Origin of the sequence: Rhodohalobacter mucosus (assembly GCF_003150675.1) — a bacterium.
Classification (GTDB): Bacteria; Bacteroidota; Rhodothermia; order Balneolales; family Balneolaceae; genus Rhodohalobacter; species Rhodohalobacter mucosus.
This window is the reverse complement of record NZ_QGGB01000011.1, coordinates 57,672-112,265: the sequence shown is the minus strand read 5'-3', so window position 1 is coordinate 112,265 and position 54,594 is coordinate 57,672. Positions and strand designations below refer to the sequence as shown.

General features: G+C 48.1%; 52 protein-coding genes and 4 tRNA genes (1 of these 56 cut by a window edge). 22 read left to right on the top strand and 34 right to left on the bottom strand.

All coding sequences use genetic code 11. The features are described 5' to 3' along the window. From DDZ15_RS16040 to queA, 9 genes are all read right to left on the bottom strand, one after another. Window positions 1-124 (bottom strand): GTP-binding protein (locus DDZ15_RS16040; protein ID WP_242978818.1); only part of this gene is annotated, 124 nt, incomplete at its 3' end. A gap of 60 nt (window positions 125-184) precedes the next feature. Next, window positions 185-256 (bottom strand) — tRNA-Thr (locus tag DDZ15_RS16035). An 11-nt stretch (window positions 257-267) separates the two neighbouring features. Beyond that, window positions 268-340: transfer RNA gene (locus DDZ15_RS16030), tRNA-Gly, on the bottom strand. Window positions 341-347: 7 nt separating this feature from the next. Further along, window positions 348-433: transfer RNA gene (locus tag DDZ15_RS16025), tRNA-Tyr, on the bottom strand. Between the two features lie 37 nt (window positions 434-470). Beyond that, window positions 471-542 (bottom strand) — tRNA-Thr (locus DDZ15_RS16020). Between the two features lie 178 nt (window positions 543-720). Continuing rightward, entirely contained in the window at window positions 721-1,371 is a 651-nt protein-coding gene (locus tag DDZ15_RS16015; protein WP_242979071.1) for a DedA family protein, read from the bottom strand. Continuing rightward, a complete protein-coding gene (ispF, locus tag DDZ15_RS16010; RefSeq protein WP_109648138.1) occupies window positions 1,371-1,862 on the bottom strand; it encodes a 2-C-methyl-D-erythritol 2,4-cyclodiphosphate synthase in 492 nt (163 codons plus the stop codon). Before ispF ends, DDZ15_RS16015 begins: the two co-directional genes overlap by 1 nt. Window positions 1,863-1,867: 5 nt before the next feature. Continuing rightward, a complete protein-coding gene (ispD, locus tag DDZ15_RS16005) occupies window positions 1,868-2,569 on the bottom strand; it encodes a 2-C-methyl-D-erythritol 4-phosphate cytidylyltransferase (protein ID WP_109648137.1) in 702 nt (233 codons plus the stop codon). A 15-nt stretch (window positions 2,570-2,584) separates the two neighbouring features. Next, entirely contained in the window at window positions 2,585-3,631 is a 1,047-nt protein-coding gene (gene queA / locus DDZ15_RS16000) for a tRNA preQ1(34) S-adenosylmethionine ribosyltransferase-isomerase QueA (protein ID WP_109648136.1), read from the bottom strand. Window positions 3,632-3,863: 232 nt separating this feature from the next. On the opposite strand from queA, the gene DDZ15_RS15995 reads away from it, so the two are divergent. The 8 genes from DDZ15_RS15995 (at window position 3,864) to DDZ15_RS15960 (ending at window position 13,735) form a co-directional block, all read left to right on the top strand. Further along, window positions 3,864-4,388, top strand: coding sequence for a hypothetical protein (locus DDZ15_RS15995; RefSeq protein ID WP_109648135.1), 525 nt, complete (start codon window positions 3,864-3,866; stop codon window positions 4,386-4,388). 8 nt (window positions 4,389-4,396) lie between these two features. Beyond that, entirely contained in the window at window positions 4,397-4,852 is a 456-nt protein-coding gene (locus tag DDZ15_RS15990) for a LytR C-terminal domain-containing protein (RefSeq protein ID WP_109648134.1), read from the top strand. A 16-nt stretch (window positions 4,853-4,868) separates the two neighbouring features. Further along, window positions 4,869-5,291, top strand: coding sequence for a ribosome silencing factor (rsfS, locus tag DDZ15_RS15985; RefSeq protein WP_109648133.1), 423 nt, complete (start codon window positions 4,869-4,871; stop codon window positions 5,289-5,291). A gap of 100 nt (window positions 5,292-5,391) precedes the next feature. Then, complete coding sequence (locus DDZ15_RS15980; RefSeq protein WP_109648132.1) at window positions 5,392-9,243, top strand: ATP-binding protein; 3,852 nt, start codon at window positions 5,392-5,394, stop codon at window positions 9,241-9,243. A gap of 78 nt (window positions 9,244-9,321) precedes the next feature. Then, window positions 9,322-10,680 (top strand): MATE family efflux transporter, encoded by a 1,359-nt coding sequence (locus DDZ15_RS15975; protein ID WP_109648131.1) that lies wholly within the window; start codon window positions 9,322-9,324, stop codon window positions 10,678-10,680. 89 nt (window positions 10,681-10,769) lie between these two features. Next, a complete protein-coding gene (locus tag DDZ15_RS15970) occupies window positions 10,770-11,861 on the top strand; it encodes a type III polyketide synthase (protein WP_109648130.1) in 1,092 nt (363 codons plus the stop codon). A gap of 19 nt (window positions 11,862-11,880) precedes the next feature. Next, complete coding sequence (locus tag DDZ15_RS15965; protein WP_109648129.1) at window positions 11,881-12,579, top strand: methyltransferase domain-containing protein; 699 nt, start codon at window positions 11,881-11,883, stop codon at window positions 12,577-12,579. Next, entirely contained in the window at window positions 12,566-13,735 is a 1,170-nt protein-coding gene (locus tag DDZ15_RS15960) for an FAD-dependent oxidoreductase (RefSeq protein WP_109648128.1), read from the top strand. Before DDZ15_RS15965 ends, DDZ15_RS15960 begins: the two co-directional genes overlap by 14 nt. A gap of 46 nt (window positions 13,736-13,781) precedes the next feature. On the opposite strand, the gene DDZ15_RS15955 is transcribed toward DDZ15_RS15960, so the two are convergent. From DDZ15_RS15955 to acnA, 3 genes are all read right to left on the bottom strand, one after another. After that, the gene (locus DDZ15_RS15955; protein WP_109648127.1) at window positions 13,782-14,948 is read right to left on the bottom strand and encodes a histidine kinase dimerization/phosphoacceptor domain -containing protein; all 1,167 of its coding nucleotides are present in this window, start codon (window positions 14,946-14,948) and stop codon (window positions 13,782-13,784) included. Window positions 14,949-15,055: 107 nt separating this feature from the next. Beyond that, window positions 15,056-16,231, bottom strand: coding sequence for a GAF domain-containing protein (locus DDZ15_RS15950; protein ID WP_109648126.1), 1,176 nt, complete (start codon window positions 16,229-16,231; stop codon window positions 15,056-15,058). A gap of 316 nt (window positions 16,232-16,547) precedes the next feature. Next, entirely contained in the window at window positions 16,548-19,259 is a 2,712-nt protein-coding gene (acnA, locus tag DDZ15_RS15945; RefSeq protein WP_109648125.1) for an aconitate hydratase AcnA, read from the bottom strand. A gap of 774 nt (window positions 19,260-20,033) precedes the next feature. Between acnA and DDZ15_RS15935 the strand changes: the two genes are divergently transcribed. Further along, window positions 20,034-22,619 carry a M28 family peptidase gene (locus DDZ15_RS15935; protein ID WP_109648123.1) on the top strand — a complete coding sequence of 862 codons (2,586 nt, stop codon included), beginning with the start codon at window positions 20,034-20,036 and terminating at the stop codon, window positions 22,617-22,619. A 155-nt stretch (window positions 22,620-22,774) separates the two neighbouring features. Here DDZ15_RS15935 and DDZ15_RS15930 read toward each other — a convergent pair whose 3' ends face one another. Then, a complete protein-coding gene (locus tag DDZ15_RS15930; RefSeq protein WP_158278751.1) occupies window positions 22,775-23,932 on the bottom strand; it encodes a carboxypeptidase-like regulatory domain-containing protein in 1,158 nt (385 codons plus the stop codon). 303 nt (window positions 23,933-24,235) lie between these two features. Between DDZ15_RS15930 and DDZ15_RS15925 the strand changes: the two genes are divergently transcribed. Then, the gene (locus DDZ15_RS15925; protein WP_109648121.1) at window positions 24,236-24,676 is read left to right on the top strand and encodes a hypothetical protein; all 441 of its coding nucleotides are present in this window, start codon (window positions 24,236-24,238) and stop codon (window positions 24,674-24,676) included. On the opposite strand, the gene DDZ15_RS15920 is transcribed toward DDZ15_RS15925, so the two are convergent. Next, window positions 24,668-25,906 (bottom strand): sensor histidine kinase, encoded by a 1,239-nt coding sequence (locus DDZ15_RS15920; RefSeq protein ID WP_109648120.1) that lies wholly within the window; start codon window positions 25,904-25,906, stop codon window positions 24,668-24,670. The genes DDZ15_RS15925 and DDZ15_RS15920 overlap by 9 nt on opposite strands. 259 nt (window positions 25,907-26,165) lie before the next feature. Here DDZ15_RS15920 and DDZ15_RS15915 point away from each other — a divergent pair, with 259 nt between their 5' ends. The 7 genes from DDZ15_RS15915 (at window position 26,166) to DDZ15_RS15885 (ending at window position 32,117) form a co-directional block, all read left to right on the top strand. Continuing rightward, on the top strand, window positions 26,166-27,005 hold the full coding sequence (locus DDZ15_RS15915) for a flagellin (RefSeq protein WP_109648119.1): 840 nt from the start codon (window positions 26,166-26,168) through the stop codon (window positions 27,003-27,005). A 190-nt stretch (window positions 27,006-27,195) separates the two neighbouring features. Then, entirely contained in the window at window positions 27,196-27,648 is a 453-nt protein-coding gene (locus DDZ15_RS15910) for a hypothetical protein (protein ID WP_146198623.1), read from the top strand. Between the two features lie 115 nt (window positions 27,649-27,763). Beyond that, complete coding sequence (locus DDZ15_RS15905; RefSeq protein WP_158278750.1) at window positions 27,764-28,105, top strand: flagellar export chaperone FliS; 342 nt, start codon at window positions 27,764-27,766, stop codon at window positions 28,103-28,105. Continuing rightward, entirely contained in the window at window positions 28,102-29,484 is a 1,383-nt protein-coding gene (gene fliD, locus DDZ15_RS15900) for a flagellar filament capping protein FliD (protein WP_109648116.1), read from the top strand. Before DDZ15_RS15905 ends, fliD begins: the two co-directional genes overlap by 4 nt. An 18-nt stretch (window positions 29,485-29,502) precedes the next feature. After that, window positions 29,503-29,895 (top strand): hypothetical protein, encoded by a 393-nt coding sequence (locus tag DDZ15_RS15895; RefSeq protein WP_109648115.1) that lies wholly within the window; start codon window positions 29,503-29,505, stop codon window positions 29,893-29,895. A 10-nt stretch (window positions 29,896-29,905) separates the two neighbouring features. After that, window positions 29,906-30,385, top strand: coding sequence for a hypothetical protein (locus DDZ15_RS15890; RefSeq protein ID WP_109648114.1), 480 nt, complete (start codon window positions 29,906-29,908; stop codon window positions 30,383-30,385). 295 nt (window positions 30,386-30,680) lie between these two features. Continuing rightward, on the top strand, window positions 30,681-32,117 hold the full coding sequence (locus DDZ15_RS15885; protein WP_109648113.1) for a sigma-54-dependent transcriptional regulator: 1,437 nt from the start codon (window positions 30,681-30,683) through the stop codon (window positions 32,115-32,117). Window positions 32,118-32,164: 47 nt separating this feature from the next. Here DDZ15_RS15885 and DDZ15_RS15880 read toward each other — a convergent pair whose 3' ends face one another. From DDZ15_RS15880 to DDZ15_RS15835, 10 genes are all read right to left on the bottom strand, one after another. Beyond that, on the bottom strand, window positions 32,165-33,484 hold the full coding sequence (locus DDZ15_RS15880) for a tetratricopeptide repeat protein (RefSeq protein ID WP_109648112.1): 1,320 nt from the start codon (window positions 33,482-33,484) through the stop codon (window positions 32,165-32,167). Between the two features lie 31 nt (window positions 33,485-33,515). Continuing rightward, the gene (locus DDZ15_RS15875) at window positions 33,516-34,394 is read right to left on the bottom strand and encodes a flagellin N-terminal helical domain-containing protein (protein ID WP_158278749.1); all 879 of its coding nucleotides are present in this window, start codon (window positions 34,392-34,394) and stop codon (window positions 33,516-33,518) included. A 29-nt stretch (window positions 34,395-34,423) separates the two neighbouring features. Then, window positions 34,424-35,779: a flagellar hook-associated protein FlgK gene (gene flgK, locus DDZ15_RS15870; protein ID WP_109648110.1), complete on the bottom strand. Its 1,356-nt coding sequence runs from the start codon at window positions 35,777-35,779 to the stop codon at window positions 34,424-34,426. 38 nt (window positions 35,780-35,817) lie between these two features. Further along, window positions 35,818-36,339: a flagellar export chaperone FlgN gene (gene flgN / locus DDZ15_RS15865; RefSeq protein WP_158278748.1), complete on the bottom strand. Its 522-nt coding sequence runs from the start codon at window positions 36,337-36,339 to the stop codon at window positions 35,818-35,820. A 19-nt stretch (window positions 36,340-36,358) separates the two neighbouring features. Next, window positions 36,359-36,679 carry a hypothetical protein gene (locus DDZ15_RS15860; protein WP_109648108.1) on the bottom strand — a complete coding sequence of 107 codons (321 nt, stop codon included), beginning with the start codon at window positions 36,677-36,679 and terminating at the stop codon, window positions 36,359-36,361. Between the two features lie 69 nt (window positions 36,680-36,748). Further along, on the bottom strand, window positions 36,749-37,879 hold the full coding sequence (gene flgI / locus DDZ15_RS15855; protein WP_109648107.1) for a flagellar basal body P-ring protein FlgI: 1,131 nt from the start codon (window positions 37,877-37,879) through the stop codon (window positions 36,749-36,751). A gap of 43 nt (window positions 37,880-37,922) precedes the next feature. Beyond that, complete coding sequence (locus DDZ15_RS15850) at window positions 37,923-38,534, bottom strand: flagellar basal body L-ring protein FlgH (protein ID WP_158278747.1); 612 nt, start codon at window positions 38,532-38,534, stop codon at window positions 37,923-37,925. Continuing rightward, window positions 38,531-39,214, bottom strand: coding sequence for a flagellar basal body P-ring formation chaperone FlgA (flgA, locus tag DDZ15_RS15845; protein WP_146198622.1), 684 nt, complete (start codon window positions 39,212-39,214; stop codon window positions 38,531-38,533). Before flgA ends, DDZ15_RS15850 begins: the two co-directional genes overlap by 4 nt. Before the next feature lie 15 nt (window positions 39,215-39,229). Further along, window positions 39,230-40,027: a flagellar basal-body rod protein FlgG gene (gene flgG / locus DDZ15_RS15840; RefSeq protein WP_109648104.1), complete on the bottom strand. Its 798-nt coding sequence runs from the start codon at window positions 40,025-40,027 to the stop codon at window positions 39,230-39,232. 23 nt (window positions 40,028-40,050) lie between these two features. After that, window positions 40,051-40,788, bottom strand: a complete 738-nt coding sequence (locus DDZ15_RS15835; RefSeq protein WP_158278746.1) for a flagellar hook-basal body protein — start codon at window positions 40,786-40,788, stop codon at window positions 40,051-40,053. A gap of 292 nt (window positions 40,789-41,080) precedes the next feature. On the opposite strand from DDZ15_RS15835, the gene flhB reads away from it, so the two are divergent. The 5 genes from flhB (at window position 41,081) to DDZ15_RS15810 (ending at window position 46,863) form a co-directional block, all read left to right on the top strand. After that, on the top strand, window positions 41,081-42,163 hold the full coding sequence (flhB, locus tag DDZ15_RS15830; RefSeq protein ID WP_109648102.1) for a flagellar biosynthesis protein FlhB: 1,083 nt from the start codon (window positions 41,081-41,083) through the stop codon (window positions 42,161-42,163). Further along, entirely contained in the window at window positions 42,153-44,264 is a 2,112-nt protein-coding gene (gene flhA / locus DDZ15_RS15825; RefSeq protein WP_109648101.1) for a flagellar biosynthesis protein FlhA, read from the top strand. The genes flhB and flhA overlap by 11 nt, the downstream gene beginning before the upstream one ends. After that, window positions 44,261-45,754 (top strand): hypothetical protein, encoded by a 1,494-nt coding sequence (locus DDZ15_RS15820; RefSeq protein WP_109648100.1) that lies wholly within the window; start codon window positions 44,261-44,263, stop codon window positions 45,752-45,754. The genes flhA and DDZ15_RS15820 overlap by 4 nt, the downstream gene beginning before the upstream one ends. Window positions 45,755-45,799: 45 nt before the next feature. After that, complete coding sequence (locus tag DDZ15_RS15815; protein WP_109648099.1) at window positions 45,800-46,015, top strand: hypothetical protein; 216 nt, start codon at window positions 45,800-45,802, stop codon at window positions 46,013-46,015. Between the two features lie 86 nt (window positions 46,016-46,101). Beyond that, window positions 46,102-46,863, top strand: a complete 762-nt coding sequence (locus tag DDZ15_RS15810; protein ID WP_109648098.1) for a sigma-70 family RNA polymerase sigma factor — start codon at window positions 46,102-46,104, stop codon at window positions 46,861-46,863. Between the two features lie 137 nt (window positions 46,864-47,000). Here DDZ15_RS15810 and fliR read toward each other — a convergent pair whose 3' ends face one another. From fliR to flgF, 10 genes are all read right to left on the bottom strand, one after another. Then, window positions 47,001-47,789 carry a flagellar biosynthetic protein FliR gene (gene fliR / locus DDZ15_RS15805; protein WP_109648097.1) on the bottom strand — a complete coding sequence of 263 codons (789 nt, stop codon included), beginning with the start codon at window positions 47,787-47,789 and terminating at the stop codon, window positions 47,001-47,003. A gap of 19 nt (window positions 47,790-47,808) precedes the next feature. Beyond that, a complete protein-coding gene (fliQ, locus tag DDZ15_RS15800; RefSeq protein WP_109648096.1) occupies window positions 47,809-48,078 on the bottom strand; it encodes a flagellar biosynthesis protein FliQ in 270 nt (89 codons plus the stop codon). Between the two features lie 12 nt (window positions 48,079-48,090). Continuing rightward, the gene (gene fliP / locus DDZ15_RS15795) at window positions 48,091-48,885 is read right to left on the bottom strand and encodes a flagellar type III secretion system pore protein FliP (protein ID WP_109648095.1); all 795 of its coding nucleotides are present in this window, start codon (window positions 48,883-48,885) and stop codon (window positions 48,091-48,093) included. Between the two features lie 9 nt (window positions 48,886-48,894). After that, window positions 48,895-49,578 carry a flagellar biosynthetic protein FliO gene (locus tag DDZ15_RS15790; protein WP_109648094.1) on the bottom strand — a complete coding sequence of 228 codons (684 nt, stop codon included), beginning with the start codon at window positions 49,576-49,578 and terminating at the stop codon, window positions 48,895-48,897. 1 nt (window position 49,579) lies between these two features. Further along, window positions 49,580-50,533, bottom strand: coding sequence for a flagellar motor switch protein FliN (gene fliN / locus DDZ15_RS15785; protein ID WP_109648093.1), 954 nt, complete (start codon window positions 50,531-50,533; stop codon window positions 49,580-49,582). Between the two features lie 18 nt (window positions 50,534-50,551). Beyond that, entirely contained in the window at window positions 50,552-51,499 is a 948-nt protein-coding gene (locus tag DDZ15_RS15780) for a flagellar motor switch protein FliM (RefSeq protein ID WP_109648092.1), read from the bottom strand. 24 nt (window positions 51,500-51,523) lie between these two features. Continuing rightward, window positions 51,524-52,021: a flagellar basal body-associated FliL family protein gene (locus tag DDZ15_RS15775; protein ID WP_109648091.1), complete on the bottom strand. Its 498-nt coding sequence runs from the start codon at window positions 52,019-52,021 to the stop codon at window positions 51,524-51,526. 31 nt (window positions 52,022-52,052) lie between these two features. Beyond that, window positions 52,053-52,763 (bottom strand): OmpA/MotB family protein, encoded by a 711-nt coding sequence (locus DDZ15_RS15770; protein WP_109648090.1) that lies wholly within the window; start codon window positions 52,761-52,763, stop codon window positions 52,053-52,055. Next, window positions 52,727-53,578: a motility protein A gene (locus tag DDZ15_RS15765; protein WP_109648089.1), complete on the bottom strand. Its 852-nt coding sequence runs from the start codon at window positions 53,576-53,578 to the stop codon at window positions 52,727-52,729. Before DDZ15_RS15765 ends, DDZ15_RS15770 begins: the two co-directional genes overlap by 37 nt. Before the next feature lie 220 nt (window positions 53,579-53,798). Next, window positions 53,799-54,594, bottom strand: partial view of a flagellar basal-body rod protein FlgF gene (gene flgF, locus DDZ15_RS15760; RefSeq protein ID WP_109648088.1) — the 3' portion only. The gene runs 821 nt beyond the window's last position; the window shows 796 of its 1,617 coding nt (coding positions 822-1,617); the start codon falls outside the window, past its right edge; its stop codon occupies window positions 53,799-53,801.

The following is a 54,594-nucleotide window of genomic DNA, read 5'->3' as shown; positions in this document are numbered from 1 at the left end:
CCCCGTAGGTCTTCGCCATTACATTAGTAATCGCTGCCGTTAACGTCGTCTTGCCGTGGTCTACGTGACCAATCGTACCGATGTTTACGTGCGGCTTGGTACGCTGAAATGTCTCTTTTGCCATGGTTACAAAGAATTATTTAAGTTTTATTTAGTAAAAATGAACATCTGCTCGAACCTGAAGAGCCGATAGTCGGAATTGAACCGACGACCCCTTCCTTACCATGGAAGTGCTCTACCCCTGAGCTATATCGGCTTTTTTCAGAGAGCGGGCGACCGGACTCGAACCGGCAACATTCACCTTGGAAGGGTGACGCTCTACCAATTGAGCTACGCCCGCAAAATCGTGGTGGGGGGAGCAGGATTCGAACCTGCGAAGTCTTACGACAACAGATTTACAGTCTGCCCCAGTTGGCCACTTTGGTATCCCCCCAAAACTTCACATCGCTTAACCGGGAAATTTTTATATGAGCCAGTGGCCGGATTTGAACCGACGACCGGCTGTTTACAAAACAGCTGCTCTACCCCTGAGCTACACTGGCTTAGATAAAAATTTTTCCGAAAAAAACAGGTCTGGCATAAAGTCAAAGAGTATCGCTGACCAGGAGTGCGTGCATCGACTTACGGATATAACTTGATTACCGGTTCAAATGACGAAAGCGCACAATTTTCCCATCAGCGAAAGACCTGAAAGCTAAAAACATCTCCTCTATTAATCAACTACTCAGAAAGATTTTTTTTAGGATCTCTCTTTTTGCTTTTGGTTTTTTTGTAAAAAATTCTGGCGGCTACAACAACAACTATCAGAATCAGAATAACCCTGCCGTAAATGTTAAGATAGTTCCCGATCACAGCCCAGTTTTCGTAAACAATCCAGCCGAGCATCAGCAGGGTAAAATTCCATACCAGAGAACTGATGAATGAACTGAGCATGGTAGAGTATACCTTCGTTTTGGTAATTCCGGCGGTAAGTGCAATTACCGACCTCGTTCCGGCCAGAAATCGGTTAGCCAATATTACACCCTGTCCCCAGTTGTGCATCCACCTCTTGCCCCTGTCAAAATATTTTATATCGATAAATCGCATCAGCCAAAACCGTCTTCGCTGCACTTCGATCCGGTCTCCAAAATATTTTCCAAAGAGATACATATTCATGAATCCAATTACCGAAGCCAGTGTGGTGATAATCAATACAGGCACAAACCCTATAATCTGTTCGGCTGCCAGGTACCCTCCGAAGGCAACAAGTACATCGCCGGGGAGCGGTGGAATAATATTTTCAATATAGGCTACCAGGAAAAAAATCGTGTAGATACTCAGCGGAGAGAGCGTAAGTATCCAGTCAACGATCTGCTCCAGGTAAGCTTCCATCAGGCTTCATTGATTCGTTTTATCAGCACCACGGCATGAACTGCAATTCCTTCTTGTCTTCCGGCGAAACCCATTCTCTCATTTGTTGTAGCCTTGATGGATACACGATCTGCATCACAATCCAGGTTTTCGGCAAGTGATGAGCGCATGCTGTCGATGTATGGACGAAATTTAGGACGTTCGGCAATGATGGTCGCATCCAGGTTGCCCAGCTCATAGCCTTTTTCCTTCACAAGTTGATAACTCTTGCGCAGAAGCACTCTGCTGTCGGCATCCTTGTAGGCGGGATCCGTATCGGGAAAATGAGAACCGATGTCACCGAGTGCGGCCGCCCCCAGAAGCCCATCCGTAATCGCATGCAGCAGTACATCTGCATCAGAGTGACCTTCCAGTTTTTGATGAAAAGGTATCTTGACCCCTCCCATGAGAAGGGCCTCACCTTCTGTAAAGCGATGAACATCATAGCCGAAACCAATTCTGAATGTATCCATAAACTCTACCTTGCCGCCTCATCCAGCAGCCATTCAGCCAGCCTGAGATCAAGCGGGTAAGTGATTTTAAAATTTTCGCGGTTGCCTTCAATCAGATATACAGGCTCACCGATTCGTTCTACAAGAGAAGCATCATCGGTGCCCAAAACGTTCTCTTCAAGGGCAGCCTCATAGGCCTTTCTCAGAACAGATACCTTAAAAATCTGAGGGGTTTGGGCCTGCCACAGGTTTTTTCTGTCGGGTGTAGATTGAATGCAGCCCGACGGGTCCGACACTTTAATGGTATCTTTGGCCGGAACGGCAATAATGGCCGCTCCCCTGCTGTCCGCCTCTTCAATACACAACCGGATGAATGATGTTTCGATAAAAGGCCTCACGGCATCATGAACGGCAACCAGGCCGACACGCTCTGAAAGTGTATTCAGCGCATTTCTTATGGAGTCCTGCCGTTCGGCGCCTCCCTGTACTACGCGTGTCGATTTATCTGGAAAGAGCTCATCCAGAATACGTTCGGTGCGTTCCCTGTATTCAGGTGAGGTAGAAACCACAACTTCTTCCAGCTCGGGCAGCGGACTAAACTTCCTGAGCGTATGCTCAAGTATCGTTTTTCCGCTGATGGTCAGATAGGGTTTGGGAATTTTTTTTCCAAGCCGCTCGCCGGAACCGGCAGCGGGGACGATCAGTGCAAGACGTGTTTCTTTTCCCACCCTGTTTCTCTCCGGTTAGAGTATCAGCATTGCGTCACCGAATGAGAAAAACCGGTAATCCTCCTTTACCGCCTCCTTATAGGCTTCCTTGATGTATTCAAAGCCCCCAAATGCCGCCGCAAGCATTAACAGCGTGGATTCGGGCCTGTGAAAATTGGTGATAATCGCTTCTGTTATCTTGAAGTTGTAATCGGGGTAGATAAATTTATCCGTCCAGCCTGTTCCGGGTTTCGACATACCGCTGGCCATCACGCTTGTTTCGATTACACGCACCGCAGATGTACCGCAAGCCACCACTTTATTCTTCTTGCTCTTCAGGGCTTCGTTGATACGGTCGGATGATTCTTTTGATATGTAGTAGTTCTCAGAATCCATTCGGTGCTTGGTCAGATCTTCAACCTCAACCGGCCTGAATGTACCCCAGCCTATATGCAGGGTGACGGGCACAAAGTCGACTCCTTTTTTCTCAAGCTTCTCTACCAGTTCCGGGGTAAAATGCATCCCTGCAGTGGGTGCGGCAACAGCTCCACGTTCTTTGGCAAATATGGTTTGGTAATTCTCTTTATCGGAATCTTTGGGCTCCCTTTCAATGTAGGGAGGAAGCGGCATGTCTCCGATCTCATCAAGCCGTTCGTACAGATCCTGATTAGGTCCTTCGTAGAGAAAACGGATTGTTCGGCCGCGCGATGTTGTGTTATCAACGACCTCGGCCATCAGGTCTTCACCAAAATAGAGTTTATTTCCTATCCTGATTTTCCTTGCCGGCTCAACCAACACGTCCCATAGCATATTTTCAGGCTGGAGTTCCCGTAACAGAAACACCTCAATGTCAGCTTCCGTCTTTTCTTTTTTACCTTTTAGTTTGGCAGGAAAAACCTTGGTATTGTTGTAAACAACCACATCTCCCTTATTCAGGTACTTATGGATGTCTGAAAATTTTTCGTGCTTGATGGATTTATCTTCTCTGTCCAGGACCATCAAACGGGAAGAGTCTCTTGGTTCGGCGGGTTCGTCAGGAACATTAAAATGATCGATTTCAAACTTGAAATCGGTAAGTTTCATTTTCAAAACAGTCGGGATTTGAGTTATAAATTTCGCCAAAAGTAAAGCTTATAAATATAGGTTTTTTTATGCGCATTGACAAGGCATCACTCGCCTTCCACTCCACTGTTTTATCAGCCGGCATACGTATTACTGTATTCCTGAAAAAAATCCGATTTCTTAAAACATATTTACTAATCCAAGCCGTTTGTGTATTATTAAAGATGTAGATATCAACCAAATGAAATCGACCATGACATCTGTTACGTCCATGAAAATTCTGGCGCTGCTTGCAACATTTTTTCTCCTATCGGTTTCCGCTGCCGATGCGCAGTTGCGCAAGGATCTCAATCCTCATACCGCTGATTCTTTCGGCACCTCAATAACACACACATCCACACCGGGCTCAACCGGCAGCTGGATGAATCTGCTGAATATGACCATGAGCCACTCATACAGCATGAGTTTTTCCAATTTTGGAGGACAGATGCAAAATCTGAACGCATATACCAACTCAATGTATTTCGATGTGAGCAACAAACTGGATGCTCAGGTTGATATCTCTGTACTTCATTCTCCGTTTGGCAACAGCTTTATGAATAACAGCAGTGCCATGAATACGCAAATAATTGTAGACAGGGCTCGAATTGATTACCGGCTTTCTGATAATGCACGGATTTCACTTCAGTTTTCCCAGAATCCATACTATTCACCATTCAGTAATTACGGATACGGAAATCCCTTTTCACCTTTTAACAGAAGCTATCCCGGTTATTAACCTTACTGATGGCTCCTACCCAGCTGAACGAAAGCCAAAAAAATAATCTGCTTAATTCCGCTATCGGATTCCTCGGAGTGCTGTTGCTGATTCTGCTCGCAGCCCTTGCAAGCCGATTTGTTTTTCCCCGCATTGCAAACGAGAGAGTATCCGAAGACCCAACCCTGATCAGCTCTGTGATACAGATGCAGGTGCTCAATGGCGCGGGTGTTCCGGGACTTGCCACGCGGTATACAGGTTCGCTCAGGCAGTATGGCTTTGACGTTGTTGAAACAGGTAACTTTGATCACTTCGATGTTGAGAAGACTCTTGTAATCTCACGAAATGGTCAGATGGAGAACGCACAGCGTGTAGCCCGCGCAATCGGCGTTTCAGAACAGTATATTCTAAGGGAAGAGTCGCCAGACTTTTATCTCGATATAACGCTTGTAATCGGTGCCGATTACGATTCGCTAAACCTCTAACAGAACCTTAATGCCTATGACCAAAACTACCAAGAAGGCCAAAAGCCGGTTTTCGTCCTCATCACCACATATTTCAGTGGATACAAAGAAACTGATCGATGCCATTACCGATGGTTTGCTTGAAAAAAAAGCGCGCGATATCGTATTGCTTGATGTACGCGAGCTCACAACGCTCACCGACTATTTTGTTGTTTGCCACGGAACCTCAGAAACTCAAATCAGGGCTTTGGCAAACAGCGTCATGGAAAAGGTAAAAGAGACCCTTGGAGAGAACGTCTGGAAACAGGAAGGGCTTGACGCCCGGCGCTGGATCATTCTGGATTATGTAAACGTAGTTGTACACATTTTCAGTGAAGAGAAACGAAATTACTACGGTATTGAGCGGATGTGGAATGATGCCAAGGTGACGGAAATAGAAGACAAGGATCCGGCCGACTAATTACTGTCACCCCGCTTATTCTCCTTATACATGTGCCAGGTTTATCTTTTATTTCTGAGAGCCCGCCCGGCTTAAATCTTCTTAAAAAAACTCTGATTCATTGAAAAAACCGGGAGCATATCCTCTTTATGTATCGCTTACCGTTCTTGTGCTTCTGCTGGCGGCATACGGTATATTTGAACAGTTTTCGGGAGAGCCCTACAAGGCAGATCCAACGGTTGAAGATCTAATGGAAGAGAGCCTCAATGAAGCCGTTGCGTTGTTCAATGACGAATATCAGGAGTTTATTGAACGCTCCAACAGCCTTTATGAAGATCTCTCAACGGTTTCTGTGTCTCCGCAGAATTACGGGTTTATTTTTAATAAGTTCGAAGATTATGACTTTTGGGCATCGTCTCTGTACCTGAATAATAATCAGGTGGTTTGGCGCGGCTTTAATCTTACTCCGCTTCCTCTTCCCGATTCGGGAGGTTCACTCAGGGTCAACATCCAGCGCAGGGATAATGTAACCTATCTTTTTGGTCAGCGCACACTATCCGTTGAAGAGGGTACTGCTTATTTGTTGACTGCACGACTGCTCGAACAGACGATAAATATCCCTCTTGGCACCCAGGAAAATACCCGCCTCTCTAATCATCCCAGGCTCGATGGACACTTTCCTGTCAATTTCAGTTTTTTGGATACACCGCAGGACGAGGAATACTCCATAAGCCGGGCTTTGTATATTCAGCAGTCCGATTCGATTGGAACAGTGTACGCTTCCCAGGGTAATTACAGCCTTTATAAGGCTGAAATTGCGGAAGAGAGGACATTCTGGAGAGGCCTTTTCCACCTGGCAATTCTGATCGCAGCTGTCATAACGTTTATTATGTGGAACAGGGTACAGCAGCGTCCCATTTTGTTCGTTGTCCGCGCGGGCTTGCTGATACTGACCTGGTGGCTGATAAAACAGGGCAACCTTATTGACATATGGAGCAGCTACTATCCGGACATCCTTTCAGCCGACAGAATCGTATTGCTCAACTACATTTTCAGCTCCATTCTTTTTCTCCTTCTTTTTTTGGAGGTATATGGCTTTACAGTGTCGGCGAAACTCAGATCCTCCAGAGAGCTTCGGCCAGGCACTTTTCTGATGAGTGTTCTTTACGGAGCAGGCTCACTCGGGCTGATCCTGTTTTTCGTACTCACCACCCGATCTGCCCTTCTGGAGAGCAATATGAGGCTCCTCGATCTTGAACTGATTCCTGAAACCGCGTCACTATTTTTCTATATCTCAGCTGGTGTTTTGTTCACATCCATTGGCGGAATAATTATCGCATTGGGTTTCCTGCTGAACCGCTGGGAAGCGGATAAATCAGCCATTCTTTCTGCAGGTGCGATATTCAGTTTTGCACTGACCTACTATCTGACAGACATTTTTCTGATTGCAGAACCACTTTTTAACTGGATTTTCGTACTCAGCTCCATCATTTTCCTCACACTGCTTTGGCTGGTTCACAGTATTCATACAAATATCCGGCAATTCGTTGACATGTCCGGGTTCAGAAAACTGATGGTGGCGGTACTGCTATCCTCTACCGCTGCTTACGCCATTATCTGGACTACAAACAGTGCCCGGACCGACCGAGAGCTGATGCAGCACAGTCAGGAATTTATAACCGAGGAGACCAACAATACAGCGGAAATAGTAGAGGATGTACTCAGGCAGATTGAAAGCAATCTGCTCTTTTTTAACATTGAAGATGTTGATGTAAGGTCTCAGATACTTACAGGCAGATTCCAGCGAATCGTACGCAACAGCATCCGGCCCGAATGGCGTCAGCACACCTTCGAAATACAGCTTCTTGATACTGTCGGTAACGTTTTTAGCGATTACTCTACAAATCTTGATATTCCCGGTTGGCGGTCGCTGGTCAACATGGAACTGATGAGAGAATCCCATGATTTTGAGCAGCTGCAAAAAGAAACCAATCGTCCCATTGTCTGGGATGCTCCACCCAACCTTGGTGAAAATTATATTTCATTTAAGCGGGGATGGATTCCTATCTACAGCGAACAAAATCCGGAGCAAAGGATCGCATGGGTTTTTGCTGCCATCTACCGTGAACGGGCCGATTATAATAAACCGTTGCGGGCGGTTCGTGCCGCGGCCACCGCAGAAGAATGGCGGGATAGTTACTATCTGGCCGAATTCAGAAACGGACGCATTTCCAGAAGCGCCATGGAGGGAATCTATAGCAATCAGCCCGAATACAGCCGCCTGCCCGCACGGGAGCAGGAAATTGCCCTGAGGGATTCCATTGCCTTTATCACGAACCTCACCGTTCAGGGAGAGTTCCGGGAAATATTGCTAAAAGTGGACCAGAATACTATCGTGAAAGCCAGCACGCCTATTCCTGTCCTTAACAACCATCTTTTCTCTTACTTCAGGTTACAGATGGTAATGATCTTCTTCGGCCTTTTTATCTTTTCCCTGCTGGCTTTGAGCGGTGAAAAACGGTTCAGTCTGTTTAGTCAAAACCGTAAGTTTCGCCACCGGCTCCTCGACGGCCTTACATTGGTTACCATAATTTTTCTCACCGTACTCATTTTTGCCACTCAGTACGCGGTTGGCAATCAGAATGCAAAAAACGTAGAACATGACCTGGTTACAAAACTAAACAGCCTGAGCGAATCGCTTTGGGATGATGAAAGCCTGTTTGGCACAGACACAAACTCCGGCAGCCTTACGGAGTATGCATCACCGCTCAATGTGGACGCTATTCTTTACAATGGTACAGATCTCATGGAATCCACAACACCTCAGATATTTCAGCAGTATCTGATGCCAAGGAATATGCCATACACGGTCTATGATTTAATGTATAATCGCGAAAGAAGGCAATATGTCACAACATCCACACTGGCCGGTGAGCAGCTTCTTATCGGGTATCGTGCTCTGCTTGACGAGCAGTCGGAAACGATCGGAGCCGTTGCCATTCCAACGTTTATACAATCACCGGTATATCGTGACCAGCTGCTTCAAACAACAAGTTACCTCCTGGGTGTATATCTGCTTATTTTCGGATTTTTCATTGTCGGCACAGTCTTATTTTCCACCAGCCTGACAAAACCGCTTGCTGTGATTCAGAGTGCATTGAATCGCATATCACGAGGAGATATTCGAGGTCAGGTTGAGGTTACCAGCCGGGATGAAATCGGTTCACTTGCCCGGGCGTATAATCAAATGGTTGAGCGGCTGAATGAAGCACGCCGGGAACTTGTGCAGGCCGAGCGCGAAGCGGCGTGGAAAGAGATGGCCCAACAGGTTGCGCATGAGATAAAAAACCCCCTCACTCCCATGAAACTGAATCTTCAGCACCTGCAGCGCCAGCTTGAAGCCAATCCCGACAATGTAATGGAACTGAAGCCGGTTATTGAATCAACTGCAACCAACATCATTGATCAGATTGAATCCCTGAACCGGATTGCTTCCGATTTTTCCAAATTCGCAAAACCTGTGCAGGATCAGCTGCAGCCCGTTAACCTGAACCGCGTACTCGGCTCGGTTTGCGACCTCTATCGCAACGATCCGGAAGTCAGCATATCGCTTACGCAACCCGACTCCCCCATCGCTATTCTCGCTGCTGAAGATGAGCTCAGGCGTGCGTTCATCAACCTTGTGAAAAACGGAATCGAGGCCCACGATTCCGATACTGCCAGAATTTCCATCTTTTCGGAAGTGAAGGGAGACCGGGTTCTGGTACGCATTCATGATGACGGGGTGGGTATCAATCCGGAAACTCAGGATAAAATTTTTGTACCCAATTTTTCCACCAAATCGAGCGGCACCGGACTGGGTCTGGCCATCACCAAGAAGATCATCGAAGCTCATAATGCAGATATCTGGTTTGAGTCGAAGCCTGGTGAAGGAAGTACATTTTTTATCTCAATTCCATCAATGAAGAGATAACTGATTTTTGACCGGTGAAATTACAATACGGGTCAACAAGTCATTCAAAAACTTCGTACCATCAGCCCTTCCATTCAGATGCCCAGCGAAGAGACAACATACAAACAGAGGATCCGGTCGGAAATATCGTCACTGATGAAAATCGGTACGCCGGTCATTATAGCTCAGCTGCTTCAGATGAGCATGAGCTTTGTGGATACCGTTATGGCGGGACGTCTTTCTCCACAGGATCTTGCCGCCGTCGCCGTAGGATCAAGCATAATGCTTCCATTTATGGTTCTGTGTCTCGGTTGCATCATGGCGGTTACCCCTATCGTAGCACAAAACGTTGGCGGACGCCGATTCAAACAGATTGGCAAGAATGCCCGTCAGGTGCTTTGGCTTAGCCAGATACTGGCATTGCCAAGCTTTTTTTTGCTACGGCACCTCGATGCCACCTTTCCATTTATCGGAGTTACGGATGAGATCATCCCCATCGCCGGCGGATATCTGAGAGCTATGTCCTGGGGAATTTTTCCATTCTACGCATTCAGTGCGCTCCGAAATTTTAACGAAGGACTGAGCGTTACCCGCCCGGCGATGTATATAGCTGCTATTGGCCTGATGGTGAATATCCCCGGAAACTACATTCTGATGTTTGGAAAGTTAGGTTTTCCACAGCTTGGAGCTGTCGGTACCGGATATTCCTCTTCAATAGTCGGCGCTGTGATGTTTGTCTTTATGCTGATATTTACCATAAAGTTTCAACCATTTCAGCGGTTCGGCATATTTGATAAGTTCCGGTGGCCTGAAAAAAAATATCTTTCAGAGCTTCTCAGAATAGGTGTTCCCATCGGAATCAGCTCAACCATGGAAGTAACCATGTTTGCCGTAGTGAGTCTTTTGGTCAGTACAATCAGTACAATTGCCATTGCCGGGCATCAGATAGCAATTAATTTTGCAGCAATGGCCTTCATGATCCCGTTTGGGCTTTCCGTTGCCATTTCATCACGCGTAGGCTTGTCAATTGGCCGAAAAAGGCCCGGAGAAGCCAGATTCAGAGGCTTTGTTGGAGTGGGAGTCGCATCATTCATTATGTTTTGTACGGCTGCACTGATGTACCTCTTTCCCGAGTCCATCGTAGCAATTTATACCGATGACCCACAAGTAACGGAAATTGCTGTCCAGCTTCTATTTATGGCAGCAATTTTTCAGCTTTCCGACGGTTTGCAGGTAAGCGGGTTTGGTGCGCTGCGCGGCCTTAAAGACACAAAGGTCCCCATGTATGTAAATCTGTTCGCCTATTGGATAATCGGTATACCCACCGCATATCTGCTCGGTTTTAAAACCGGTATGGGAGCACCCGGGCTCTGGGTCGGACTCATTGCGGGCCTGACCATCGCAGGAATTCTCCATAATCTTCGCTTTCACATTAAAACAGGAAAGATGGGAGCCTGAACGAAACTCACGGAATTCAAATTTTATCTATACTGTACGGTATCAGATTGTCGCAGTTTGTAACCATTGAGAATATTTAACTCTTTGTCATGCCTTCTTATATCCACGCCTTAGAAACTGCTACACCGGCCTATTCGTACTCCCAGAGCGAAATCAGGGACCGGATGAAAGAAATTGTGCCCGCCAGCGATAAAGACAAAAGAATAATTCACTATCTCTATTCCAGGTCAGGAATTGACAATCGCCACTCTGTGATAAATGATTTCAGACAGAAAGGGTCTCAGACGCTTTTTTTTAATGGTGAAGGTGCATATCCGGGCACAGAGCGAAGAAATGACCTGTATATCCGTGAAGCGAAAAAGTTGTTTGTTGAAGCAGCCAGGTCCCTGATAGAAAACTCCGACTTTGAGGCTGACCAGATAACTCATCTTATAACTGTTTCCTGCACCGGTTTTTACGCACCGGGACCCGATTTTGACATTATAAGGGCTCTGAACCTCAACCCTTCAATTGAGCGTTACCATCTTGGATTTATGGGTTGTTATGCCTCTATTCCTGCAATCAAAATGGCCGATCAGATTTGCAGGGCCAACAAGGATGCGAACGTAATGGTTGTGTCCGTGGAGCTGTGCACCATCCACTTCCAGGCCAATCCGGAACCGGATAGTATTCTGTCGGCGTCCGTATTTGCTGATGGAGGCGCAGGGTTCATCATGAGCAATAAAAAACCCACCGGGAAAAAGGGCATAGCGGTTCATGGGTTTGCATCTACCATTCTGGAAAAAGGTAAGGACGATATGGCCTGGTCGATCGGCGATAAAGGATTCAGCATGGTGCTTTCGAGTTATATTCCGGACCTGCTTAAAGAAGGAATAGACGAATTCCTGAACCCCGCACTCGATCGTTTTGGCATTACCACCGAACAGATTGAACAGTGGTGCGTACATCCGGGCGGGCGGGCCATTCTGGACCGGATTGAAGAAGCCGTTCAACTGCCGCCTGATGCATTGGATGCATCCAGAAAGGTATTGTCGGGCTATGGTAACATGAGCAGTGCAACCATTCTTTTTGTTTTGCGTGAACTGCAGCAGCAAACACATCAAAAGGAGAACTCCAGGATACTGGCCATGGCCTTCGGTCCCGGTCTCACCATGGAAACTGCCCTGCTTTCGCACTGCTGAGCGTTTCAAAGAACACGGCATGCCTCTATTCCTCTCAAAACGCAACCCACAGCTTACCGAATGGATGGACAGGGATGACTGCGACAAACAGCTTCTTTTTAATACGTATGCACAGTTCAGCCTGATTAATCGCCTTCTTTCCGGATGGGGTACTCTTTACAGGCGTTTTATCAGGCCTCTGATTATTGAGCAGGAGGGCACGTTTACCGTTCTTGATATCGGTTGCGGCGGCGGTGATGTGATACGCTATTTGCATCATCTATGCATAAAGGATGGGTTTGACGTTCATTTCACAGGCATTGAGCCCGACCGGCGGGCAATCCAGTTTGTCGGCCAGGAAAGCTGGACCGACAATGTAACCTTCCTGAATGCACATTCATCCGACCTTGTAGCTGAAGGCAAAATGTTTCAACTGGTTATTTCAAACCATCTGATGCATCACCTGCCTCCCTCCGAACTGCGTACGCTTTGTGCGGATGCTGAAAAACTGGCTCTGAAACGGGTGCTCTTTAACGATATTGAACGAAGTGATGTCGGCTACGTGGCTTTTATGACAGCTGCTCCGATATTGTTCAGAAACAGCTATATCGTTAAGGACGGATTGATATCCATCCGGCGCAGTTATCGAAAGCAGGAACTGGAAAGTGCGCTTCCTGAAAACTGGATTATTAACCGAAAATTTCCTTTTCGACTGATTGCACGGTATGACCATTCATGAGACTGATACAGATATCACGATTATCGGAGGCGGGCCCGTGGGCCTCTATCTTGCGATACGTCTACTGAATGCAGGAATCTCATGCACGGTACTGGAAAAAAACTCAACTATCGATCCGCACTCCAAATCACTTGGCATACACCCCGTTTCTCTCAATCTTTTTGACCATTGCGGATTAACACCGGCTTTTCTGAATCAAGGGCTGAAAATTCGGAGCGGCATCGCCTTCTGGAACAGAGACCGCATCGGTAAAATCACGTTTGACAATCTTCCGGGCGAACACCGTTATATCCTGTCGCTTCCTCAGTGGAGAACAGAAAAAATTCTTTCTGATAAAGTGAATAAACTGAAATCCGATTGCCTTTTACGGGGTGCGGAGGTAACCGAAATTCAGGATAATAATGAAGACCGGGTTCAGGTTGCCTATAAAAAAAACGGAGCGAATTGCAGAATATCCTCACAATTTGTTGTTGGCTGCGATGGTAAAACAGGCTTCCTGAGAGATGCTCTTGATATACCCTTCCATGGAAAATCCTATCCCGATACATACATCATGGGCGATTATACAGACAATACCTCTTTTGGCCATGATGCGGCTGTATACCTTCACGAAGAGGGATTGATAGAGTGTTTTCCCCTTCCGGACGGTCAGCGGCGCTGGGTCGTTAAAACCGACGAATACATCCGTGAACCGCAAAGCAAGCAGCTTGAAAAATTTATTCAGCATAGGCTTGGCCATTCACTAGACGGCTGCAGAAATTCAATGGTCAGCAGTTTCGGGGTACAGCATTTTTTAGCTGAACAATTTCATCATGGCAGGTGCCTGCTTGCCGGTGATGCTGCACACATAGTGAGCCCTATTGGCGGGCAGGGAATGAATCTGGGCTGGCTGGATGCAGAAGAAACCTTTAGTGTGATTCAGAAAGCACTCACCCTGCCTGAAAAATACCCTGTACTGTTCCGGCAGTACTCATCCGAAAGGAAAAAAATTGCCCGTCAGGTTGCGCGGCGTGCTGAGCTCAACATGCATCTGGGAAGAAAGGAGTCATCTTCCGCTTTTTACAGGGGCCTGGTTTCACTGATGCTGAATACACCCCTGTCGGGCCTGTTTGCAAAAATATTTACAATGCACGGACTTGGGAAGTGGCCTGTTTGAACTGATATCCTGTTGTGCATGAACTTTTCGGAGTCTTGTTCTGCTTTCATGCTTCGAAACGGATCTCGAATCGTGTTCCTTCATCCGATCCCACACTCATCTCTGCATTCAGTTTTTTCAGCAGGGTATCGACAATCCACATGCCAATCGAATCTTTCTTTCTGAGTTTGAAGTCATCGGGCAGCCCCACCCCATTGTCAGAAACCCTGAGATGTACTATATGATCCTTGAGAAATAGAGACATTTTTATGTTTGCCTCGTCATCTTCATACTGAAACGCGTGTTTATAAATATTGATCAAAAGTTCATTCAAAATCAGTCCACACAAAAGCGCCTGGTCCTGTTTCACCACGATCTCTTCACTGTCGAGCTCAATCTGTACATCGTAAAGAATGGAGCTCATTGTATCACGGATCTTATCGGATAGCTGGGATAAATATTCCTTCAGATCGACGGTGTTCTTGATATTTTTTTCACTCAACATATCATGCAGCCGCGACATCGACTGAATGCGGAGTGAAATACCCTGCAGTACCGTTTCTGCATGCTTATCCTTGATCAACGGGAGTTCATCCTCAACCAGTGCGGATATGATCTGAAGATTGTTTTTAATCCGATGGTGAATCTCTGCAATGATAGCATCTTTTTGCTGCAGGCGATCATGCAGGCGGTCGATCATCCTGGAACGTTCAATTGCCAGTGTAAAGTGTGAAGCCAGCGACTGAAACACCGGTATATCCCTTGATGTAAACTCTTCTCCGTTTCTGCGATTCAATGCCTGCATCACACCGATTACCTTGTTCTCCCGGTTGATCAGCGGCACACAGATGATGTTTCTTGTTTTAAAATCTTCAGCCAGTTCCCCGTAAAAATGTTCAGAATTTGCAACATCATTAGTCATGTATGGCCTTTTGTTCTCTGCTACCCACCCTGCAATTCCTTTACTTTGGGGTATGCTTTTACCCGCCACCGACATCTTGGCCGGCCCCGTAGGCATACTCACATACAGTTCACCCGTTTCTTCATCCATCAGCATCAGGGAACTTGCTTCCGTATTCATGACCAGCCGGGTTGACTCCATACTGTCGACCAATACCGATTTAAATTCTTCCGTGTGATCTATACCCTCGAGGGTATCCATCAGTAAACGCTGGCTGCCTTCCCCCTCAGGAAAATCCTGATCACTGACCTTCATATCGTCCATGTTTGCCATGGTTTTGTTCCGATTTTGACGTTTTACACTCAGAGATATGTATACGTATTTTTCACATAAATGACCAATTGCCTGAGTAATTCCTGAAACGGCCTGAAAGCGAGCGGCTACTTCATTGGAAAGGAGATCACAAACCGTGTACCCTTTTTACTCACAACATCAATACTTGCACCCATTTTTTCTGAAAGTTCTTCTACGATCCACATACCCATAGAGTCTTTATTGCCGGCATCTGAACTTTCAGGCAATCCCACTCCGTTGTCCGACACATTGAGCTTCACTTTATCCTCTCCTTTTTCAAGCCGAACCCTGATTTCTCCCTCCTCATCCGACTCGGTGAAAGCATGTTTGTAAATATTGACGATCAGTTCATTGAGTATCAGTCCGCACCGCAGGGCCTGTTCCTGGCTCACCTCAATCTGATCCCCTGAAAACGTAATCTCCGCATCACTGAAAATGTGGCCCATCGATTCCTGAATTTTTGCAGCAATCTGCTCCAGGTAGTTGTCCAGACGAACCTGTTTTTCCAGATTTTTTTCAATCAGCATGTTGTGCAGGTCAAACATGGAATTGATCCGTCGATCCATGTTCTTGAGAATCCGGCTGCTCGTTTCATCATTTATACCTTCCAGCTCGATACTGAGAAGCGTATTTAAAGCCAGAAGATTATTTTTTATACGATGGTTCATTTCAGCAACCAGCACATCTTTCTCCTTGAGGCGAAGGTGAAGGTAGTCTACATACCGGGTACGCTCAATGGCAATGGTGATATGGTCTGCAAGTGCCTCAAAGACAGGTATATCACTTTCATTAAAATCTTTGTCCTCTTTCTTGTTGAGTGCCTGAACAACACCTATTACTTCATCGTCACGGTTAATGAGGGGAAGACAAATTACGTTTCTTGTTCGGAAACCTTCCGAAAGTTCACCAAAAAACTCAGGTGACTTGCTTGTATCGTTGGTAATGTACGGCGAGCGGTTTCTGACCACCCATCCGGCGATCCCTTTGTTTTTGGGAATGCGTTTCCCGGCTACCTCCTCACTTACGGGGCCGGTCGATATACGCAGCTGCAGCTCTCCGGAATCTTCATCCAGCAGCATCAGGGAACTGGCTTCCGACTCCATTACCAGGCGAACTGCTTCAAGACTCTCATTGAGAACCGCCTTGAACTCCCTTGTATGTGTAATCCCTTCAATGGTATCAAGTAACAGGCGAAGATTCTCCTGCGAAAAATCCGTTAAAGGCGATGGCGTACCTGTTTTTTTGCCTGAACTGACTTCCATGATCGGTTTGAACTGAGATTTACAGGGGCAAACCTGTTTATTCTTTTGATTTTCTGTTGACTGAGATTAACGAATATAAGCTTTAATTCGATTCATGTAAGTTGAAATTATCGAAATTCATGCGGATTCATCAACCCTGCGATCGAGATAAAAAAACCCGGCTTTATCAAAACCGGGCTCCTGGTTTGTGAATCATTTCAACTCTTATCGTAAGTTGGAAGTAAATTCTTAAGCAAACCCGGAATGAACATTGATAAGCACGAGTCATGGCGTCACTTGAAGTGATGCCATGGTACCCGAGCAATGATGTTCCATATTACTTCTTGTCTTCTTCCACGTAATCGCGAAGTACCTTGTGCAGAATACCACCGTTGCGGAAGTAGTCGATCTCAACCGGCGTATCTATTCTGCAAACAGTATCGAATTTAACCACACTGCCGTCAGATTTCTTCGCTTCCACCTTAACGGTTTCCCGTGGCTTCAGGTCATCATCAATGTGAATGGTGAACGCTTCGGATCCGTCGAGTCCAAGGCTTTTATGTGTTTCCCCGTCGGCAAACTGCAGAGGCAACACGCCCATTCCCACCAGGTTTGACCGGTGAATCCGTTCATAGGATGCAGCAATTACTGCCTTTACGCCAAGCAGAATGGTGCCCTTTGCAGCCCAGTCGCGTGATGATCCTGTTCCGTACTCTTTACCGGCAAGCGCCACAAGCGGAGTTCCCTCCTCCTTGTACTTCTCGGCTGCTTCAAAGATGGTGGTAATCTCGCCCGTGGGGTGGTACTTGGTAAATCCTCCTTCCGTTCCCGGTGCAAGCTGATTCTTGAAGCGCACGTTTGCAAAGGTACCGCGGGTCATCACACGATCATTTCCCCGGCGCGATCCGTAGGAGTTGAAATCTTTCTCTTCCACCCCATTATTGATAAGGTACTGTCCTGCGGGGCTCTCCTTTTTGATATTTCCTGCAGGAGAGATGTGATCCGTTGTAATGGAATCACCCACTTTTACCAGCACGCGTGCACCTGCAATCGGCTGGATCGGCTCGGGTTCTTCACCCATTCCAACAAAGAAAGGCGGCTCCTGAATGTAGGTTGAATCCTCTTTCCACTCGTACAACTCTCCACCGCCGACGGGAATTTTATCCCACGTTTCGGACTCGAAAATATCGCTGTACATCTTCTCAAAAAGCTCCGGCCGAATTGCCTGATCCAGAAACTCGGTTATTTCATCAGATGATGGCCAGATATCCTTCAGGTAAACCTCGTTGCCATCCTTGTCCTTTCCAATCGGCTCATGGGCCAGGTCAATATCCACGGTGCCGGCAAGCGCGTAGGCCACCACAAGCGGCGGTGAAGCCAGGTAGTTGGCTTTTACCCACGGATGGATGCGGCCCTCAAAGTTCCGGTTACCGGATAGTACCCCTGCTGCGATCAGGTCGCCCTCTTTGATAGCATTCTCAACAGCTTCGGGCAGCGGACCGGAGTTACCGATACATGTCGTGCATCCATAACCCACCAGGTTGAATCCAAGCTGATCCATATACTCGGTAAGTCCTGCTTCCTTCAGATATTCGGTTACCACTCGCGAACCGGGTGCCAATGAGGTTTTAACATACGGAGGAACCTTCATTCCCTTCTCGACAGCTTTCTTGGCGATGATACCGGCTCCAAGCATCACGCTCGGATTGGAGGTGTTGGTACAGCTGGTAATCGCCGCAATCACCACGTCGCCGTGTTTCATGTCGATTGTCTGGCCATTTTTAAACGTACCTTTGTTGGCCAGTTTCTCCTGGGTGAGATTGAAGCCCATGGTAGGATCACTGCTCGTGAGTGAGTTTTCAAAGGTCTCCTTCATGTTGGGCAGCGTGATACGATCCTGCGGCCGCTTCGGCCCCGCAAGTGATGTTTCAACATCGCCCAGGTCGAGTTCCAGCACCTCGGTGAACTCCGGATCCGGAGTGTCATCTGTGCGGAAAAGCCCCTGCTCTTTCATGTAAGCTTCCACGAGCTTCACCTGCTCGTCACTTCGGCCGGTGCGGCTCATGTACCGAATAGCTTCGCTGTCGATAGGGAAAAAGCCCATTGTGGCTCCATACTCCGGACTCATATTTGCAATTGTGGCGCGGTCAGGCAGGCTCATGTTGCTGAGGCCGGGACCATAAAATTCCACAAACTTGCTCACAACGCCGTGTCGGCGAAGCATTTCGGTGACAGTCAGCGTAAGGTCGGTTGCGGTGATCCCTTCACGCAGCTTGCCGGTCAGCTTTACGCCGACCACTTCGGGTACGAGCATGTAGATCGGCTGACCCAGCATGGCGGCTTCCGCTTCGATGCCACCGACACCCCAGCCCAGAATGCCCAGTCCGTTAATCATGGTGGTATGTGAATCGGTTCCTACAAGGGTATCCGGGTAGGCTACGGTGGTACCGTCTTTCTCTTTACGGGTAAAAACTCCCTTGGCCAGGTACTCCAGGTTCACCTGGTGTACAATACCGCGTCCCGGTGGGACCACGCGGAAGTTATCAAAAGCCTCTTTCCCCCATTTCAGAAACTCATATCGCTCACGGTTGCGCTCCATCTCCTTTTCAACATTGAACATGAATGCGTACTCCTGGCCAAACATATCCACCTGAACAGAGTGGTCGATTACAAGATCAACCGGTACCTGAGGATTAATGGAGGTCGGATTACCTCCCATACGCTTCATTGCAGAGCGCAGCGCAGCCAGATCAACCACTGCGGGAACTCCCGTAAAATCCTGAAGCACCACACGCGAAGGCTTGAAGGGAATTTCACCCGACGGGTTTTTGGCGTTGTACTCAGCCAACACCTTCACATCCTCTTCGGTAACCACGTATCCGTCAAACTCCCTCAAAACGGCTTCCAGCAAAATTTTAATCGTAAAGGGGAGCCTGCTCACTTTCTCATACCCCAATTCTTCCAGTTTCTTCAGGCTGTAGAGGTGGGCATCACCCGTGCCGGTTTTGAATGTCGTTTTGGTATCTTGAAGCGGATTGTTGCTCGTCATAAAGGGTCCTCGAATGCTTTTTTATTGGTTCCACATAGCTTTTTTCCTATCGTCTTAAAATAGGGCTTTTCTGAGATAATATCTTTGGGAATGTGGGAGTGGCGTGGTTCAGGGTACACGGCGTGAAGAGGCCTGTCAGCATTTCCTGTGCCTTTCAGGAATTCTGACAGCGCCGGATTAGGGGCAAGGCGCATGGCGCAGGCTTCAGGCTTCAGGCTTTCCCGAAGTCTCGGGACTGCGAACGGCGCGCAGCAGCTTCAGGCTTCAGCGGGCAATATCGAAATTTCTTCAGAGATCAATAGTCAGCAGTCAGCGAAGGCACGGTATATTTTTTATACTCAGAATGAAAAAAATAGATACTTCTGAGATCAGATATCTCATATCTCCAATCTGAGATCATCCCCCTCCCGTTTCACGTTTGACGTCTGACGTCTGCCCGTCAATTCACAGAGAATAAATTCCCCTCTCGTTTGTTTGACCTGGCGGAATTTGGGAGCTATCAGCTTTCAGCATTCAGCTATCAGCTTAATGGGAGATTTATGTAACCTGTTACCTGCTACCTGCACCATGTGCCTTCCACGGGGAATGAATTCCCCGTTCGCACGTGCCGACCTGACGGTCTTGCGGAGCTTTTAACTGTCAGTTTTTTTGTAATGTCTGCAGCCTGCTGTATTTACCCTGCACCACGTACCTTGTACCCTGTGCCCTGTATTCAAGCAATTTACATTTTCACGACATATATTCGCCTCGTTCACTTTAATCAAGCTTTAATCCATGACCTCTTCCATCCGGCTGGTGCTATCTTTCATCTTTTTGGTTTTCCTTACACTATCAATCGCACGGGCTTCACAGCCTGAAGTTCAGGCGTCCGACGATCCCTATACGCTTGCCTATCTGAAATGGGATGCGGGCGACTACATCGGGGCACTGGAGGATTTCCTAGCCATTCTCGACAGTGAAGATGCAGATCTCTTTTTTGATCAGATCGCCACGCTGACCGGTGAACTTTATGTGGTGGATGAACTTAGCAAGAACGGACGAAATCCTGTGTTCAGCCCCAACAACCGACACTTCGCCTGGCAGGAGAGCCGAGACGGAGTGACCCGGACGTTGGTCTCACGGATCACGGACAGCGGCACGGAACAGCTACATACGGTTGAAGGAACGGGTTTGATCTTTTCTCCTGACGGACGCAATGCGGTTCTATCCCGGTCAACGGTTTCCGAAAAAATGGTACAGCTTGAGCAGGAGCTGGCCCGGGCACGCGAGAACCGGGACCGGGATGCGTTTATACAGGCAAGAAATGAACTCATGCTTGAAGAAATCCTCAATACGAACCTGTACATGCTCAATCTGCAAAACGGGGAGACGAGCAGGATTTCGACCGGACCACTGATGGTTCAGGACCCGGTATTTGATGAAAACGGCACGCTCTATTTCACGGGCGCGGATCCCGACCATCCCGGACACAGCGACATCTACCGCCTGCAATGGGGTGCGGAAACTGCGGAAATGGTTACCGGTTCAGACGGATACCTGCACTCCCCCATTCCCGTACCGGGCAGCAGCAGGATTATTTTCAGATCATCTCCGGGCTCCCCGTTTCCGGGTGCGGATCTTCCGGAATATGATTCGCCCGAATCGGTGGTTCTTTTCGATCTGAACAGAGGTGAGATCACCCGCTGGGAAGGCACATCCCCGGTCATTTCGGCGAGCGGCAACCGGGTGGCGTACATGTACAGTGAAGGCGGAGAAACGGGTATTTTCAGCGCCGATCTGACAGAACAGGTGCCGCAGGCTGAAATCATGGCCGCATCACTCTTTCCGATTCAAAACCCGGCACTGTCGCCCGACGGCAGCAAGCTGGCCTACATGCTGCGCGAGGGCATCAGCTGGAACCTGCACATGGTGCACACGGCCGATGCCGTCGACGAGCAGCTTTCGTTTGATATCCAGCATGAACTTTTCCCTCACTTTTTGAACAACGACAAGGTGCTTGGCATGATGGGCGAGTCACGCCACCGTCGTTCCCATATCTACGATGTGGAGACCAAGGAATTTCACCGGCTGTTTCACAACAACAGCGTGCGGACCGTTTCGATGGAAAACGAGTGGGAACCGAGTGCGGACGGAAGCTTTCTACTGGTCGTGGCCCAGCGCAGCGGCAACACCATCGCGCCAGAGCAGGGCGTCTACCTGGTCAGGATCGGTGAGCGAATCTCCAAACAGACCCTGATCAGCCGGCTGGAGGCCAACCTGGAGAGCGAGCGTAACCTGCTGGCCAAAGCGGAGGAGATGTACGGCCCGATCCGTGATGCCGTTCAGGCAGCCGTGGATGAGGTAAACATGACCCGCATGTGGCACTACCAGAAGTCACTTTATGATTTCGGCTCCAAACACATCACGCAACCCGGCAACCGCAAGGCGATGGAGTATATCTACGAAACGCTGGAGTCATTCGGCTACGAGCCCGAATACCAGTGGTTCAATCCGGCGGGCGATATCGAAACCGCCAACGTGATTGCTCGGCTGGAAGGAACGACTCATCCCGAGGTGGTCTACATTTTGAGTTCGCATTTTGATTCGGTTCAGCGAAGTCCCGGCGCTGACGACAACACTTCCGGAACCGCCGTACTTCTTGAGACAGCCCGGATATTGGCAAAGAACCCGCTGCCGGCCACCATTATCTTTGCATCCCTGACGGCAGAGGAGTCAGGTTTGCTGGGTGCGCGTGAGTTTACGCGCCTGGCCGGAGAAGAGGGCCTGTGGGCTATGGGCGTTATCAATAACGACATGATGGGCTGGACCCGACATCACCGGCTCGACAACACCATTCGCTTCTCCAATTACGGGATCCGCGATGTGCAGCATTCGGGCGCGATTCTGTTTACCGATCTGATTACATACGACTCCCGCTACTACCGAAATACCGACGCTCATGCGTTTTTTGACGCGTACGGCGACGTGATCGGCGGCATCGGCTCCTATCCGATCCTGGGCAACCCGAACTACCATCAGACCACCGACCACCTGGAGACCATTAACCACAACCTGCTGAAAGAGGTGGCCAAATCAAACATTGCTACGTTTATGATGCTGGCCAGCGCCCCTTCAAAGGTAACCGGACTTAGCGTGGTCGATTTCGGCGGCAACCGCGCTATGGCACAGTGGAACGCCAATCCCGAGAGCGACATCGATCACTACATCGTGAGCTACACCGATATGATGGGAAATCCGCATTCAGAGGTGGTGGAGGAGACAAAGGCCACACTGAGGCGTGCAGATCTGTCAAAACCCGTAACGGTGGTGGCGGTGAATAATCGCGGCATGAAAGGGTGGGATCCGACGGTGTGGGAGTGAGTTCACCGCGGAGGAGGGTAATGTTCAACCGCTCAACAGAGCAACCGAGCAATGATTAAATGCAGATTTTTTCAACACTGAAAGCTGACTGCTGATAGCTTCTACCGTTAACCTTCGCGGCCTTTGCCCCGAGACTTCGGGGCGGTAAATAATGTTTAGTTGCTCACGAGTTCACGCTGAAACCCTTCCGGGCGATACTCCCTGGGATTTTCGTCGGCCAGCCGGTGGAAGGCGAAGTAGCCGAAGCGGGTGGCGCCGTAGGGTTCTTTTACTTCTCCGTCGGGATCGACGGTAATATTCCGCTCATTCAGTTCCAGGTAGGAAGTCTGCACGGTATTCGGTCCCCGATACAGATCGCCGGCCCATTCGATATATCGTGGATCCTCTTCGGCCTCGCTGTAAACGATTTCCAGCTGACCGCTGAAGCGCATCTTCCAGAAGTGCCCCTCATCACCGGGACGCAGCAGCCTCGCGGAGCTGGTCCTGTACTTGTTCCTGCCGGAGTATCCGTAGGTTTCTCTCCGAAGGTTGTAAAGGATAAATCCCTCCTCTTCCGCACTCTCCTGAACCAGTGAGATCAGAAAATGCCGCATCGAGCCCATAAACGCTTTTCTGCGGTTGGCTTTCCAGTAAGCGGCCTGCGCCGAATCAGCCGGCGTCATCTCCATAAAGAGCGGCTCACCGTCCCAGCGGGTGCGCGTTCCGGAGTGGCTAAACTCATCAAGGTAATAGATAATCCGGTAACCCAGAGCACGGTTTTCGATCTGCAGCGGGGCAAGTGCTTCCGCTTCAAAGCGCCCCCACCACCGGGTTTCAAAACGCAGTACCTCCGGGTTCAGAATCCTCACTGAATCGGCAAATTCAGACTCCCCGATAAAAAGCGGGGTAAACCGATCCAGATATTTTTGCCACTTCTCGTCGAGGTTTCCTGCGTAGATTTCGCCCAGTTCATACACCACGGGTTTCAGTTCAAACACCTCATGCAGGGACTGCCCTTCCGGTATGCTCAACTCTTTCGATACCCTTCCGTACCCGATGATGGATACCACAAGCTTATAGTTACCCGGCGGAATACTTTGCAGTTCATAATATCCGCCCGAATTGGTTACAGCTCCGATTTTGGTTCCCGATAAAAATACGTGAACTCCCAGCAGCGGTTCACCGGTTTCTGCGCTAACCACTCTCCCGTTTATTTCTGATACGGCTGAAATTTTTCCCTGTGTTGTGTCTGCTGCAACGCTTTCGTCAACAGAGATACAAAACATCAAGAGAATTGTAAGTGTCGGAAGTGCCCTGAAAATAAACCTGCTCATGCTCTTTATAGGATCAGTCTGGTTCCGGTTGTACCGGTTTATATGTTTTAAATTACGCGAAAGGGGGAAAATATCAAGCATTACCCGCAATGCGAGGCTGTTTTTCAGACTTTAGATTACTTAGCGAATTCAAAAACTTATTTAAGGATAACAGATAACCGCCGATAAGCATTGTAACATGACATGGCTCAACGCCCTCGAACAGCATGTAGAACCGGCCTGAATCAGGGGAGAAGCCGTTAGTAAAACGTTATCCGAAACAGGCCGGTTTTTACATGTTTTTCTGAAAAGACGCAGACCATTATGAATCCATCAGCTGAACAAAACCGAATCGCTCCCAAATCGAATGACCTTTCGGTTGCACCGGTTCATGAGCGTCGGATGCCGGATACCCGGCAATCGATTGCACTGCCTGAGTTCGCTCTTCTGCTTCAGAAAGAGCTGGAAAAATTCAAGCCGGAGTTTTCAAATGAAGACGCACAAGAAGGGAACAGCACTCGGTTTTTTGATGATTTTATGATGCTTCTGTACGGCCAGAACCAAATGGCCAGGGAGATATCGGAAAGCAGGCCCATGGACTATGATGAGCGGCATATAATGCACTCTTTCCATCCACAAATAACCAACGACGCCGGATTTCGAGCTTATTTAGAGGGAAAGGACAGACGGCAGAGCACTCTGTATATGCGGTACCAAAATCTTTATGACTCTCCTGCGGGTACCGGGTTTAAACGATCATTCTGAGGTGGCTTCTGTACTGCTGCTCACGTCATAATCGGCAGCCGGAAGCAGTATTGAAAAACAGCTTCCCACATTTTCTTCACTCTCTACATCGATACGGCCCTGATGCTGACTAATAAAGCGTTTTGTAATATAAAGGCCAAGACCCAGTGAACCTGGATCATTCACGTCCAGCGTTTCGGGCAGCTGCGTAAAGGGCCTGAATATTTTATCCTGCATCTCTTTTCGTATCCCGATACCATTATCGTGAATTCGTATTGCAACCTCATCACCGTCTTTTTCGAGAACAACGCGGATTTCACCGCCCTTTCTGCAAAATTTGATCGCGTTCGAAACCAGGTTCATGACAGCGCGCTTCAGCTTCACCATGTCGGCCCGGACAAAAAGTGGAGTTTCTGGAAGCTCCGCAACCAGCTTAAGCTCCTGTTTTTCTGCATTTATGGACAGAAGGTCACAGAGATCAGAGAGTACCCAATTGAGATTTACAAGTACATCGCCGCCACTGCTGCCGCCAAGCTTCAATTTTGAGTAGTCATTAAACTGGCTTACGATTGATGCGATATCTTTAACGCCAAGTGATATTTTCCGGTAGGTTGACTTCAGCTGTTCCAGATCCTCACTTTTCTCTACGTTATTTCGAAGCATTTCAAGATACCCGTTGATCGCATTGACCGGTGAGGTGAGGTCGTGAGCTGCCATTCCAAGTACCATGGACTGCTGTTCCTCATCAGAAATACTCTTCATTCGTTCCGATTGAACAAGGTAGGTGTAGCGTTCCCATTCTCTCTGTTCACGCTCTTTCTCCAGGTCGGTTGCAATCAGTTCCGTATTGAGTTTAATGAGATCGGCATCGGGCAGCGGTTCTGTCCCCTTCTTAAGTAGAAAATAGCCTACCACAAACTGATTCAATATCAACGGTTCAGCGTGGAGCTTATCTGATCTGACGAACTCCCTGGTGAATATTTTTGCAGTATCACTCTCAGACAGAAAAACCGGGTCCGTATCCGGGCCGGCCGATGTCAGCAGTTCGTCCTCTTCCGTGAGGATAATGAGTCCGCCCCAGGAAGCGTTGCACTTTCGCACAATAAATCGTGCCCGTTCCTCTACATTACAATTGTGAAGCCGAAGCGCAAATCGGGCAACACCCAGCCTCGCCTGATGTTCCCGTTTTCTGTACATGTCACCGTCGTCGTCTGGGATATTCATAGCCCAGACAGCATTTTTCTCTTTCATCTCTATGCCCCGTTGTTGCCTCTGTTTTTATACTAAGCCGTCAAATATTAAAAGAATATAATATAATGAATTAAACAGGAAAAATGCATTTGTACACTTTTTTTTCATTACATATAGCATTGTTTTTTATTGAGTAAAAGAAGACGGCTAACACAACTGAGAAAAAAAACAGATCCTGAATTTAAGATCAGAGTGAAGCACTGCGATAAGTCGGTCAGTAGCATGAAAACATGCGCAACCAAAAACAAAGAGGACCATTATGTCAATTAGTCAAATCAACACAAATCTGCAGGCACTTACTGCACAGTCTTCACTCAATAGTGTAAACAGCCGTCTGGCTGATACCCAGCTTCAGCTTTCCACCGGTCTCCGAATCAACCGGGCAGAGGATGATGCTGCAGGCTTCTCCATTGCTTCCAAGCTCTCCAGCCGTCTGGAAGGTATGGACCAGGCAATGAGAAATATCGGTGATGCAAAATCCGTATTGGACATTGCTGAGACCGGAATGAACTCGATCATGGATATCCTGATCGATATGAAATCGAAAGCCGTTCAGGGCTCAAACGACACGCTCGGCGATGATGAAAGAGGATTTATCGCCGATCAGATCACTGCTTTGGGCGGTGAAATTGATGAGCTCGCCGCAAATACCACCTTCCAGGGTATAGACCTGCTGGATGATGGTGCAGGCGACGTAACCCTGACATTCCAGGTAGGTGAAGGGGCAGCTGAAACACTTGATGTAACGCTGACACAAACCAATCAAACAACGCTTGCCATAGATACCGGTATCGGTGCACTCGACGGTACAGACTCTACTACCTTCAATTCATTTATCAGCGACATCGATGCTGCGATTGAAACACTTGCCGGCAACTTTAACCAGATCGGTATCGACCAGTCGAAGCTGTCGATACGTGAGGAGAATCTGGACCAGGCGATTACCAGTAACAGCGCGGCACGCAGCCGAATTCAGGATGCTGACTTCGCTAAAGTACAGAGTGAATCTGTTAAACTGCAGATACTGCAGCAGACAGCTACCTCTGCATTGGCCCAGGCCAATACAAGCCCACAGTCTGTTCTCGGATTCCTCGGATAAGAGACAGAATCATACGGACGGTAACCCACAAAGAGCGCCCATGCAGGGCGCTCTTTTTTATTGTAATCTTTTACTTTATGCAGTTTATTAAAATTTTTTAATAAAATGCTTAAGCAGTTCGGGACAAAGCCGATAAGTAGATGTACGAGACACCGCCATACCGGCGGTAAAGACATCTACAGACACCGGAATGCGCCTACTCAACCTTATATTGCTGCTGCTAACTGTCCCATACCCGATGTATGGCTCAGGAAATGAATTTCATTCGAGCGGCGGAGCTTCAGAAACGGACCCTGATCGTTCTGTAGCCGTCATGACCGTTCGGGCAGAGGTAATTCAGGGGCAAACGGCAAGCTGGGCATACCCTGAGAACACTGATATGGAGCACGCTGTAATTCAACAGAGCATTGCCGGGTCCCGGGATAATGAACAAGCCATTCTCACACTTTCATACCTGGAAGACTCTGAAATGGTGATTGAGGTAAACCATCCGGGTGCACAGGTGCTTAAAGAAGATCACCACCTCATCCATACCGAAGACTCTCTCTCGTCCGGTATTTCACCATGCGGCGAAGTACACATTTCACTTACCTGGAAAAAAGGTGAATCCGTAAAAAGCCAGGTTATCATAGAGTACATTTAAAGCGGTTTTTTCTGGGCACATTTTCCTGAAAATTTATTTAAGTGACCCTAGTCATGTGCCGATAAGTTCCTCACAACAGAGATTCAAAATCCATGTAATCATGAACAGGAACGCCATGAATAACAGCTATACCGAATATCAGCGCCAAAGCGTGATGCAGGCAAGTCCTGAGGAGCTGATTTCCCAGTTATACGACATTCTGATTCAGTCCTGTTATCGAAAGGATACAGCAAAAGCATCCGGAGTGCTTGACACGCTTATCAAGTCACTCAATTTTGACTACGAAATGTCGGCCACTCTCTTTGAACTTTACAGTTACTGCAAAGTTATTTTAGACGAAGAGAAATTTGATGAAGTACGTTCGCTGATCGAGCCGATTCGCGCAGCCTGGAATGATGGCGTAGTAAGCAAGAAGGTTACACCGGTACGAACCGAAAGCCAAGGATTTTTAGCATGATTTCAGCGGGCAGCATATTACAGCAATCCAACCCATTCGAAAGTTCGATTCAGCAGTTGCTGCGTCTTGACGGACTGAAGAAAGCTTCACTTGAACAGGAGATCAAGACGTTCAATGACCAGAAAAAAACCCTGGATACAATCGGCTCTTCATTTTCATCGCTGCAAACGATTTTAAACGAATTTTCTGAAACCAGCACTACTTCGTTTCAGCCAATGAAGGCAGAAAGCACTACGAATGCCGTTAAGGTGATTTCTGCGGATGGTGCCTCACTCACAGGCAATTTCGACATTACCGTCGACTCCGTTGCCAGAAGAGATACACTTACCTCCGTTTCTTTTGAACAAAACGGTACCTCCCTCGCTGCCCAGGGAAGCGCCTCTTTTGAGATATCGGCAGGAGAAAGCGACCCGGTGACCATTTCGGTTGACACAACCGGGCGAACAGACCAGGAGGTACTAAACGCACTTCGCGATGCTGTGAATGAGCAGTTTGGTGATTTTGTGACGGCTTCAACCATTCAGGTAAGCGATACGGGATTTGCATTAAGCCTGAAAAGCAACGAAACCGGTTCTTCTAATCAGATATCGCTGCAAGCTGTTCAGGGCGATGCAGCCTCATTGAACCTTACCCGTTCGGTGCTGCCTGAAAACCTCGATGCACGTTTTACCGTTGATGGAATTTCAATGACGAGATCCTCAAATACCATTGAAAATGCTATTGAAGGTGTTTCTTTTGAATTAATAAACGAAACAGAATCAACGCAGCAGCTGTCCATTGTCCGTGACACGGAAAAGGCCATGGAATCCATGAACTCCTTTGTGGAAGCATTCAATACGCTAAACAGTGAAATCCGAAAAGCAACCCGGCTCAATGGCGAGACCGGAGACCGTGGCATCCTGCAGCGTGAGCGCTCCATAAGGAATCTAAGCAATACCATGCGGCAGAGCATATCATTGCCGGTTATCAGCATGGCGGGGTCAGGTGTTCAAACTCTGAGAGACCTGGGATTTTCCATCAGCCAGTCCGGGGAACTTTCCATTCGCGATACAGGTAAACTTGAGGAGTTGCTCGCTACAAGCCCCGACGTTGTCGAAGACTTTTTTACCGCTGACGACGGCCTTGTGAACAATCTCAAGAACGGAATAGAGCGCGCTTTCGATGGTGAAAACAATCTCATTGACCTGGTTAAAACAGGCATCGACAGCAGGATCGACCGCACAAACTCCAGAATTGAGTCGGAAGAACGATTCCTGGTGCGCCGCGAAGAGCAGCTTCGTAAGGAATTTACACGCCTTAACCAGGTGATTGAGCAGGGCCAGACCCAGTTCAATCAGGTACTGAACTTTCAGTCTTTTTTTCTGGGACAAAATTTTTAACCCCTTAGCGACAGAATCATGGTGAAATTATATAAAGAACTGGAAAATATGCTTTCAACAGGGTATCATATACTCGACGAACTGGAAAGCGATGATCCGGAAATCAGCCGGATTGAAGAGCTCTACAACAGCAGAAGCAAACAGCTTGACTCCATTTTGTCTGACTGGAATGGCCAGAATGCACAAATGGTATTTACTGAGGAGGATGGTATTACTCCCAAAGACTTCAGAAATCTGTTTTATCGGCTCAATCTTCTGGAGCGTGAACTGGATCGCAGCCTTAAATCTCTGCAAAAACAGAAAACCGATGTATTGAGGCACCTGGATTCATTTCGAACAGCTAACAAGGCTTATCAACAGCCGGGCAGCGGTTCTTCATCGATCTTTCTTGATGTAAATTCAACCTATTGAAATTACTGTTATGTCAATCAATAATATTTCATCATCCGGACTTTCAGGAAAACCCGTAAAGGGCACAGATAAAGCAGACAAACCGGCCGGTGTCAATGATGCATCGCAAAATACGAGTGCATCCTCATCCAGGCGTTCTGCCGCAGTTGACCGCGTTGAGATATCGGGAAAAGAGTTCACCGACTCTGTTGAATTTGCAAAAAACGTCTATCGCACTGAAAATGCACAAAGGGTTGATAAACTCCAGAGTATCCGAAAGAAAATGAACGCCGGTTTTTACGAATCAGAAGCGGTTGTAAATCAAATGTCAACCAAACTTGCAGGCCAGCTCAGGTCGCTTGAAGCTTCTCTTCTTGCACCGGAAAACAGCAATGCCGGTAAAACAGACTCCAAACAAATTACAGCTGAGCAGATGACCCGCCTGGCCAATGACCCGGATGTTGCAAATTCGGTTGCAGATAAAATTGCACGCGATCTGGACAACTTGTAGACCCCCCACAGCTCCGGTTTTAGACATGCAGTACCACCCTGCCCTGTCTGCGACGGAAAGTTCAAATATCCTGCTTCTTTGATGTTCAGCCCCAAAGATCCCAGACGCATAATCCCCTATCTTTTAATTTCCGAAGGCCGTTCAGTTATTTGATCAATAGACCGCCTGTACCTATATTCTCTACCCGGCAATTATTGCGGCCGATCTGAAATCCGGTCCATTTGCCTGTGCAACTACACGGGTGCTTACCGGCCGACCGGTTCCCCAAACACATGCAAGCAGAATAGATTACTCTATGTCCATACGTCAAATATTTATCATCGATGATGACGAGCATATCCTTGAATACATGAATGACTTTCTCTCCGGGCAATCTTACGAAGTTTCTGCATTCACTTCTGCCAGGGAAGCCATGGAGAAACTTGGCAAGAAAACACCCGATCTTGTGATTACGGATGTGAAAATGGATGAAATGACGGGTGACGAGGTTTTGCGGCATGTGAAATCACACAGTCCTGATACGGGCGTAATTATGATAACAGCCTTTGGCAATGTTGCACATTCGGTAAATGCCATGCAGAAGGGTGTATTCGATTACATTACAAAGCCTTTTACCGGTACAGAGTTGCTTCGGAGGGTTCAGCAGTTTTTTGATCACAGCCATCGGTCAGCTGCTGAACAGGCGTCTTCCAGAGCCGGTTCCAATGCAGGCACTGCTGATAGCAGCAGTCAGGATTCATCAGAAAGCAAAAAAACGGCTACCGGTTCCGGTGCCCGGAAAGAGCGCCGGATGGTGGGTGAAAATGAAAAAATAGTTCATCTAAAAAATATTCTGAAGCAAATTGCGCCAACCCACGCTCCGGTTCTGATTGAGGGAGAGAGCGGTACCGGTAAAGAGGTGTATGCAAATCTGATTCAGCAGTACAGTACCCGAAGCAAAGCACCGTTTGTAAAAATCAATTGTGCAAATCTTCCATCAGAATTGGTTGAAAGCACTCTTTTCGGACATGTTAAAGGTTCATTTACCGGAGCAATCAACGACTATGAAGGAGCATTTACCAAAGCTGACGGCGGTACACTGCTTCTGGATGAGATTACGGAGACGGATATCAGTGTACAGGCCAAACTGCTGCGAGTGCTTCAGGAGAAGGAGTTCCAGAAAGTGGGCAGTCAAAAGCCCGAAAAGGTTGATGTTAGGATTATTGCAACCACGAATCGCAACCCTTCTGAAGCGATTAAAAGCGGTGAATTCAGGCAGGATCTGTACTTCCGCCTGAATGTATTCCCAATACGGATTCCCCCGCTGAGAGAGCGCAAGGATGATATTCCCCTGCTGGCGGCCTATTTCTGCGATAAGTATTCTGAAGAGTATGACCTGCCCCGAAAGGAGATTTCTGACAAACTGAAAAAACATCTGATAAGCCGGCAGTGGACCGGCAATATCCGCGAGCTTGAAAACTACATCATACGTGGTGTGATCATGGCCCAGGACTCTGACGTTCTGAAGCTGGAGCACTGTGAAAACGGCCTGTTCAACAATGTGAATGAAGAGCTCACAACGAGTATCAATAAGGATATTCAGGTGATGCCAATCGAAGAAATGGAGCTCATTCTGATAAAAAAAGCCCTGGATCAAACCAACGGCAATCAAAAAGAAGCCGCCAGGCTGCTCAATGTCACTGATCGCACCATTCGGAACAAGCTGAAAAAGATCAACTTTCCTGAAGAGTAAAACATCTGCAGGACAGAAAGCACACGCCCTGCAGAGGCATCATTTTTTTAAAATGCCGATGCCATTTTTAGCTGCAGCGTTTTCTGTGCGCGTGAAAGCTGATCACTTCTCATAAGGGTAATGATCCAGCGTCGCATAATTTCCTTGCATCCGGGATCTCGCTCAAAGAGTGACTCGTAAAACTCACATGCCATCTGATTCCATCCTTTCTCTTCAAAAAGCGAAACAGCTCCCAATACGCGAATTTTCAGCTTTTTCGGCATGTCAGCACGTATGGAATCAAGGTAAAACGACTCAAAATAAAACCTTGCCCTTTCAGGATACTCCAGTTCAACGGCATACACAAAGAGTTTATCTTTCACTTCCTGCGACACCTGTCCGTCACTGAGCTTGTAAAACTCTTCCAGATTGTTGAAAGCATCCTCCCTGCTGTTCAGTTTAAGACTGAGTTCAGCCAGCAGAAAGTGTGCTTCTGCAGGCTCAAGTGTAAAGTCGTACGCTGCGTCAGAATCTTCGTGATGTGCGGACAAATAGCCGTTCAGTGCATCGGCCGCTTCCTGCCACTTTTTCTGCATCCACATGATTTTATGCCTGATAAGATAGGGAGCAAATTGATTTTCGCTGAGTTCAAGCGACTGGTCGATTGCTGACAGGGCGGCATTGGTCTGTCCGAGCTCAGCATGGGCATTTGCAAGCAGGTTGATGGCCGACATCCGATACATCGGTAGCAGCTCCGCGTTTGCGGTTAATGCGAGACGCAGTGCTTTTTCAGCTTTATGATACTGCTGCTTTTCACTGTAGTATACTCCTACCATGTACCAATCCATTGTTGTCCGCGCCAGATCATTATCCATCAGCTTCTGAAGGCGTTCTTTTGCAATGATCGGTTTTTTTTTCCTGATGATCAGATCCTTATTGTTTTCAATATATCCGTGATCAGAAATGTAGCTGCAGCAGTCGGGAAAAACGGTACCGTTGAAAACAGCTGTTCCGGAATCCCGATTCACCGGTATTACACGGATGCTTCTGCCCATATGCCTCTCGTCGGATGTACGGATCAGAGTGGCAGTCTGCCATTTATCCCTCACCGGGCTGATTTCTTCCTGCACAATTTCCTCATCACTATATAGAATCAGAATATGGTCTTTGGAAACGTCTTCCACGACGCGATTTACAGCATCGGTAAGCGATGCCTCCGTACTCCATTCAGAAACCGGTATTCCCTCTCTGATAGCTGGTGAGCCCGCTTTCTTTACAATTCTGAGTTCTTCAAACTGTTTCTCATATTTTCGGATAAATTTTTCATTTATCGGGTGAGCTGCATGTTCCTGTATAATGATCAGTGCGGTGTCTGTGGATGTTTTCATAATCTGTATATTTGATTGTGTTTTTGTGGTCTTACCTCAGGTAATCAAGCAGCGATGTCTGCATCATTCTGGACTGTGATGAGAGTATCGCATCATAGGAGGTTTGTGCATTTTTAAAGTTGAGCATGGAGTCAATGATATCAGCATCAACAAGTCGGCTTACTTCACCTTTCTGGTCGATAATGTTATCTCCCAGTCTTTGATTGGTATACTCAAGCCGGTTAATATTATTCGCAATACGGGTAGACAGGCCCACAACATGATTCACCGTCTCGTCCAGATTTTCGATCGAATCCCGGATTTGAGGGCCGTCATTTGCCCTTAGTGCATCAATTGTGTTCTGAATTATTTCGAACATGTCACCGGCTCGTGTATCACGAAGTTCCACACCGGTAATCGTTGTGTTTATGACGGATGCATCCCCAACCATAACTTTGAGGGGTCTGTCGGTACTCAACGTGGCAACTCCGCCGGCAGCTCCGGCGTCCCTTTCAAAAGGCGGGGCGTCGGATGCTGTTCCGGAAAAGACATGGAGTCCGTTATACTTGGTTGAAGAGATGTTCAGCAGTTCATCTCTCATGCTTTCAAACTGGTTTGCCAGGCTCTCTCTCTCATCCGCGCTTTTGGTATCGTTACCCGCCTCAATGGCACGTGCTTTCATCGTGCTGAGCAAATCCTCCATTCTTGAGAGTGAATCCTGTACAGTACGGGCCTGGAAAAGGCCGTTGTCTGCATTTCGCTGAAACTGCTCATTTCGCCGTATTAAATCCTCAAACAGCTTTCCGGAAGTAAATGCTACACTGTCGTCAGACCCTTTCCGCACGCGTTTGCCGGTTGCAATCTGTTCATTAAACTTTACCATTTCGCCGCGGGCTTCCCTCACTTGTCGGCGAAACGTTGTGTCGGTCATAAATTCAGTTATTCTCATAATCAGTGGGGTCAGGCGATGGATAAAAGTGTGTCGAACATTTTCCGCCCGGTGTCCAGTACGCGTGCTGAAGCCTGAAAGGAGTTCTGAAACTTGATCATATTCCCCAGTTCTTCATCAATGCTGACACCGGAAAGCTGTTCCTGACGGTTCACCAGAAAGTCTTTGGCTGCATTGGCCGCCTCCAGCTTCCGGTCTATTTCATTTAGCTTATTGCCCGGAACGCTCATGAATTCGACCGTCCGTGAAGAGATGGTTTGACCTTCTATGAACGGCTCGTCCTGCAGGGCGATAATTTCGAGTGCGCGATCGTTATTGCCCGATTCACCGCTGACTGATGAAGCGGCAATCAGTGCCGGATTTTCGAGCAATGCTGCATTCACCTTCATATTTGCTGCACCTGTTGACGTCGCGTCAAAGAACGACCGGGACACACCGTCTTCCAGGCCAAATCCGAATTCATGGATCTCATCAATTCGGTTCATCATGGCCACCGACAGCCTGTCAAGTTTTTCACGCGCCTCGGGTACACCTTCCTCAAACATCTCAATATTTGCCGCAAGCTCCCCCTTTGCAGCGTCAATGAGTTTTCCGTTTTGCAATCGTACTCTGAAAGTGTTGCTATCCCGGTCGGTTTCGGCACGGAGAGTTTGAAATTCCTGACCGCTCACGACGGATATACCCCCGATACGTACTTCGGTTGCCCCTTCGTCAGATACCAGGGTATCAAAATCAACCAGTTTTGCGAGCTCGCTGAGCGCTGCAGTACGTTGGTCGAGTGCATTGTGGTCTATCTGTTTTGCCGATCGTGTAACGGCAATTTCTCCATTCAGGCCGGCAATGTCGCCAAGCAGCTGATTGATACGTGTAATCCGGTTATTTGCTTCCTCAAAAACCTGTTCCGAGAGGTTAATCAGGTCTGTGTCCGTTGACCGAAACGTTTCAGTCATCAATTCGGCTTTCGATGCCAGAGTGGTTCTCAGGTTAAGGTCCTGCGGGTTTGCGCTCAGTTCGGAAAACGCGTTGAAAAATTCACCGATTATGGAGTCGAGCCCTGCACCGTCGGATGCTGTAATTGCGGTCTCCATTAACCTGTAAACAGACGCTTTTTCAGACAGGTTACCGATGTCGTGCTGTTTCCTGTTTATCTGCTGATCGATAAACTCGTTTCTCATTCTCTCGATGGTAACCACATTTACACCGAGCCCGACTGAACCGGTACCAAATTTTTGCACATTTTCCCGTATTACGGGAACCTGACGGCTGTAGCCCGGGGTATTGGCATTTGCAATATTGTTGGATGCCACTTCAGTCGCCGTCCTGGCGCTCTGCATTCCGCGGGTTGATATTTCAAATATGCTTCTCATAATGGTTTAGTTGGGTTTGATTATTCCCTCAGATCGCTTCATATCTTCCGGTTCAGTCCGATGCTCGCCGATTCTCCACGTTCCACCTTGCCTTCAGGGTTGTAGCTCTCTGCTTTACCTCCTGTAAGATTCGACAATGTGGCAATTGTGTCACGATTATACTCTGAAGCAAACTCAAGAAGCTGAACCAGTGCCGACCGTATTTTCTCTGTCTTATCAATCTCCGTGTAGAGATTTTCACGGAGGTCGTCCAGCTCGGCTGCCGGTCCTTCAACGGCATCTATTACTTTCTTCAAAGAGGGATGCTCATGATCCGGGTAATATTTCTGAAAAAGCTGAACAAGCTGTGATCTGAACTGTTCCTCACTATTCTGAAGATCATCATAAGCCTCTGTTTGTTCACGGATCAACTCGTTCAGTTTGTGAAGGTCGTTTCCGATCACGGCTGTAATTTGTTTATTCAGCAGCTGTTTTGTTTGACGGTAGCCTTCACATAGCGACTTCAGGCTTTCAGCAAGTGTTCCGGTTCCCGGTTGAGGATCGGCAGCAGCTATAGTCATTGTTTGATTCATTATTCGTTTATTCGGTGGTTTCAGTTTGTGTGAGATGTCGACGCACCATGTCGGAGATGCCAAGCGGTTCCTGCTTTGCCAGCTCAGACGAAAGAGTATCTATAATATGATCCCGATAGAGCTGATTGCCCGACTGCATAACTCCTTCTCCGGTACCGCTGTTTTCAAAAAGGCCTTTTGCCATCTCCGATACCAGCTGTCGCGCAAATATTCGCTCGAACTCCATTGCTACGTCTTCTCCGCTCTGCGGTATCTGGTCGCGCTGCGGGTTACCCGTTTTAGTGATGGCTGAATAATTGGCTATGGAAGTTGCGGGATCCGTTGTCATGGTTTGTATTGTTTTAAGTTGAATTAACCGTGTTTCGAAAAAAGTGCTTTATTGAGTTGGCATCGGATTTTACATTACAATGAGCTTGCCTTTCAGGGCTCCGGCTCTATCAATGGCCTGCATAATGGAGATGATATCACGGGGTGAAAAACCCAGATTGTTCAAAGATGTCGCCAGATCGGCCACCGTGGTGTTGGGCTCCAGAACAATGTTCCTGGCCGACTCCTCGGTCATTCCCACCTCTGTCGCGGTACCCGAAACGGTTTCACCACCGGTAAAAGGGAGCGGCTGTGAAACAAAGGGTGTTACCTGCGACCGTATCTGAATGGTTCCATGCGAGATAAGCACTTCCCCGATCAGTACATTGCCGCCCGCTACAACCGTTCCGGTGCGTTCATTGATCACTACACGCGCCGGCACCTCAACATCAACCTCCAGCTCAAGAACCAGGCTGGTAAAAAAAGTGAGGTCTCCCACATCCTGAAACCCTCCCGGATACTCTACAGATATGAAACCGGCATTTTGTGCTGAAGCGATCGGCATTTCAAATCGCTCATTGATCGCATCCACGATGCGTGCTGCGTTTCCGAATCCGGGATCACGCATAATCAGTCCAAGAGGCTCTTCCCTGTCGGGTACGTACATATCGTTATCAACCACACCTGCACCGGCCGGTATAGTAGCGGTAAGTGTCGGGTTGCGGCCGATTCTGGCACCCCCGGCTTCTGTATTATAGCCGCCTGTAACCAGTGCTCCCTGGGCATACGCAAAAACCCGGTCGGTTTGAGGGTGAATCAGAGGAGTTTGCAATAGCACACCGCCGCTCAGGCTGCTTGCGTCGCCCAGGGATGAAACCGTCACGTCAATGGCACTTCCCGGGGCGTGGTATGGTCCTATTGTGGCCGTTACAATAACTGCTGCCACATTTCGCGTTCTGAGTGTAGCGGGGTCCACATTGATGTCGAACTTGCGAAGCATGCTTGCCACCGATTGAACGGTAAAAACCGACCCGCTTCGGCTCATGGCGCGATCGCCTGTGCGGTCAAGGCCGGTTACCAGTCCATACCCTATCAGCTCAGTGCTGCTGGCCTTGTCAATTTCCACGATGTCACCAATGCGTGTTTGCGACTGGGCGGAACCGGCGCATACCAGTAATATCAGCGCCGCAATAAGAGGGTTTAAAAATGCTGCTTTTTTCATTTTGATTTGTTTCTTCAGTTCTGTCAGTCAGTTACACATTGATTTAGTCCATGGATAACACAGTAAAGGCACCCGTAACCAGGCCAACCACACCCCAGATTACGCGGCGGGTAAACCCGCGTTTCTTGAACGATTTCGCGATGCCGCCCTCATTCTCGTAGGTGATATCTGCATTTGCAATTCGATACGAAAACACTTCGTTGGCATCGTTGATATCTTCTGCGCGCACAAAGCCCTCCAGGCTCATGCTATATATCTCACCGCTTATTTCGGTTCTTCGTGTTCCGGCAATCAGGTAGTTGCCGTTTTCATCCAGCGATTCAATGCGAACACTCAGATTCCCTCTCAACAGCTGCCGCTGATTTGAAAGGCCCCTTTCATCCGAGTTGAAATTCAGGGTGGCATCGGCTCCGAAAACGGCGTCCATTGGCAGCATGGATCCCGAGACGGCGCTGCTTGTACTGCCGTTGGTATTCGATTGACTCCGAAGGTCGGATGCTGAGGAACCGTTGATATTTTCACTCAGAATCACGGTAATCACGTCGCCCGGACGGTGTGCCTTGACATCCGAATAGAGGGATTTCTGACTGTAGGCTTCTGCTGACGTAAAAAGAAATACTGCCAGAAGAATCAGATATGATTTCAGTTTATTCATAGGGTTTGTCTCCATTTTACATAGTTGTTATCGAGTACTTCAGCCCGGTATCGTTTACCGGTTTCCTCGCATTTGAGTGTAATTACTTCACCTTCAGCACCATCCTGTCGGGCTCTGCAAAACAATTCTATCGCCATTTTTCCATTTTGATAAATCATCACTGCCTGATCTCCCCTTTTGATTGACGGAGGCTGTTTCAGGTCTCCTTCAAGCAGCGGGCTCCCCTGCCTGAGCTGCCTGGATGCAAGCCACTCACCGGCACCCCCGGTATCTGCAGGGAGTCTTCCGGAATTGGTAAACTCCATCCAGTCGTATGTAAGGTCTTCGCGATGTATCAGATCACCACGTTGAACCGGACTGTTCAGCCTGGCTACCTGCAGGGTCACAGATATTTCGAACTGGGCAGGGTATCGGGCACCGTTAACTGTAGTCACATCGGCTGAAATAAGGCCTCTGGGCAGCCCCCGGCTTCTGAACCGAACGGCTTGCAGTGATTCAATCGAGATATTTTTTAATTGATCGTGAACCCAGCGAAGATCTACCCGGAAACGTGCATCCGGCCATGTATCGGCCAGCTCATTTTCAGCCAGGCGAATCAGTGCCGTCTCTGTAGTTTCCGGGCTACCAACCTGTTCGGCTGCCAGCATGGTGCTGAATAGAAGAATCAGTACTATGATCATTCTTCCGGGATTCAATTAACGTTTGATTGAATTGGTGAGGGCCATCAGATCCTCGGTGGTTTGCACCATCTTGGAATTGGTTTCATAGGCTCTCTGTGCCTGAATCAGGTTTACCATCTCAGACACAATGTCCACGTTCGACTGTTCCAGAAACCCCTGTTCAAGGCCTCCAAAACCTTCGGAGGCCGGCAGGCCAAATATGGGAAGACCCGATGCTTCGGTTCTGGAGTAAAGGTTATCGCCCATGGCCGATAAACCGGAGGTGTTTACAAATTTGGCAAGCTCAATCTGCCCAAGATCTACGATTCCGCCGTCGCCGCTCAGAGTGGCCGTAACCAGGCCCTCTTTAGAGATGTTAATTCCCTGAACGTTTTCGGGCACCTCAATGAAATCGGCCAGCGGAAGGCCCGATTGTGTCACAACCCTGCCCGATGAATCGAGCCCCAGGTTGCCATCGCGTGTATAGGCTATGGATCCGTCAGGCATTTCGACCTGCAAAAAACCCGAGCCGTTAATTGCAATATTGAGTGGATTTGAAGTCTCCATCAGTGATCCCTGCGAAAAGTTCCGGACGGTAGCCACGGGTTTTGCACCATGGCCCATCTGAAGTCGCGCCACTGAACGTCCCGGTTCGTTTTCGGAATGCCCCCGCTTCGACACTTCAATATTCTGATAAAACAGATCCTGAAAAGCGATACTGCTTCGCTTGAAGCCGGTTGTATTTACGTTTGCCAGGTTATTGGCAATGTTATCTACTTTTTTCTGCTGGGCACTCATCCCGAGTGCGGCTGTACTTAGTGCTCGTGTTGGCATAGCATGTTGATTATCCGTTCAAATTAAAATCGTCCGAGTGTGCTGGTTGCTTTTGAGAGCAGCTCATCCGTGGTAGTAAGGGCACGCTGCTGGGATTCAAACAGGCTTGCATTGCTCATCATATCCACCATTTCGTTGAGTGGATTCACATTGCCCGCCTCGTAATAGCCCTGCATCAGCGTCGATTCATTATCGGGTGCCAGGCCAGCTTCGGGTGGTGCAAAAAAGTACCCCGTTGAGTGACGCTCCAGTGCTTCCGGTTTCTCGGCGGCATACAGCCGGATCCTGTCGTACTCTGTACCGTTAAACAGAATCCGGCCGTTGGATGATATTTCCAGCTGCACTTCGCTTTCCGCCGTTGCAGTATCCTGCATCAGGGGTACGCTTATGGGTCCGTTGGAACCCATGAGCCTGGCCCCCTGCTCATTTACCAAAAATCCATTGTCATCCTGCCTGAACCGGCCGTTTCTGGTGAGCAACTCTACACCATCAAGTTCCACTTTCAGAAATCCGTCGCCTTCTATTGCCATATCAAAAGGATTGCCTGTGGACTCGAAATGACCCTGTGTCATGTCCACAGACTGGCCGGGCACCACGCTTTGTACCATCCGGTTTCCCTGTTTCTGAAGCACCGAGTGGAAGTAGAGCTTATCTGCCTTGAAGCCGGGAGTATCCATATTGGCAAGATTATTTGCCGTTACTTCCTGGGCTTTCATAAGCCTTTGGAGTGCCATCATTGAATGTGCAAGTCGGTCAATCATAGGTATCGGTTTGAATGTCGTTTGCCCAATACGTCTCAAAAGCCGTGCCACCTTCCCGTTGTCCGGTTCTCTTCCACATTCCATAACCAGCAAAAATACCCTCTGAAGGGCCTTTATCCCGTTTTTTCAACATTTCTTTGCATTACTCCAAGGGTGGGACCCTTCTCTGGCCGTTTGCGGAAATATTTACCGCTGAAAGGAAAGTTTTTTGGTTTCTGGGGTTGAAACAGAGATGCTGAGCAGCTTTAAAGGCCGATATTCTTTGTGGTACTCTTTTTGATGTATAAAGGGCATGGCCGAAAGTGACAAACAAAATAAAACAGAAGAGCCCACGCCAACACGGCTTAAAAAAGCCCGTGAGGAGGGGAATGTACCCAAGAGCCAGGAAGTGGCTTCCGCCCTGCTGATGCTGGGTGCCGTAGTTATTATGGTTAGCTATGGCGATTGGATGTACGATCAGTTCAGGGAACTGTTCAGGCATCTGTACCTTAACCTGGATCAGCCTTTGGAAAACCGGGATAACGCAATCGTGGTACTTTCGGATACACTCCGTACGGGATTCACGATTATGTTTCCCATGCTTGTAGTGCTCACCTCTGTGGCCATTCTGGCAAATGTTGGCCAAACCGGAATTGTGTATGCTCCCAAAGTACTGGAGCCGAAAGGAAACAGAATAAGCCCGATTCAGGGATTTAAAAAGATATTCTCCATCCAGGGAATAGCTGAGCTGGTAAAAGGGCTCAGTAAAATTGCCATTGTTGGAATTATCATCTACGTAACCCTGAAAGACGAAGTCGATCTTTTCAAATCCATGATGGTGATGCCGGTAACATCCACACTGATCGACACCGGCCGACTGATTCTGCTGATGTTCACCCGGATTCTTTCAGCATTGATCATTCTGGCAATTGCAGACTCCATTTACACACGCTTTAAGCATCAAAGGGATCTTAGAATGACTCGTCAGGAGGTGAAAGACGAGTTTAAGCAGGCGGAAGGAGATCCCCATTTAAAAGGCAAACGTAAGGAGCAGGCACTTGGATTTTCCCGGCGAAAGAGGCTCGATCACGCTGTGCTTGCCTCAGATGTTGTCATTACAAACCCCACGCATTATTCGGTTGCATTGAGCTACGACCCAGAACGCTCTTCTGCACCGGTTGTACGGGTAAAAGGGGTTCGAAAGCGGGCTCTGCGCATACGGGAGTTCGCCCGTGAATACAATGTGCCCATTATGGAGAACCCGCCCGTTGCCCGGGCCCTCTATGCCACAACCGGGGAAGGAGAAACCGTACCCGAAGAACACTTTCAAATTATCGCAGAAATACTGGCGTATGTATATCGCCTGAAAGAGAACGAAGGAGCTTATGGAAATTAAGTCTGATACAACCCAGGGCGGATGGTCATCATTTCTGATGAACCGTTCTGATATTCTTGTCGCCTCAAGCGTGATTATGATCCTCCTTGTGATGATCATGCCTATTCCGGCTGTTCTGCTCGATTTTTTCCTGGCAATGAATATCTCCCTCTCCATTATTGTACTGCTGGTGGCGTTCTACACACTGAAACCGCTGCAGTTCGCCGTTTTCCCCGGCATGCTGCTTATACTGACGCTATTCCGCCTTTCACTCAACGTGGCTTCCACCCGGCTGATACTGAGCGAGGGGTATGCCGGAAATCTGATCGAGGCATTTGGCAGCTTTGTGGTTCAGGGTAATTTTGTAATCGGAATTATTATTTTCGCCGTTCTTATCATTATCAATTTCGTGGTGATTACGAAAGGTGCTTCGCGGATAGCTGAGGTTTCCGCCCGGTTTACACTTGATGCGATGCCCGGAAAACAGATGGCCATTGATGCAGATCTGAGCGCCGGACTGATTTCAGATGACGAAGCCAAGGCAAGGCGCGAGGAGATTGCCCGGGAGAGCGACTTTTACGGTGCGATGGACGGTGCCAGCAAATTTGTTCGCGGTGACGTAATTGCAGGCCTGCTGATTACCTTTATTAATATCATTGGCGGTCTCATTGTTGGATCGGTACAGCAGGGCATGCCGATAGGTGATGCCGCTGCTCAGTACACGCTTTTAACGGTGGGTGACGGGCTTGTGAGCCAGATACCCGCACTTCTGATTTCCACCGGGTCCGGAATCATCGTAACGAGGGCCGCATCAGAAGGGAGCCTCAGTTTTGAAATCACCACACAACTTTTCGGTAATCCCAAAGTAATTTCACTGGCCGCAGTATTTATTCTGATCATGGGCCTTATCCCCGGCATGCCGTTTATCCCATTCATGATTTTCGCCGGCGGTCTCTTTTATCATGCCAATAAAAAGAGCCGGCGCGATGAACTGGAGATCATCGAGGAACAGGAAAAAATTGACCAGGACGGACAACCGGAGGAAAAAGTGGAACAATACCTGCTGATGGATACACTTGAACTGGAAATTGGCTATAGCCTGATTCCGCTGGTGGATCCTGATCAGGGCGGTGACCTTCTTGACCGGATGTCGTCGCTTCGCAAACAGATGGCCATTGAGCTGGGAATGCTGGTACCTCCCATCCGTATTCGGGATAATGTGCAGCTCAAATCCAATCACTACACCATAAAGATGCGCGGTATTCTGCAGGGTGAGGGAGAGCTGCTCCCCGAATACCACCTGGTACTGCTTCCCGAAAATTTACAGGCCGATATAAAAGGAGTTAAAACCAAAGACCCCGCCTACGGTATGGATGCGGTCTGGGTAAGCAATTCAAACCGTGCAGAGGCTGAAAAGTACGGGCTATCGATTATCAAGGCGGGTGCGGTGATCACAACCCACATGATAGAAGTCATCAAACGGAATGCAGACAAGCTGCTCGACCGTCAGATGGTGAAAACACTTGTAGATAACCTGAAGGAGAGTGCTCCGGCAGTGGTTGAAGAGCTGGTTCCAAACAAAATGAGCTACGGTGAGCTTCAGAAGATCCTGAAGCGACTTCTGAAGGAGGGCATCCCCATCCGAGATATGAATACGATTCTTGAAACGGTAGCAGATTATCATTCAAAAACACAGAATCCCGATGTATTGACGGAGTACGTTCGCGCGGCCCTTGCCGAAACCATTACGCGTACATACCGCGATGGAGAGAATTCCGTAACGACGGCCGTTTTGGAAAGCAGCCTTGAGGGCCATCTGATCAGTCAGGCGCAACAAGGCAATCTGCATCCGGGCACACTTGGCTTTACCCCCGAAACCGTGGAGAAATTGTATATGTCGGCTACCCGTGTTTGCGACAAAATGAGCGCAACCGGCCACAAGCCCATTATTCTCACATCGCCAGTTTTGAGGCCGGCACTGTATGACTTCCTGGTTTCCGTTATCCCTGATGTGGTTGTGCTATCATATAACGACCTCACAATCGATACCCAAATTCACAAGTTTGGTGCTATTGAACTATCCCAGGAACATGAATCTCAACATGAACCCGCATTGACATGATATTACGAACATTCAAAGCACCCACCCTTATCGAGGCCCGTAAAAAAGCTGTTGACGAGTACGGAAGCCATTTCATTATTCTGGAAAGCCGCGAGGCAAGCGGCAGATCCCCTGCGCAGGTAACGGTGGGGATCCAAAAAGAGACAGAACATAGACGGCAGGAGAAAACCCATGCGTCAGGGATGAATGAGCCCTCCGCTAAACACGATTCACAGCAGGCCGGAACATTTTTTGAACCTTTCCTAAAGCAATTTGGAAATCTGGTAGCCAGCAGCACAGAAACCCTTAAGACACTGCGTTCTGATGCTGCCTCCGCATCAAAGACCGACGGGACTGAGTCTGCATTGAAAAACAGAACAGGGGCCCGTTCTGTGCAGGGTGTTACCTTTGAGCGCAGTTCCGCCGGGCGTTCTGGTACGGGTGCAAGCCCCGACATGCCTGAACTGTCGGCTCCTGCAAATATCAGTACCGATACCGTTTCCGGTCTCACCAAGGAAACAGATATAGTCACAGACGAGAAGAGAAAGGAAGCGACTGAATTCAGGCAGCACTATCGCCGGCCATCTCCTCCCCGGGCAACTGCCGGAGCTCAGATGGGGGCATTATCCCGAAAGGTAAGCTATCTGGAAAAACTGATTCTGGAACTGCATCCGGCCTCTTCCACAGGCTTCAGTAACGAAACCTGGTACCGGCATCTTCGCCAGTGCGGTTTTCCAGCCTCTCTGCTGGATGCTTGGGCTGAGCAGACTTCCGGAAGACCCGCATTTACCAGGGAGGAACTCGATTCTTCAGAGATTAAATCTCATCTTTTCGACAAGATTGATTCATTTTTTACACCCCGATCCATGCATGATGATCACCCTTTTCATCTGTTCAGCTGTTTTGAAGGAACCGACCCCATTCCAATGATGCGGGCTGTTCTTCAGCACAATAAGCGCCGGGGCGTCAAAACGCGAGTTGCGCTGCTCTTTTCAAGCCGGTTTGACCTGGATGAACAAGGACTTATGATGATGGAGATGCTCACATTTCATAAAATTGAAACCGAAACCGTTGTGAGCCATCGTGACTGGGAGCGGTTATTAGAATCGCGGCATAAGAATGAAACAATTCTGGCCTCAGCTATTCCTTTACATATGGACCATGATGAGATTTCAGAACGATGGGATCATATGAACCGGATACTGGGTGAGCGCCACTCTGTAAAGCATCATCTGCTGGCTCACTCTATTCAGAATCCGGAAGCCGTTTGCGGGGTGTTGCCCTCGGAGCATCCGTTTACCCCCGATTTTATCTCGCTAACCCACTTTGGAGCTGCACGCGGCTCTTTGGGCAATCTGGCCGCCTACAGAGATTCACTGCAGTGCCCCTTCGGGTATCTGCATCATTTAACGCACTCTGATGCTGCAGCTGATGCACTTTTCAGCAAGCCAGCCACAAGCCTTCTGAAGACGGACAGCACTATTTCTGCTTTAAATAAAATTGCCGGATAAACAGACCTTCAAACCCATTAATCATCACCCTAAAATACCGTAATTATGTTAGTACAAATCTATACGATCATTTCACTGCTTGTTTTTATATTTTTAGTCGGTTCCGGTTCTTCAATCGACGGAGCCATGCTGAAAAGTTTTGCTGTCTTTGCAATTCTGATTATCCTTACGCGAATCTCTGTATTGCTTATAGATATTATACGTGAGGCTCCGGAAAACCGGCACGATGCCAACACCAAACCATCGGCACAGGCACAATGATCCGGGATAAGGTTTGTGATAGTCAGTAGTTCTGCCGGGACATATGACGTCTTAAACCAAACTCATATACAAACCTTTTTTATCTGATGGATCTCTCTTTACAGGAACTTGTCGATGCGTACTGCAGCGAACCGACCAATGCATTGCGTGAAGCAATCATCACCGAAGCGCTGCCCCTGGTTCGCAGTATTGTAGGGAAAATCCGAAATCCGGATACGGTTCTTTCCCAGCAGGAAGATCTTGAGAGTGCGGGCATAATGGGTTTGCTTCAGGCGCTTGAAAAGTACAACTGTGACAAAGAGATCCGCTTTAACACATTTGCCTATTACCGTATACGGGGAAGCGTAATCGACTATCTTCGCTCCATTGATCAGCTTCCGCGGGGCGACCGTACACTGTATGGCAAGGCACAGGGGGTGATCTCACGCCTTCAGCAGGAACTGGGCCGCGAACCGGATGACGATGAGGTGGCCGAAGAGCTGGATATCAGCATGGAGCAGTACCAGTCACTTCTTGGAAATGTGCAGCTTCGCGCGGTCCTTTCTCTTGACCAGCCTGCATCGTCCGATACACCCGACCTTCAGCTGAGCGACAGCATTGCCGACCGCGATTCGGAACAGCCGGATGCGGCCATTGAAAAAGAGGACAACTCCGAACATATCAAGGATGCCATTTCCAAACTGAAGGAGCGCGAACGCCTGATACTGGCACTCTACTACTACGAAGATCTTACTTTAAATGAAATTGCCATGCTGCTTGGCCTTTCCGAAGCGCGCATCTCTCAAATCGTTGGTAAGCTTTTGATTACCCTGAAAGGTTCACTAAGCAATTACTCTGTGGAAGCGTAGGAAGAACAGATGAACAGATGAACAGATGAACAGATGAACAGATGAACAGATGAACAGATGAAGGTGTTTTCACTCTTTTAGAAAATCAACCTTTTAAACCAAATTTTTCGGTTCAACTCTTTTCCCCTCTTCTCCCATTAATTCCCGCCGCCCATCAGCAGCAGTATACGATCCAGATACATCCAGATATCCGCAAAAATCCGTTCGAATGCAGTCGGGGCAAAAGGCAGCACGATGAGAAGCAGAAGAAACCCCACACCGGCTTTCAGCGGAAGGGCAATGAAAAAGATATTGGCTCTTGGCATGATACGTCCGAAGATGGCAAAGCTGAGGTCCATCAGAAATAAAACCACCATGAACGGCGCTGAGATCTGAACGCCCAGCAGAAAAAGCCGGGTTGCCATTTCAATAAACAGCGGCGCAGCGGCTGCGGCCTGGACGGTTCCCACCGGTACCACCTCATAACTGTGAGCAAGCGCAAAAATGTAATAGGCATCGCCCCCCGAACTGATGAACACGAAGGTACCCAGAAGTACAAATAGCTGCCCTATTATGGATTGATGGGTCGAATTCACAGGGTCGACAACGCTTGCAAAGGTGAGGCCGATATTCAGGCTCATCAGCTCTCCCCCTATCTGAAGTGCGGCAAACAGGATCTGACCCGTCAGCCCCATCACGACACCTACTAAAAGCTCCTTGATTATGGCCACCAATACGTCAAGCATGCCAGCGTCTGTTGGAATAGCCATTCCTTCAACCGGTATAAGCGGGAAAAGCATCACCGACAGTATGAGCGAAAAGAAAACCTTTACCTGAACGGGTATCGATCCGTTACTGAAAAATGGGGCAGTAGCCATAAGTGCGCCCACCCGCACAAAGATCAGAAAAGCCGTCAGGATATATTCTACGGTAAACAATTCAGTCATATGCTCATGCCTCTTGTCATCAGCTGTTGATCTGGGCTATGAATGAAAAGATCTGTTCCATGAAATCGATAGCGTACTGCAGCATAAAGCCCAGAAAGAGGAAGAGGATGATGACGACGGCCAGCATTTTGGGCACATACGAAAGAGTCATCTCCTGTATGGTTGTTACTGCCTGAAAAATGGCAATTGCCAGGCCCACCACCAGTGCACCGATCAAAACCGGCCCGGATAGTACCACCATCGCCTTGAGCGCTTCCTGGAGCCAGAATAATCCCGTTTCCGTATTCATTTCTATTCGTGTTTAATTAAAGCTTCGTATCAGCGATTCAACCAGCAAATACCAGCCGTCGCTCAGTACAAACACAAGTATTTTAAAAGGCAGCGAGACAAGCACCGGAGGCAAGAACATGATACCCATCGACAGCAGAATGGAGGCGACAACCAGGTCGATCACCATAAAGGGCAGATAGATCAAAAAACCAATCTGAAAAGCAATTCGCAGCTCACTGATGATATAGGATGGAACGACCACATAGAGCGGCAGCTCTTCCAGTGAAGCAACCGGGTCGATACCTCCCAGGTCCATAAACATAAGGAGGTCTTTTTCGCGCGTCTGATTCACCATAAACTGCTTGAGCGGAACCGATGCAATGGTCAGTGCTTCGGTCTGCGAAATTTCTTCGCCAATGTATGGCTGTATCGCCTCGTCGTTAATCCGGTTAAAGGTGGAGGCCATGATAAAAATGGTGATGAACAGTGCCAGCCCCAGCAGCACCTGGTTCGGCGGTGATTGCTGAGTTCCCAAACCCATCCTCAGGAAGAAGAAGACCACCACCAGACGCGTAAAACTGGTCATCATGGTAACGATGGCCGGACCAAAGGAGAGAACGGTAATCAGAATCAGGGCCTGAATCGCAAGAGAAAAGTCCTCCACCTCACCCCCGATATTGATATTTACACCGCTGCCCTGAGCCGATTGCGCCTGCTGTGCCGTTACTGAATCCGGGATAATACCCATCAGCATTACGGTTAGCATCATCACCCCTGCCACTTTCAGCAGGCGGCTTACAAAAAGATGGGATTCCTTGTTTTTCATTGGTCTTTCTCAGTTAACAGCTTCAGGTTTTACGCCGGCCACCTGCTTCAGCATGCCTGCAAATGCGTTTGATCCGGTTGCCGAATCACTCTTTTGGTCATCATGCCCGGTACTGCTCCACTCATCTGCATTAACTTTTTCAAGTACCTCCATTCCACCCTCAAAGCAGCCTATCAGCAAAACCTTGCTTCCGGCCGACACCGCCTGCAAGGTATGTTCCTCTCCCAAATGGAGTTCGTCAAGCAGTATCAACGTCCCTTTTTCCTTACTGTTTACACGACCGGGTTTCATACCTTTTTCACGTCTGATCTTTGACCAGAGCCATATTCCGCCTCCGATAACGCCTATGGATAGTAAGATCGGCATAACCGGAAGTGATGACGCCTCATTCGATCGGTTCCGGGCAAACGTGGTGCGTTGACTTGCCTGCTCCTTCGCCAATTCAGCTGCTGACAAGGCCTCAGTAGAGTCGGCTGCTGTACCTGTTATTTCTGTCACGGCAGTCGAATCTGCATGGAGAGTACTTAAATACGTCTGGCCCGACACATACGGCTCCGACTTGTCAGAACCGGCCTGCACCAGAACAAGTATCCATAGTCCGGTTAGCGTGATGGCCAGGCCGCCCACAAAGCGCAGGGTTTTCTGAGGCCGGCTTTTTACCTGTTTTTTAAATGAATCCCAGTCAATCATCATATCAGGCGCCCATTTTCATGCTGTCGTGAGCGGCAAGCAGATTTGAAATCCGCATTCCGAAATGTTCATCAATCACAACAACTTCTCCTTGTGCAATGCAACGGCCGTTTACAAGCAGATCGACCGGTTCTCCGGCCAGTTTTTCAAGTTCAATCACCGAGCCTTTGACGAGCTGAAGTATTTTACCGAGCGGCACCTTTTTTCTTCCAAGTTCCACGGATATTTCCATTTCCACATCCTTGAGAAGATCAATATTCCGGATCTCGCGGAAATTTTTGATGTTTGCCGATTTGTCAAAGGGTTCAAACTCTACGTTATTGCCATCCGAAGAAGAACGAATTCCGCCTGAAGCAGCCTGTGTACCCTGACCTGCTCCTGCAAAGAGCGATGAAGCCGTTTCTTCTGCGAGCTGAACGAAGCCTGGCGTATCGGGTTCTGGTGCATCCTCTGTTATTTTCTGAAAAGTCTCTGCTGCCTTTTCATCGGGAGAAGAGAACGCCAGAAGCAATTCAGCACTTTCGCTCTCTTCACCCGGTTTAATTTTCCAGGCTGCCATGTTGTACTGCTGAAGGTTCAGCAAACTATTGGATGAGTCCGGATCCACCTCACTGAATGCGCCCAGCTTCAGATCCGCACCCAGGCGGCTGCAAAGCTCGCCCGTAAAGTCAGACAATAGATTGGCCAGACTTCTCTCAGGGTGAGTCAGCTCCTGCGTACCGTCCGAGTCCAGAAAGCTCCAGTCGCCCCTGAAACCCAGAACTACTTCTATCTGAAATCTCTCTTCAATACATTTAAAGAGTACCGCGTTTTCAAGAAATTTGGATGTTTTTTTCTCATCCCCTTCTGTCACCTCACCCGGTTCGGCAGCAGCGGCCTTTCCGGAAAGCTGCTTTAGAATAGTGTTAAGTGAAGTTTTTAAATTTTTGATTGTCTTATTCCAATTATGATCGCTCATGGTTTTGTCTGTTTGCAGTTAAAAATCAAGTGAATGCATTCCGTTTTTTACAATGTTGAATATCTTAACGGCGCGTTTGCCGTTCATAGAGCCGGGATAGCCTGTCATTTTAATCTGATTGCCCACACGGATTTTCAGGGGTTCTTCAATTGGCTGATTCAGCATCAGTGTGTCGCCCTTCGTAAGGCTGATGAGCTGCCGGAGCGACATGCTGGTTGTTCCCAGCAGAACTTTTAGATCTACTTCAACTCTTTTCAAATCTTCTTCAAGAAGTTTTTGGTCTCCCGGGTGGGCCTTATGAGTAGAAGGGGCATCTTCAATGTGAGTGATCTCCTTCATTCCTTTGCTCTCGATAAGAGAATTCGGGTAACAGATAGAAAAGGAACGTTTCTGATCTCCGAATTCGACGCTGAAGTGCATCAGTATACCTATCGAATGAGCGGAAATGGACCGGATGCTATCCGGCTTTGGCTCATAAACGTGATGCTGAATAGAAAAAGGCAGATATGACGACCAGATATGGCTCAGTTCCCTGAGCATTTTGCCAACAAGCCTGTTTATAATGATCTCCTCTACCCGTGTAAGCGTCCGGGCTTCGGCCGGCATTTCACCATAGCCGCCGCTTTGCAGTTCCACACAATAAATACAGAACGATGGATCCAGTTCGAGTACAGCCCAGTCGCCCAGTTCCTCAATATTAAATGTGTAGAGTGCGGAGGGTTGTTGAATTTCACTCAGATAAGCAGAATAATTTACCTGTCGGGTACCGGTCAGAGATACCTCTACCGGTTCACCCAGCAGGTTCGAATACATTCTTTTAATATGACGAAGGTACGGTTCGTGAATACCCTTCATCAGCCGCATCACTTCTTTACTGATCAGCTTTGGCTGCCTGAAATCGTAGGCGCGAATCTGCCCGTAACGTTCGTTCTGCTCAGCGGGTGTCTGATTGACGGTTTGGTTCATATGTGGGTTGTCGGAATTTGTTCATTACTGAATCACGTATTTTGTAAAGAACAAATTTCGTACCGCACTCTTCCCAAGCAGGTCATTCATTGCTGTAATCAACTCATTTTTTATCGCATCCCGCTTCTCAAGGCTGCTTAATTCGTCCGTGGTTTTTTGGATCATGAGCAAATTCACACGGTCAACAATTTCCACTTTCATCTTTTCGGCCTGTGCAACATCGCTGCTTTTATCAAACTCAAATGCAAGCGAAACAATAAGATATCTTTGGCCGTTAGAGTTCTTTGGGTTGATTATAATATTGTCCATCTCAAAATAATATCCGCCCGAGGAGCTGAATGAATTCAGGTAATTGTAAATGTCAGGATACGTTTTTTGCACTATGGCATAAGCCCCCGCTCCCTGGAGGATCAATACAATGGCAAACAGGAAAATTTTTCCGAACCCGGCTCCTTTTTTACCTTTCTCAGCCTGTTTCTCCTCACTTGTCTCTTCGATATGTTCCTGTTCGTTATTTTCCATGAGCTGACGTCTTTTATTTGGTTTATAAACGTTACTGAGTCTCGTTGCCGGCTTCCAGCTTAACCGACTCGTATCGGATCAGCACCTCGACCCTTCGGTTTTTCTGCATATTTTCTGCTGAATTATTGGGAGCCATCGGCCTGTGTTCGGCAAAACTTGTAATGATAAACTGCCCGGGATCAACACTTGAATTATCCCGGAGATAGTTCATAACGGATATGGAACGGCCGGCTCCAAGTTCCCAGTTCGACGTATATTTGCGATTACCCGAAGCGCGAACGGGCCGATTGTCTGTATGGCCATGTATTTCGATGATTCGTACATTTTCCTCCTCATATTTTTCCAGTCCCATAACCACCTCCCTGAGAATCATTTCGGATTCAGGCCGCAGGGCAGTTGAAAAAGTCTCAAAGAGCGCGGCTTCACCAAGGGTAATTTTAACACCGTCCGGCAGCAATTCAATCTGCACGGTTTCACCCAGGTTCTCATCCATTACCGTTTCATAAAATTTTTCCCAGTTCTTGGCTCTCTGGAGGTCGATCTGAAGTATTTCATCGCTGAAATTGGATTCATACTGCAGAACCCCCCTGTTGCCCTGAAAAGCACCAATAATTGCCGTGAACTTATTTTTTTCAACACCGGGCGTAAACGTGTACAGCACGATGAAGAAGATCATCATCAATGTGATGAAATCGGCATAAGTCATCAGCCAGTTGCCAGATCCGCCACCAGATTTTGCCATGATTTATTCTGATAATTTTTCCATTTTTCGTAAATCTTCTCTTCACGGTTTTTATCAAACGAATTCTTGTCGAAGTACGCCATATATTCTGCCCTCTCCGATGGAGGAAGAAAATTGAGCATCTTGTTTTCCATAATCCGAGGATTTTCCTCATCCACGATCGATATGATGGCAGCCTTGTACATCTGCCGCTTGGTTATGTGCTTTTCGGACAAATTGTCCAGCTTTCCTGAAAGCGGCAGAAAAATCATATTCGCAAAAATAGTACCGTAGAGTGTGGTAAGCAGCGCAATGGCAAGCCCTATCCCGAGCGATTCCGGATCCTGAATATTCTGAAGCATCAGAATGAGGCCTATCACCGTACCGATCATCCCAAAAGCGGGTGAGTAATCGGCCATGGAAGCCAGAATGCGGACGCTTTTTTCCATGGTTCGTTCGGTATTTTCGAGCTGATCATTCAGTATTGAATTCAGCGTATCTTTTTGCATACCGTCGAGCACAAACATGAAGCCATTTCTCAAAAAAGAATCCTCAATGTTCTGAATATCCTCTTCCACGGCAAGCATTCCTTCGCGGCGTACTTTCCTGGCGAACATGTTCATCAGTTCTATATCTGTACGCAGATCGATCTCACTGTTTTTCAGATTTTCAAAAAGGCTTACCCATGCATTCTTGAGCTCACCCAGGCTGTAGTTCACAACTGTTACACTCAGTACACCGCCAATTACGATCAGGAATGATGAAACACTGATAAACAGGCCCAGGTCACCCTGAAAAACGATTGCGCTTAATACCAGCAAAAAAGCTGCTATCATTCCAAATAAAGTCGATTTATCCACAGTTTACTCACTACTTAGGTTTTCTACGTATCTACTACTTTATCGGAATAGCACCTGCTTTTCTTAAGACTTTTCCTCTTTTTAAATGGCTTTTTCTCCGGCCTTGCAGATTAAAAAATGGGAGCCGGCAGAAACCGGCTCCCATTCAGGTTATGTGTGTGTGGTATTGCAGTGTTTTATGGGTTAGCCTCTCTCTTTATCTCTTCAGATTTACAGCCTCCGTAAGCAGTTCATCAGCTGTTGTGATGATCCTTGCGTTTGACTGATATGCTCTCTGTGCGGTAATCATATCTGTAAATTCACGCGCCAGGTCTACGTTTGACCCTTCAAGCACACCGGCTGCCATGCTTGTAGAAGCCATGTCTGCGGCTGTGTTGATGGTAATTTCGCCTGAAGCCAGCGTATTTCGGAACATGCCTCCGCCAACCGTTTCAAGTCCGTTGTTGTTGGCCACGGTTGCTATAGCAAGCTGAGCAAGCGTTACATTTCGTCCGTTGCTGTAAACACCGTTCACATTTCCGTCACCGTCAATACTGAAATCGACAAGGCGTCCTTCACCGTAGCCATCCTGTGATGTAACCTTGGCGGAAGAGGACCCTGCATACTGGGTAACTGCTGAGCCCGTTTCGGGGTTACCAAGGCTCAGGCTGAACGTAACAGGATTTGCGCCGTCGCCGGGATCAAACTCAATTCCAAAGCTGTTGTCGGAAACGAGGTTGCCTGTTTCATCAAATTCCAGGACACCGCTTCCCCCGGAGAGCACTTCCTGTCCATCCAGAAAACTGGCTTCATAGCTCCACTGGTTTTCTCCCTCATGGGTTAGGTTCACAACCAGTGTGTGTGCCCTGCCCAGCTCATCATAAACTGTTGTGCTGACGGTTTTACTGCCCGTCACGCCGTTCTGGGTTACCTGAAATCCGGTTGAGCGAATATCTCCGGTTCCGGTTGTGGTAACCTCACCAACAGCCAGATCGCTTTCGCCAACCACGTCA

Excerpts from the sequence above, each read along its gene's own strand:
- DDZ15_RS16015 (WP_242979071.1), bottom strand. The coding sequence starts at position 1,371 with ATGGAAGCTTACCTGGAGCAGATCGTTGACTGGATACTTACGCTCTCT.
- ispF (WP_109648138.1), bottom strand. The coding sequence starts at position 1,862 with ATGGATACATTCAGAATTGGTTTCGGCTATGATGTTCATCGCTTTACA.
- queA (WP_109648136.1), bottom strand. The coding sequence starts at position 3,631 with ATGAAACTTACCGATTTCAAGTTTGAAATCGATCATTTTAATGTTCCT.
- DDZ15_RS15995 (WP_109648135.1), top strand. The coding sequence starts at position 3,864 with ATGACATCTGTTACGTCCATGAAAATTCTGGCGCTGCTTGCAACATTT.
- DDZ15_RS15990 (WP_109648134.1), top strand. The coding sequence starts at position 4,397 with ATGGCTCCTACCCAGCTGAACGAAAGCCAAAAAAATAATCTGCTTAAT.
- rsfS (WP_109648133.1), top strand. The coding sequence starts at position 4,869 with ATGACCAAAACTACCAAGAAGGCCAAAAGCCGGTTTTCGTCCTCATCA.
- DDZ15_RS15975 (WP_109648131.1), top strand. The coding sequence starts at position 9,322 with ATGCCCAGCGAAGAGACAACATACAAACAGAGGATCCGGTCGGAAATA.
- DDZ15_RS15970 (WP_109648130.1), top strand. The coding sequence starts at position 10,770 with ATGCCTTCTTATATCCACGCCTTAGAAACTGCTACACCGGCCTATTCG.
- DDZ15_RS15965 (WP_109648129.1), top strand. The coding sequence starts at position 11,881 with ATGCCTCTATTCCTCTCAAAACGCAACCCACAGCTTACCGAATGGATG.
- DDZ15_RS15960 (WP_109648128.1), top strand. The coding sequence starts at position 12,566 with ATGACCATTCATGAGACTGATACAGATATCACGATTATCGGAGGCGGG.
- DDZ15_RS15955 (WP_109648127.1), bottom strand. The coding sequence starts at position 14,948 with ATGGCAAACATGGACGATATGAAGGTCAGTGATCAGGATTTTCCTGAG.
- DDZ15_RS15950 (WP_109648126.1), bottom strand. The coding sequence starts at position 16,231 with ATGGAAGTCAGTTCAGGCAAAAAAACAGGTACGCCATCGCCTTTAACG.
- acnA (WP_109648125.1), bottom strand. The coding sequence starts at position 19,259 with ATGACGAGCAACAATCCGCTTCAAGATACCAAAACGACATTCAAAACC.
- DDZ15_RS15935 (WP_109648123.1), top strand. The coding sequence starts at position 20,034 with ATGACCTCTTCCATCCGGCTGGTGCTATCTTTCATCTTTTTGGTTTTC.
- DDZ15_RS15930 (WP_158278751.1), bottom strand. The coding sequence starts at position 23,932 with ATGAGCAGGTTTATTTTCAGGGCACTTCCGACACTTACAATTCTCTTG.
- DDZ15_RS15925 (WP_109648121.1), top strand. The coding sequence starts at position 24,236 with ATGAATCCATCAGCTGAACAAAACCGAATCGCTCCCAAATCGAATGAC.
- DDZ15_RS15920 (WP_109648120.1), bottom strand. The coding sequence starts at position 25,906 with ATGAAAGAGAAAAATGCTGTCTGGGCTATGAATATCCCAGACGACGAC.
- DDZ15_RS15915 (WP_109648119.1), top strand. The coding sequence starts at position 26,166 with ATGTCAATTAGTCAAATCAACACAAATCTGCAGGCACTTACTGCACAG.
- DDZ15_RS15910 (WP_146198623.1), top strand. The coding sequence starts at position 27,196 with ATGCGCCTACTCAACCTTATATTGCTGCTGCTAACTGTCCCATACCCG.
- DDZ15_RS15905 (WP_158278750.1), top strand. The coding sequence starts at position 27,764 with ATGAATAACAGCTATACCGAATATCAGCGCCAAAGCGTGATGCAGGCA.
- fliD (WP_109648116.1), top strand. The coding sequence starts at position 28,102 with ATGATTTCAGCGGGCAGCATATTACAGCAATCCAACCCATTCGAAAGT.
- DDZ15_RS15895 (WP_109648115.1), top strand. The coding sequence starts at position 29,503 with ATGGTGAAATTATATAAAGAACTGGAAAATATGCTTTCAACAGGGTAT.
- DDZ15_RS15890 (WP_109648114.1), top strand. The coding sequence starts at position 29,906 with ATGTCAATCAATAATATTTCATCATCCGGACTTTCAGGAAAACCCGTA.
- DDZ15_RS15885 (WP_109648113.1), top strand. The coding sequence starts at position 30,681 with ATGTCCATACGTCAAATATTTATCATCGATGATGACGAGCATATCCTT.
- DDZ15_RS15880 (WP_109648112.1), bottom strand. The coding sequence starts at position 33,484 with ATGAAAACATCCACAGACACCGCACTGATCATTATACAGGAACATGCA.
- DDZ15_RS15875 (WP_158278749.1), bottom strand. The coding sequence starts at position 34,394 with ATGACCGACACAACGTTTCGCCGACAAGTGAGGGAAGCCCGCGGCGAA.
- flgK (WP_109648110.1), bottom strand. The coding sequence starts at position 35,779 with ATGAGAAGCATATTTGAAATATCAACCCGCGGAATGCAGAGCGCCAGG.
- flgN (WP_158278748.1), bottom strand. The coding sequence starts at position 36,339 with ATGACTATAGCTGCTGCCGATCCTCAACCGGGAACCGGAACACTTGCT.
- DDZ15_RS15860 (WP_109648108.1), bottom strand. The coding sequence starts at position 36,679 with ATGACAACGGATCCCGCAACTTCCATAGCCAATTATTCAGCCATCACT.
- flgI (WP_109648107.1), bottom strand. The coding sequence starts at position 37,879 with ATGAAAAAAGCAGCATTTTTAAACCCTCTTATTGCGGCGCTGATATTA.
- DDZ15_RS15850 (WP_158278747.1), bottom strand. The coding sequence starts at position 38,534 with ATGAATAAACTGAAATCATATCTGATTCTTCTGGCAGTATTTCTTTTT.
- flgA (WP_146198622.1), bottom strand. The coding sequence starts at position 39,214 with ATGATCATAGTACTGATTCTTCTATTCAGCACCATGCTGGCAGCCGAA.
- flgG (WP_109648104.1), bottom strand. The coding sequence starts at position 40,027 with ATGCCAACACGAGCACTAAGTACAGCCGCACTCGGGATGAGTGCCCAG.
- DDZ15_RS15835 (WP_158278746.1), bottom strand. The coding sequence starts at position 40,788 with ATGATTGACCGACTTGCACATTCAATGATGGCACTCCAAAGGCTTATG.
- flhB (WP_109648102.1), top strand. The coding sequence starts at position 41,081 with ATGGCCGAAAGTGACAAACAAAATAAAACAGAAGAGCCCACGCCAACA.
- flhA (WP_109648101.1), top strand. The coding sequence starts at position 42,153 with ATGGAAATTAAGTCTGATACAACCCAGGGCGGATGGTCATCATTTCTG.
- DDZ15_RS15820 (WP_109648100.1), top strand. The coding sequence starts at position 44,261 with ATGATATTACGAACATTCAAAGCACCCACCCTTATCGAGGCCCGTAAA.
- DDZ15_RS15815 (WP_109648099.1), top strand. The coding sequence starts at position 45,800 with ATGTTAGTACAAATCTATACGATCATTTCACTGCTTGTTTTTATATTT.
- DDZ15_RS15810 (WP_109648098.1), top strand. The coding sequence starts at position 46,102 with ATGGATCTCTCTTTACAGGAACTTGTCGATGCGTACTGCAGCGAACCG.
- fliR (WP_109648097.1), bottom strand. The coding sequence starts at position 47,789 with ATGACTGAATTGTTTACCGTAGAATATATCCTGACGGCTTTTCTGATC.
- fliQ (WP_109648096.1), bottom strand. The coding sequence starts at position 48,078 with ATGAATACGGAAACGGGATTATTCTGGCTCCAGGAAGCGCTCAAGGCG.
- fliP (WP_109648095.1), bottom strand. The coding sequence starts at position 48,885 with ATGAAAAACAAGGAATCCCATCTTTTTGTAAGCCGCCTGCTGAAAGTG.
- DDZ15_RS15790 (WP_109648094.1), bottom strand. The coding sequence starts at position 49,578 with ATGATGATTGACTGGGATTCATTTAAAAAACAGGTAAAAAGCCGGCCT.
- fliN (WP_109648093.1), bottom strand. The coding sequence starts at position 50,533 with ATGAGCGATCATAATTGGAATAAGACAATCAAAAATTTAAAAACTTCA.
- DDZ15_RS15780 (WP_109648092.1), bottom strand. The coding sequence starts at position 51,499 with ATGAACCAAACCGTCAATCAGACACCCGCTGAGCAGAACGAACGTTAC.
- DDZ15_RS15775 (WP_109648091.1), bottom strand. The coding sequence starts at position 52,021 with ATGGAAAATAACGAACAGGAACATATCGAAGAGACAAGTGAGGAGAAA.
- DDZ15_RS15770 (WP_109648090.1), bottom strand. The coding sequence starts at position 52,763 with ATGGCAAAATCTGGTGGCGGATCTGGCAACTGGCTGATGACTTATGCC.
- DDZ15_RS15765 (WP_109648089.1), bottom strand. The coding sequence starts at position 53,578 with ATGATAGCAGCTTTTTTGCTGGTATTAAGCGCAATCGTTTTTCAGGGT.